Origin of the sequence: Ureibacillus sp. FSL E2-3493 (genome assembly GCF_038077515.1) — a bacterium.
Taxonomy (GTDB): Bacteria; Bacillota; Bacilli; order Bacillales_A; family Planococcaceae; genus Ureibacillus; species Ureibacillus halotolerans.
This window is the reverse complement of sequence record NZ_JBBOPK010000001.1, coordinates 1,239,146-1,296,816: the sequence shown is the minus strand read 5'-3', so window position 1 is coordinate 1,296,816 and position 57,671 is coordinate 1,239,146. Positions and strand designations below refer to the sequence as shown.

Here is a 57,671-nt window from a genome sequence, read left to right as displayed (position 1 = left end):
CTGCTGGAGTACCAATTAGACTCATGGCAATATCAAGCCGACGCTTCATCCCACCTGAATATTGGTCTGCCCGACGATTGGCCGCATCCGTCAAACTAAACCTTGTCAGTAGATTGTCAGCGACTTGAGTAGGATTGGAAACTCCCCGTAACTTGGCAATCATGATCAGATTTTCTCTACCAGTGAGCATGCCATCTAAAGCTGCGAACTGTCCTGTCAGACTAATGCTCTCGCGAACATAATCTGGTTGATGTTGAACGTCAAAGCCACAAATATTTACTTTACCACCATCAGATTTCATCAATGTCGAGAGGATGTTGATTGTCGTCGTCTTGCCTGCTCCATTTGAACCTAGCAAAGCGAAAATTTCACCACGCCGTACATCAAAATCCACTCCCTTTAATACTTCCTTGTCTTTATAAGATTTCTTTAACCCTTTTACTGATATCGCTACATTGCCCATATTTTTTCCTCCTTATATTAAGTATAGAAAGATTGCTTTCGAAATCGAAAATTTCCTAGCTTAGTCTGAAAAGAGAGGTAGATACTCGTATACAGACAAAGCAGTATAAATATCCGATTAACGGCCTTAATTCTAGATTGCCAATACTCCCCTATTAAGTCTGACTTATAATAAGTATTGCTTAGTACCGAGTCAAAAAATAACTGAATAGTGAAGGTGATAATTCACATTGGTTACCCACTATTCAGAACGGGATTATTGCTTCTACTTAATCGATTCTTGAACCTCTTATCCATCCTCAATATACTCGCTTTACCTCATATACATTTTCCTTCTCGGTACCTTTTTTTACTTCTTTTTATCTGTAATCTTTTTCATTGCCTTAGCAACTTCTTTGTCTACAGATTCTTGGTAGATGTCAGCGTATGTTTTCGAATCTTTGATTAAATCGTCGCAGAAAGCTGCCACGTCATTACCTGTCACTTCGAGTACACCTTTCCCGGAGGCAGCACCTTCTTCAAAAAGATCAATAATTCCCGAAAGTAAACCAGTCCCTTCGGTTAACTCGACAGGGCCGACCTTAAAAAGATATTTTTGAATCTCCTTATAAACAACACGATAATCTTGTGGGAGGGCTTTGACACGCGCCATGTGTGCTCTCCACTCTTTTTTACCTTCAATAATGTCTTGTATGCTCATTTTTATCCTCCTTATTTACCCAGTTTTTTAGCAACATTTCTGTTTAGTTGCTCACGCCACTTATCGCGATAAGATTTTGCTTCCTCTTCACCGCACAATGCCGAACAGAAGCCTTGAATATCATCGCCCAAAACCTCTTGAACACGCTGACCTTCCGCTGCCGTTTCTTCAAGTAGACCAAGTACACCGTCAAGAATTGGCATGAGGTTGCGACCAGTGAAATCTGAGTGCGACCAAAGATTAGCTTTAATTTTTTCCCATGCCGTTTGATAATCAGATGGCAATTTTTTGGCACGGAATTCAAAATTTTTCATTTCTTTCGTCATGTCACTGCCTGTAATTTTTTCCCAAAACCTCATTACTTTTCCTCCTTTTTTTATAAAGCTGAACCAAAACCACTGGACGATACAATTTATGAAACTAGATTGACTTTAAAGCATTAATTTTTGAAGATAAAAAATCCCATTTTTCCCAAAACAATTCAAGTTCCTGGCGCCCAGCTTCATTAAGTGTGTAAAACTTGCGGGGTGGACCCATATCTGACGGTTTCTTTTCTACATTAACTAGTTTTTTCTTTTCTAATCGTACTAGGATAGTGTATACAGTTCCTTCCACAACTTCAGTAAACCCAAGTTGGTTTAGGCGACGGGTAATTTCATAGCCATAGGTTTCATGACGACTAATAATTTCCAACACACACCCTTCCAGCGAACCCTTCAGCATCTCAGTTAAATTTTCCATGTTCAGCGCCTCCCCTATTCTGTCTGACTTATATTCTGTATTACTTAGTACCGAGAAAAAATTTTACTTAATAGCTTTGTGTAAAAAAGCTATTAAGTAATACTAACTACATCTATAATGTAGCACTAAGTAGTGAGCGTGTCAATTAAAATTTAGAAACTTTTTCAAAATTCACTACTAAGCACTACAAGTATCAAGTAACGCTTACTACAAGTACATCGTAACACTAAGTAGATTGACTGTCAATTGGAATTTATAATTTTTTTTAATTCTTTTAATTCTGCTCATTATTTTTGAAATTATTAATTGTCCATATTTTATCCTTTGGATTACACACATAAAGAAAGAGCACAACTTCTACTCTGAATTGTGCTCGATTGTGGAAATATAAAAAATTTATTGTTAGCCTATTTCTATAACATCATTTATTCTTTTGGTAAAATTCCATTTGTAATTTTCAGTAACAATTTGTTTAAAATGGTTACACATAAATTGAGGATAATCAAGACGAAGGCAAGAAAAACTATATATTTAAAGATTATATTCGAAATTGATCCTACAATCCAATTCCCTCCAAAGTATATAAAAATAAAGCCCATTAATGTTGCTAAAAGATAGGATATCCCAACCCCTAAAATTTGGCGTTTTGTCAGTTCCTTTAACGTTCCTCTATTTTTCATAATCCTGTAAATGATGATTACAATAGATATAGCAATAAATAAATACTCCATTATATAACCACTCCTACTTTTCATTCTTGACATAATGACGATAAAATTCTTTATGCTTTTACCGTATCTAAATAGGAATCAACGTTTTTTTGAAAGTAAATGATAAATTCGGTATAAACATTCACTTGTAATTGACAAGTAAATAATATCCCAGTTTATTTTGATAATATCATTTTGTTTTATAATAAAACATACCCCCTTCTTGAATATTAAAAGGGGGTTATTTTTACATCTCCTTAGGTGCTTTAATTCCTAATAATCGTAAAGATTCTTGCAAAAGTATCGAAACCGCATAAGCAACTTTCAAACGTTCTCTTTGTAATTCATCATTCGTTAAAAACTTCGTATTAGCATAATATTTATTAAAGCTTCTTGCTAGTTGCAAACTAAATTTCGCAATTGTTGAAGGATTTGCTTGAACAAAAGCCGTTTCGATTACATGAGGAAAAGTTTCAATAAGTTTTATTACTTCCCACGCTTCCCCATCTAAATAATTTAAATGCGATTCCGTAAATGAAAATTTGCCTTTGTTGAGTAAAGTTTGAATCCGCGCATTCGTATATTGAACATACGGTCCCGTTTCTCCTTCAAAAGTCACCATCTTTTCAATAGAAAATTCGATATCATTCATTCGTTCATTTTTTAAGTCGTTGAAAATAACTGCTCCAATTCCGACCTCATTTGCTACTTTTTCTTTATTTTTAAGTTGGGGATTTTTTTCTTCAATATTTTTTCTCGCAGCTTGCATCGTTTCTGCTAACACATCGGCTAGTAAAACGACCTTCCCTTTACGAGTAGACATTTTTTTCCCGTCCTTTAACATCATGCCAAATGGAACATGCATTAAATTTTCGGACCATTGATACCCCATTTTCTTCAACACTGCAAACAACTGTTTAAAATGGAGCGACTGTTCATGGCCGACCACATAAAAAATTTTAGCTGGTTCATATAAATTGTATCGATACATGGCCGCTGCTAAATCACGGGTCGCATATAAAGTGGCCCCATCTTTTTTCATCATTAAACAAGGTGGCATCTCTTCTAATTGAACGACCATCGCACCGTCGGATTCTTCAAGTAATCCTTTATTTATTAATTCTTCTACAACAGAACCCATTTTATCGTTATAAAAGGCTTCACCGTGATAGGAATTAAAGGAAACACCTAACATTTGATAAATGTCTTCAAACTCCTTTAACGAAGCATCTCGGAACCATTTCCATAATGCGTGAGCTTCCTCATTTCCATCTTCAAGGGCTTTAAAAGCTTCTCTTGCTTTGTCGTTTAACGACTCTTCTTTTTCTGCTTCTTCATGAAACTTTACATAAATTTTTAATAGCTCTTCAATAGGATTTTGTTCAATAGCCTGTAGATTGCCCCACAATTGGTAGGCAACGATCAATTTCCCAAATTGGGTACCCCAATCTCCTAGATGATTAATACGGATAGCTTCATAACCTAACTTCTCAGAAATGTTTGCTAACGCATTGCCAATTACCGTGGAACGAAGATGTCCCATCGAAAAGGGCTTCGCAATATTTGGTGATGAAAAATCTAAAACAACCTTTTGACCGTTTTTCTCTTTTGTTCCAAAATGATGTTTTTCCAATAAAACCTTTTCAATTACATTATTGGCCACTTGTAATTGATGAAAAAATACATTGACATAGGCCTGTTCTGCACGCACTTCTTGTATAAAATCACCTTGAATTTTTTCGGCTATTTCCTTCGCAATTAATTGAGGAGATTTTTTCAACTTTTTTGCTAGTGTAAAACAAGGAAAAGAAATATCTCCTAAGTGGGCATATTTAGGTATTTCCAACAATGATTCTATTTCCTCAACTGATAAACTTTCATTTAATGCCTTCGAAATAAGGAACGCTAATTTCGTTTTCATTTTTCATCCTCCTCTAAACAAAAAAGCTCCCGTCTCTATAAAAAAGAGACGAGAGCATAAATTCCCGTGGTACCACTCTAGTTGCCACAAATGTGACCGCTTTTTTCGTTCATAACGGGGTGCCTTCCCCGATCTTCTCTACTAAGTTTCAAGAAGTTTCTCCAAAGTGCGTTTCACTAATATTTTCAGTATTAGGCTCCCACCACCCCTAATTCGCTTACCCTTCCATATTAGCTACTGTCTTTTTCATCGAATTTCCCATTCATTAAATTAAAATTGATTCTACATAATCGTAAATTGAAATGCAAGAAAATTTTAATAAAACAGTTCAATGATTAAAACATAGTTTATTCAGCTAACGTTAATACCGGATAAACATATGGTTCAGTCGGCTCGTCTATTACTTTCCAGCCAGTTGCTTTAATAACTGGAATTTCATATCCCCCGTAATTTGTCACATCTAATACGCCTTCAATTTCAAGCCAAGTATCCTCTTTTAAAGTATTTGCCCCTTCAAATTCCGTTAAAATCCCTAAAATACTAGCGTCAGCTATACAATGGGTAATCATAAAACGAGATAATACGAGTTGATTGGAATTAAAGCCATCTTCTTTAAAAACAAACCCGCTCATTTGAATGGTTCTTCCTACATATTCCGTTGGATTTTCATTTAACGCTTCGTAATAAGAACCAAAAATATCATCCTGCATTTGAATCGTCTCGGATTGCTCAAGTAACGATAACTTTTTCTCATATTCTTCATTTGATAAATAATTGTTATTCACTAATGGAACGTGGTCACTTGAATAAATATCAATATTTTCTTTATCTGTAAGGGTTGTTTCATTCAAAGGGGAAGTTTCCTTTTGATTTACTTGGGAAAAAATCGATCCTTTATTTGAAGCAATGGTGGAATTTAAAGTAGCTGGTTCAAAAGCAAATCCCGTAATAATAGGAAAAACCATCACACTGTAACTGAATAATCTTGATAAATTAAATTGTTCATTGCCATGGTCATGACCGTGATGACAACTTGGACCACAATGATGATGTCCTTTCCCTTTCCTTTGAAAAATACGAAACAGCTGTATAAAGAACAACAGGATAAAAATACCCGCTGCTAACTTACTAATATTTTCATATTTCGGGTTAATATATTTCATGATCGTCCCTGTCGAATGTAAATCAATGAAAAACAACACGAATACGCCTAAAATGACAGCTTTGATAAAATGTTGCAAGTGAAACTTCATGGAAACACCCCTATAGGAAACTAGTTAAACTTACAAATAAAAAGACAATCGTTGTAATTAGAAGGAATAATACGAATACAAACTTCGCCTTAAAGACACTTAGTAACATGATCGTATTTTTCAAATCAATCATAGGTCCATACACTAAAAAGGCAAGGATGGAAGTTGTGGGAAACAAGTTTCTAAAGGAAGCACCAATGAAGGCATCTGCCTCTGAACATAGGGATAAGAAGAATGCTAATGCCATCATTACAATCGTCGAATGGTAAACACTATCTCCGAAAGCTAGCAACGATTGGGCAGCTACAAAGGTTTGTAACCCAGCTGCGACAAAGGCACCAATAATTAAATATTTACTCATATCAAAAAATTCATCGATTGAATGTTCGAACATTCCTTTTACTCTTTGATATAAAGGGGGTTGTTTTCCTTTTGATTTTGTGACGCTATGTTCCTTATGTTTTAATTGATTTGATTTAAATAAAAAGCTTATCACTAGTGCAATGGCTAATGCTGCGACAAACCCAACGCCCATTCGTAACAAAGCCATCCTTAAATCATTTCCAAAGGCCATATACGTTGAAAGGATAACAATTGGATTAATTAATGGACCGGTTAATAAAAAACCAACTCCTGCATATAAAGGAACGCCTTTATCAATTAATTTTCGAACAATAGGAACGATTCCACATTCACATGCTGGAAATAAAGCACCGACTATACAACTCATGAACACGGCTTTTACTTTACTTTTCGGAATCCATGACTTGATATGTTCTTCCGTAATAAATATTTGAATAAATCCAGCAATTAGGACACCTATTAAAACAAATGGAATGGCTTCGATTAAAATACTAAGGAAAATGGTATTTAACTGGGGTAAAGAACTCCATTCTTCCGTAACGAAAAATGGACTAAAAAAAATGAAACCAACGACTAAAAGGAGGAAAATGATTGTAGAAAGATTAAATGAAGATTTTTGGCTATAGGACATTGAAACTCACTCCTTCTCCATATTTTCATAGAACTACTTGTTCGATAACATTTCTATCTACCTTGTTCTAAATTTTCTATTATCAACAATACAAAATACTATTTTTTAAATCTCCTATAGTAATTTTAGTAAAGGAAGCATTAAAACATGCTAAAAAAATGATTATTTTTCAAACCATTACTTATAAAAAAGAAAAAGTGTAATTTCAGCTTAAAGCTAAAATTACACCTTTCGAAAAGTTTACTTAACCATAGAAAGTAAAACAACAGTTTAACGTATGCAAACTGTTGTTGAGATTACAATTATTTACTTTGTAATTTGTTCATTTGTGCCATCATTTGACGAACTTGCTTTTCAGATGGTTTACGTCCCATTTGAGCCATCATGACACGAATCATTTGTTCATTGATTGGTGGGTTTTCTTTTAAATATTTCATCATATATTGACGTGCTAAAAAGAAACCTAGTGCAACGCCCCCTACTAGAGCGATAATTACGATAAGAATCCAAGCCCATGTAGCCATTTTGTGCCAACCTCCTCCACTGCCGTTAATACCATGAATCAAACTTTGTTCAACCACTTTATACGAATGGAAAATCAAGTTTCACAATCATATAAAGAAAACAAAGATAAACTCTCCATGAAGGATTATACACTATAAACTATTTAGATACTAGCTTTTCAATTGTTTTTTCTATAATCGTATCCCAAACCTACAATCCGTAAAACTATTCATTTCTAGTAAGAAGCATGTTTAATCGGTTTTAACCATCCACATTCCGATTCTTCTGTATTAAAAGCAATAAAAGAATCATTCATTTGGCTCAAACTATGGAATAAATCCAAATCTAACATACGAGATCCCTCACAAATGGCCTCTATATGATAATTACATACTTTTATTTTTAAACCACCTTTAAGTTGGTGTTCAAATTTCAAATAATCATCTACCCATTGAATTGTCGGGAAACTCTTTTTTAAATGCTCGTAAATTACACCTTGTACCATTCTTCCTTCAATCGGTTCACAGAGATAGCTTAGCTGCTTATCCGCAGAGGACTCGAGAGCTTGCTCTTTAGTCGATACCATTTCAAGAAGCATTCTTTCCCTTCCAAATACAAAAGACTGGTACTGTTTTTTTATATGAAATATTGAATATGTTCTCATGTTACGTCCTCCTCTCATTACCAACATTATAAAGAATAGATTCTGAATATTTTGTCAAAGGGTGTCACGACTTTCCTTCTATTTTTGTCAAAATAGCATGAATGACTAATTTCGTTCACTTTTCCTAGATTCCCTCAGCCTCAAGACCTAGTGAAAAATGCAATCGGAGTCCGTTTTAGGAAATATCGTTAAGAGATAACATAAAGGTACAACAGAAAGGAGCAAGAGAAATGAAAAAATTATTTCTATTATTAGTCGGAGGTATTACTGCAATCGTCGCCCTTTGTATGGTTGGGCCACTACTTGGCTTTGCTTTTTCTGCATTACTAGTCTTCTTAGGTATGCATTATTACGTAAAAACAACATCAACAATGATGAAAGTAGTATGGGTTGCAATTGGTTTAATGGGAGTGTTTTCAGCCATTTCAAACGTGCCAGCAATTATCGGCTTAGCAGCATTAGTTGTTCTATATATCATTTATAAAAAATGGAACAATGAAGAAGTTTCTTTTAAACAAATTAAAGAAGATTCGAGCGATCCATTTACAAACTTTGAAAAAGAATGGGCAAAATTAACAAAATAAAGGAGAGATAGGAAATGGTAAGTTTATTAAAACGATTTAAATATACAGTAGAGGCAGATTTACACGAACTTTTCGATAAAAAGGAAAGAAAAAATCCTTTAGCCATGTTAAATCAATATATTCGAGAAGCTGAAAAACAAACTGAACAAACAGGTAAATTACTACAAAGACAGGAAAAATTAAAAGAGCAACTTGAAAGTGAATTAAAAGAAGCAAATGACATGCTAGAAAAACGTACTGCACAGCTACAATTAGCTGAACAAGCAATGGAAGAAGATTTAATCACCTTTGCCCGCTCTGAAGTTGAAACATATAAAACGCGTCAAATGACCTTATTACAAAGTCTTGAAACAACAAATAAGGAATTTATTGCACTGGAACAAAAATTTGAAACGATGAAGCACAAAATTAAAGATATGAAAGTACGTCAGCTTCAATTGATGGGAAAAGAAAACGTTACCCGTGCCCATCACAAAATGAATGCGGTCATCGAATCAAACAATGAATCGGACTTTGATGATTTATCTTCTTACATTGACAATCTTGCAAATAAAATCGAAAAGGATTATGAACGAACTCAATTGGAGGCGCGTTTAGCTGGGCTTGAAAAAACTCATCATAATAGCAATGTAAAAGAAATTGAAGAGAACACATCTAGTACAATCGACTAAACATGTTATAATAACCAATATTAGGAGAAGGCTTTTTCGAGTCTTCTCCTTACATTCTGTATAAAAGACTCATTTATTAAGGATTAGCAACTTAAATCGTAAAAAGGAGGAACCATCTTGAACAGATTAAGTACGGACCTATTAACGTTTATCACGATTACCGTGTTATTAATTGTGTTCGTTGAGCTAACGATTTTTAATAATGGTGGCGCCTTTTTACTTATTATTGGGGCTCTCCTACTCTATTATAGCTTTTCAAAAAATAAAAAACTGTTTTTCTGGATTGGTTGTTTATTTATCTTTTTTGCTATCTTATCCGTTTGGAGTTTACGACTACTCATCGTTGGGATATTAATCTATCTCTTATATAAACATATTACAAAGGAACAAAAAACGGTTACAATCGATTCCCAACTAGATCCAACTGCTCTAAAGAAAAACGATCTTTTTGGCAGTACTTCTTCTCCCCTCGAACAATATAAGTGGGAAGATGTCCATATCCAAAAATTAATTGGGGATATAACAATTGATGCGACGGAAACGATATTACCGACTGGCACTTCTGTCATTTCAATTCGGCAGTCCATCGGGAAAGTAACGATTGTATTACCATATGAAATTCCTTTCCGCATACAATATTCCACTATATTAGGGGAAGCGAAATTTTTAGGAAAATCAAAAAGGCTTATAAATGAAAAGCTTATTTTTGAAGATGGTCAACCTGAAGACGCTAAGCGTAAACTAATTATCCATGTGGCAACTTGGTTAGGAGATGTGGAGGTGATTCGAAAATGATATCGTTTGTTTTTCGCATCATCACCTTATTTTTATTATTAAGTAGTATGACGTTTGGCTTTATTTATTTATTCCTAGGCTCCCCCGATGAAGATTGGAGCTTTTTATGGGAGCAAGATGTTGAAAATTTCCCGATTCTTGCCATTATACTGATTGCTCTATCTATTATTAGTTTTATCATTAGCATATGGATAAGTGCCGTTGCAAAATCGAGGGAAGTATCTGCCACCCGGTATGTAAAACAATTAGTAGAACCTGATTTTTCATTAAAGAAAAAGAGAAATATTTCATATACATTAAAAAAGGCGTTAACCCAAGCAAATGAATTAATCGAAACTCAAAGAACAAGCTTACAACGGTTATCCAATGAAAAAGCAGAAGCAAATGATAAAATTATTCAAGAACGGATCATTGCAGAAAGGCAGCGATTAGCTCGAGAGTTACATGATTCTGTCTCACAGCAACTGTTTGCTGCATCTATGCTATTATCTTCTATTACAGAACGGGATGAAGATTTCGGTGCTTCGAAAACGACTTTAACTCAAGTGGAGAAAATTGTTCAGCAAGCCCAATTGGAAATGAGAGCATTATTACTTCATTTACGTCCGATTGCCCTAAGAAACAATACACTTGCTCAAGGGCTAACTGAATTAATTCAAGAACTTCAACAAAAAGTTTATTTCAACATCGTATACCAAATTGAAGAAATTGTTCTTTCAAAGGCGGAGGAAGATCATTTATTCCGTATTGCCCAAGAGGCATTATCCAATACATTACGTCATGCAAAAGCAACTGAAGTAGAACTACTATTAATTGCTAGAGATAACGTGGGTATTTTACGTATTCAAGATAATGGTCAAGGTTTTAATATGGAAGAAGATAAAAACACTTCTTATGGATTGAAAAATATCGCAGAACGGGCAGTGGAAATCGGCTGTACTTATAAAATCGTTTCTGTTCCAGGGGAAGGAACGATTGTGGAAGTAAAGGTACCGATTAAGCATAAAGAACAAATCGAAGGAACGGAAAAAAGTTCTTCTAAAATGGAGCTAACAGAAGATGACGGAAATCAATAAAATTGAAAGTTTGAAATGGGAGATGGAAAAATGATAAGAATATTAATTGCCGATGATCATGAAATGGTACGGATTGGTGTATCGGCCTATCTTTCAGCACAACAGGATATGACCGTTGTCGGCGAGGCGTCAAATGGGGCAGAAGCGGTTGAGAAAGCCCTCGAACTAAAGCCTGATATTATTTTAATGGATAATGTTATGCCTGTTTTAACTGGTGCTGAGGCAACCGCTCAAATTTTACAAAAGTGGCCGACTGCAAAAATTATGATGGTAACAAGTTTCTTAGATGACGATAAAGTTTATCCGGCATTGGAAGCTGGTGCAGTCAGTTACATATTAAAAACATCCAACGCAAAACAAATTGCTGAAGCGATTCGTAAAACGATGAATGGTGAAACCGTATTAGAACCAGAAGTCACAACGAAAATGATGTCACGAATGCGAAGTAACGCCTCCTCTCCCCTTTATGAACAACTGACGGAACGGGAAATGGAAGTATTACTCCTCGTAGCCCAAGGCAAAACAAACCAAGACATTGCCGATGAATTATTTATCGCTTTAAAAACGGTTAAAACCCATGTGAGTAACATTTTGGCGAAATTAGAAGTACAAGACCGTACACAAGCAGTTGTCTATGCATTTCAAAATGGATTAGTAAAATAATAACATAACATTACATTTGTAGATGAAAAGGACTATTGTATGAACCCACTTTTCATCTTTTTATTTTGTTTTGCGGTTAGTGATTATTAACAATGCGACCGTAAAAAAACTACTACAAAAATCCTTGTAGTAGTTAAAAATTAAAAGTTTACCTAACTCCCCAAGAAATCCTTCCCGAAAAGTAATATAGTTTATGAAAATGGGAATGATTTCATACTAACCTTCTCTATTATTTTTAACATTTTTAGTAGATAATCTTATCAGTTCTGTTCCAATTTCATATCGTTTTGTCTGTTCATCGACAGATAATATATTTTCATCTCGTAAAACAGTTAATATACGATGTAATGTACTAGGTGGTATTTGTAAATATCGGGCTAATTCATTGACTCCCCACTGAGGTTGTTCATCGATGAAGGCACGGAGAACAGCAAAAGCTTTTGAGATTGAATTATTGTTCATAGATTACTCCTCAAGTGAAAAAGTAACAACAAAAACTTCGACAAATTTCTCCCTTATTTAAGTATTAATCGGCAAGTTTAACGAACTTCCATTTCAGCTAAATCTTTAGCAATCAAAAAGGATGCTTCAGTGTTATTTTTTATTTCTTCCACCGTTACACCAGGAGCAGTTTCTACTAAGACCATTCCTTCCTCCGTAAAATCAAACACTCCTAAATCTGTAATTAAACGATCTACTACCCCTTGACCAGTTAAAGGTAGCGTACAATCCTTTTTTACTTTCGATTCCCCATTTTTTGAAACATGTTCCATAATAACAACGACTCGTTTAGCACCATGTACTAAATCCATTGCACCGCCCATGCCTTTTACCATTTTCCCAGGAATCATCCAGTTCGCTAAATCACCCGTTTCCGAAACTTCCATTCCACCTAAAATCGCTATATCAACATGACCGCCCCGAATCATTGCAAAGCTTTCGGCAGAATCAAAAAAGGAGGCACCTTTTACAATCGTAACGGTTTCTTTTCCTGCGTTAATTAAATCTGGGTCTACCTCTTCCTCTGTCGGGTAGGCACCAATTCCTAATAACCCGTTTTCGGATTGTAAAAGCACTTGGTAATCAGATGGAATTTCATTTGCCACAAGTGTTGGCATCCCAATTCCTAAATTAACGACCATTCCATTTTGAATCTCTTTTACGGCCCTTTGTACAATTAATAGACGATTTGACATTAAACATTCACCTCTTTACGAGTGATTTTTCGTTCAATACGTTTTTCAAAGTTGGATCCGAGGAATACATGTTGAACGTAAACAGCAGGTGTATGAATATGATCAGGATCGAGACTACCTGCTTCCACAATTTCCTCTACTTCAGCAATCGTAATTTTCCCTGCCGTTGCAACAATCGGGTTAAAATTCCGTGCCGTTTTCCGATAGACAAGATTCCCTAAAGTATCAGCTTTCCACGCTTTAACAAACGCGAAATCTCCGACTATAGCCCTCTCTTCTATATAAGTTTTTCCGTCAAAAACTTTCGTCTCTTTTCCTTCAGCTACGAGTGTCCCTACCCCCGTAGCAGTATAAAAAGCAGGTATGCCAGCACCACCTGCACGAATTCGTTCCGCTAATGTTCCTTGTGGTGTTAATTCTACTTCCAGTTCCCCTTTTAATAGCTGTTGCTCAAAAATTTTGTTTTCGCCTACGTAGGAGCCGATCATTTTTTTTATTTGCTTATTTTTTAATAGTAAGCCTAATCCCCAATCATCGACACCACAATTGTTACTGACAACGGTTAAGTTTTTAACTCCCATCTTGGCAATTGTTTGGATTGCATGTTCAGGTATGCCACACAAACCAAAGCCGCCTACTAAAATCGTATCGTTATCTTTTAATCCTTCTAATGCTTTTTCCATTGATTCAATTACTTTTGACATTTTTCCACACCTCCTTTATCTATATATGATAGAAATAAAGCTATCATTCCACTATGTCGAATAGTTTTTCAATTTTTTTCATAAAAAAAGGTTCTATGTCAAATGTTGGGGTGAAGTGATATTACACGGCACCCCGATTATCCTAAATGAATCCCAATTTTCTTAGATAAATTATTTAATAAAATTTTCGCTTTAAAGTGTTCATAGCTTCTAAAACCATAAGCATTACGCTTCAAAACTTTTGATTTATTATTAATTCCTTCTAAAAAACCATTTGAATATCCAAAACTTAAACTATTTAAAATTTCAACTTGCCAATTTTTTAGCGTTTGAATGGCCTTTAAAAATGCCGGAATATTTGCTTTTTCTACCTTTCGGTAAAAGGCTTCTAATCTTTTTTTTATTTCTATCAAATCATTTGAAGTTTTTGCCCAATCAAACCATTCGCAGTAAGCTTCTTTTAATTCATAGGCTTGCTTTAGTTCCTTCGACATTCCTATGTAACGATTTAAGTACCAACGATTCGTTTCTGTTAACTTATCAAATCGTTTATATAGTACATGACGCATTTTCTTACATTTCTTTCGATCATATGCATGCCATTCTTTTTGAACATTTCGACGTACTTCATCTAGTGCCCAGTAAATATAACGACAATAATGAAAGCGATCCGCAATAATAATCGGGCGATTTAACGCCTTCCTAACTGCTGCTTTAAAGCTTGGATTCATGTCCATAACCACAATTTCTACATCTGCACCGTATTTCATCAAGTAATCCTTAATGGTTTCTTTTCTACGATTTGGTAAAATATCAATTGGTTCATGTGTTTCCGCATTGGCAATAATTAATTGATAAGTTCCCGCATCGGTATCTGCTTTATATTCATCAATCGCGATACATTTTGGTAAATGAACCCCTTCATTTAATTGTTCCTTTACTACTTCTTTAAAGCGACGAATCACTGTTGAGCTTGATGTACCAAGTACTTCAGCTGCTTCTTTAAATGTTTTTGCCTTTATTGAACGGATTCGTACAACTTGATTCCATTCTTTCGAGAAACGTTGATATTTATCCACGAAAGGGGATTTTTCTGAAAAACGTTTCCCACATTGGCATACATAACGACGACGTTTATAAAAAAGGACGGTTAATCGTTCAAACCATTTTAAATGATTAATTTTTTGAATTCGATAATCATGGACTTTTGATGTTATATTCTTGCATGCTGGACATTGATGTTCTTTTTTTGGTATGGAAACGTGTAGAACAATACGTTCCCCCATCTCCTCCACCTTATGAACAGTTACACCTTTTAATCCTGGAATATTCATGTTAAAATTCATTTGCACGTATCACCTTTCATTGCTTGTTTCTCGACAATTCAAGTATATAGAAATCGGTGATTACGTGCTTTTTTATTTATGAAATTTTTTTAAACCCCAACAAATATTATAGAGCCAGAAAAAAAGAATTTACACACCAAAATAGAGAAAGGTGAATTTGAGTTTCCTCAAATTCACCTTTCTCACTATTTGAAGCTAGTTATGTCCCAGCCTCGAATTTTTGATTATAATGCTTTTACTCTTGCGACAACATTGTCGACTGTAAAGCCGTATTTCTCCATAATGATTTCCCCAGGAGCACTTGCACCAAATTGATCAATGGCAAGGATATCTCCTTCGAAACCAGTATATTTATGCCAACCGAATGAAGAACCCATTTCAATTGCTAAACGTTTTGTTACTGCTTTTGGCAGTACGGACTCTTTATATTCAGCTGATTGTTGTTCGAAACGATCCATAGACGGCATCGAAACAACCGACACGTCCATTCCATCAGCTAACAATTGTTTTTGTGCCTCTACTGCTAAAGATACTTCTGAACCAGTTGCAATTAAAATAGCATCTGGCGTTTCTTTAGTTGCTGGAGAAACAACATATGCCCCTTTAGCAACACCATCTTTTGCTAGGGTAGCTGTCGTTTCTAGCACCGGTAAGTTTTGACGAGAAAGAACAAGCGCTGTTGGTACATTTTTAGATGAAACAGCTAATTTCCATGCTTCTGCAGATTCGTTAGCATCAGCTGGACGAATTACAGAAAGATTTGGCATAGCTCGTAAAGAAGCTAAATGTTCTACTGGTTCGTGCGTTGGTCCATCTTCCCCAACTGCAATCGAATCATGAGTAAATACATAAGTCACCGGTAATCCCATTAATGCAGATAAACGTACAGCTGGACGAACATAGTCAGAGAATACAAAGAATGTTCCACCAAATACATTTAATCCGCCATGTAATGCCATACCGTTTAAAGCTGCACCCATTGCAAATTCACGAACACCAAACCAAATATTGCGGCCTTCTGGTGTATCAGGGAAGAAATCGCCTGCACCTTTAATCGTTGTTTTGTTGGATCCCGCAAGGTCCGCACTACCACCGAAGAAGGAAGGAACTTTTTTCGCCAATGCATTGATCACTTCCCCTGATGATGAACGAGTAGCGATTGATTTTCCTGTTTCATAAACAGGAACTTCAGCATCAAAGTCTTCAGGTAGTTCATTGTTCATCGCTTTAATGAATTGTTCTGCTAACTCAGGGTATTCCGCTTTGTAGCTTTCAAATTTTGCATTCCATTCAGCTTCTGGTTGAACCCCTTGTTTGTCAGCTGCTTCTTTGAAAATGGAATATACTTCCTCAGGAATTTGAAATGGTTCATGTTCCCAACCGTAAGTAGCTTTTGTTAAAGCAACTTCGTCTGTACCAAGTGGTGCACCGTGGGAATCTGCTTTACCTGATTTGTTAGGAGAACCATAACCAATGACCGTTTTTACCTCTATTAATGTTGGTTTACCTTTTGATTGTTTCGCTTTTTCAATTGCTTCATTGACTGCATCTACATCCGTACCGTCAGCAACATGTATATAGTTCCAACCATAAGATTCGAAGCGTTTTTGTACATTTTCAGAGAATGATTTCGCTAAATCACCATCTAAAGAAATATCATTGGAATCGTATAAAACGATTAATTTATCTAATTGTAAGTGTCCAGCTAAAGAAATCGCTTCAGCAGCTACCCCTTCCATTAAATCGCCATCACCACATAATGCATACGTATAATGATCTACGATTTCATGACCTGGTTTATTATATGTAGCAGCTAAATGACGTTCAGCCATAGCCATCCCTACTGACATTGCAATACCTTGTCCAAGGGGACCTGTCGTTGCCTCAACACCTACTGTATGACCGTATTCAGGATGTCCTGGAGTTTTAGAACCCCATTGACGGAAATTTTTAATTTCCTCCATGTCTAAACCATATCCACCAAGGTGTAATAAGCTATATAGTAACATTGATCCGTGACCAGCTGATAAAACAAAACGGTCGCGATTATACCATTTCGGATTTTGAGGATTATGACGCAATTGTTTTGTCCAAAGTGTGTATGCCATTGGAGCCGCACCCATTGGTAAACCTGGATGACCAGAGTTTGCTTTTTCGATTGCATCAATAGATAAAGTTCGGATTGCATTAATTGCTAATAGATCCGCGTTTTGTGCCATTATTTGACATCCTTTCTCGTGCTAATTATTGTTCTTATACAGTTTAGACAAGATTTTCTAATAAAACAATCCTATTCATAGACATTTTAGAATTATGTCATACTTTATTTAAATATGTCACATTAGTATCTTCTTTAATTCAGTTTATTTCGTTGAATTTCTTTAATTTTATCTGGTGTAACGTCATTTCCATCCGCATCATAGATTTGTACATTTTCGATTGTATTACGGAAAGAAGAACGGAATGATTCTAAATACTCTTTTCTAAGGGAAGTACGCTCTTTTGCCTCAGCTTCCGTTAATTTACCCTCTTTCGCCTTTTTTGACAGCTCATTAATACGAGCAATTTTTTCTTTTGATAACATCCTTTTCTCACCTTTCTATCTCAACCATTTAGCAATATGAAATATAAATCATCATAATAAATACTTACTATTATTTTAAACGCTAAACGAAGATATTCAATACTTCAAAGGTAAGGAAAAATGGAGAGAAGCGCAAGTAAAACACCTTTGCAAAATAATAACTATTTGTTAATCAAACATTTTATATTCCCTAACTTTGTTTCATTTAATACAAAAAAGTAAGCACCCTTTTAAGATGCTTAGATTGTCTATTCTATATTAAATTACTAATTAAAACTTGAGACCGTATCCCCTTGTATCGGTTCTTTCCCATCATGAAAACGAATTCGAATAGACTTCCCTTTTGTGAAATCTACAGTATCCATCACTTGGAAGTGTAAATGGGGTTCAGAAGAATTTCCTGAATTTCCACATAAACCGATAAATTGCCCAGCAGAGACAATTTCTCCTTCTTGAACTTGAATAGAGTGTTGTTTTAAGTGAGCAAGCATACTATATTCTTTATGTTTGTGTTCGATAATGACACAATTACCTTCCGGAACATCCGGATTCATTTCCCCAGGGACATTATCTTCTATACCATTTATAATTTTCACGACTTTCCCATCAGCTGGAGCAAGTATTTCTTGATTAAAAGCGTAATAATTTTCATTTTTCGATGGGTTCTCTTTATAAGTTTTGTTATTTTGAACTTGAACTAAATCGTAAGCATATCGTTGGCTCTCATAGACATAATGATAATTGATAAACTCATTTAAACCACCCCAAAAAACAAACCATTCCCCTTTAATCGGCATATCGTAACGATTCTTTGTTAATCGTTTATCTGTTTTCGGATAGATGACGTATGGTTTCAAAATAAGTCTTTGAATTATACCCGTTTCATCGAAGGAAACGGAAATTGCTTTTTCCTCTCGCTCATCTAACCAAACATAATGAATGGAATCTAACATATTGGTACGAAACTCAATGTGGTAACTAGTTACACCTTCATTAAATGAACGGGCTAATTCTGTAAACTGCTCAATGGAAATTAAGTTTTGAAATTCCTCAGTCGTTTGTCGATAAATCGTTTCATATTCTCCTGAGTGAAAATAAGTACCAAACTCCTCGGGCGTAATAACTTTAAACATTTCCACCACTCCACCTCCGTCATTTTGTTAGAACTTTCTATATTAATAGATACGAACAAATTGTAAAAACGTTTCAATTTCTTCTGTTTATAAACATTCATTTACTGCAGTTAGACTTCTAGATTTAAATATAAAATGGGACAAGTTCCACAGAACATGCCCCACCTATTATTTAACTAGTCCTCAAGTTCTTCCATATACTCAGTATATCGTCGGTGCACTGTCGCTTTACTTACTTGGAAGCCTAATCCTCTTAGCGTTGATGCAATTTCATGAAATGTTAGCCCCTTATTTCGTAGGTTAACAATTTCTTCGATTGGTACATCGATCCGTTCTCGTCCTTCGTGTAAATGACGATTTTTAATATTTTTTTCTGGTCGATATCCATTTTCAACCGCCCGTTTCATTCCTCTTTTAATTTTAGCGTTATGTATTTTCCGTTGATATTCCTCTACAATCGCTAAAATTTCTAGCAACATCGTATCCATTTCATTTAAAGAAAGGGGCCCGGCATTATTTAATGAATAAACGATTGTCCCATTTTTTTGAAGCAAATGTAAAACTGCCATTCGTGCATTACCACGTCCTAAACGTGTTTCGTCTTGAACAAATAAAGCAGGTACATTGTTTTCTTTTATATAGTTTAACATTTCAAGAAGCCCTTCCCGTTCTACTTCATATCCACTATGCTGATCTTGAAATGCTCGCAATACTTGATAATTCATTTTTTCAGCATAGTTGCGTAATTCTTCTTCTTGACGAACCAAGGACGTTTCTTGCGTATTTTTTTCTGTACTTACCCGTGTATAGATGACGGCTTTGTTATTTTTACTCATTTATTTTTAATCGCTACCTCTACTGAATGAAGATCGTCTTCATTCTCTATTTTTGCCATATAAACGCTATCTTCATTAACCAATATCGTTAAATCATGGCCTGCAACAATGTTTTCTCCAATAAGATTGTTTTCATTTTTAACTTTTTGGATCCACTCTTGTTTAGTCATTTTACCACGATATTGTTCTGCTAACGTCCATAGAGTATCACCGTGTTGAATTTCAATTTGTTCGTATGTTATATCGCCATTGTCTGTAATCAATAAAATTGCTCCCATAACGAAGAAAGCGACGAATAATACTACAATATAGCTGTTTTTTTGTAACCATTTCATAACTCTCAACCTCTTTTCGAATGTTTGTTCGGAATGTATGTTCTTAATTTAATACGAACACATGTTTTTGTCAACACTATTTTCGAACCTATGTTTGCTTTTTTGTTCTATCACTGATATACTATATGTAATTAATAGAGATACATATTCACTTAAAGAGGTGAGAGAATTGAAAAAAATATCAAAAAGACAGGAAGATATTTTAGCATTCATAAAAGAAGAAGTTCGCACGAAAGGATATCCACCATCGGTTCGTGAAATTGGCGAAGCGGTAGGTCTAGCATCCAGTTCCACTGTGCATGGGCATTTAGCTCGTTTAGAAAGTAAAGGACTTATCCGACGCGACCCTACAAAACCGCGCGCTATTGAAATTTTAGATGGGGAAACGGATACCGTTCAAAAACAATCCGTCGTACATGTTCCTCTTGTAGGGAAAGTAACAGCTGGTTTGCCAATAACTGCAATTGAAAATATTGAAGAATATTTCCCACTACCAGATACTTATGGTACGAGCGAAGAAAAATTATTTATGTTAGAAGTAATGGGTGAATCCATGATTGAAGCAGGTATTTTAGATGGAGATTACGTAGTCGTAAAACAAACTTCTACTGCGAATAATGGAGATATCGTCGTTGCTATGACAGAAGATGATGAAGCAACTGTAAAACGCTTCTTTAAAGAAAAAACTCATTTCCGCTTACAGCCTGAAAATTCTAGCATGGATCCAATTCTAGTGAACCAAGTGAGCATATTAGGTAAAGTAGTAGGCTTATATCGTCGAATTCATTAAAAAAGGTTGTCTCGTAGTCTAATCGACTGAGGGACAACCTTGTTTCGTATATTGATTATAGTTTCATTAATACGAACACGAACAATTAATTTGTTTTACTACTCGCATCAATAAAGGCTTTAAATAATTTTTGAGAATGTTCTTCTTGTGTAACTGCCATTTCTTCAGGGTGCCACTGAACCCCTATACAAAATGGATAATCTTTTAACTCTATCGCTTCAATAATTCCATCCGTTGCCTTTGCGGAAATCGAAAAAGAATCTGGAACATTTTTAACTGACTGGTGATGGAAAGAGTTTACGGCAATTTTTTCTTTACCTATGATTTGGTGCAAATGACTATTTGACTTTATTTCAATATAGTGGGATGGTACATATCTACTTGCCTTTTGTTGATGAAGGATGGGCGTAGATTCATATTGGGAATTGATATCTTGATAAAGATTTCCTCCCATTGCGATATTCAACAATTGGATTCCACGACAAATACCGAAAATCGGTATTTTTCTTTCTAAAGCGACTTTAGTAAGTGCCATCTCCATTTGATCCCTTTCTAACATCACATGCCCTAAGTTTAAATGAGGCTCTTCATGAAAATAATGAGGGTGAACATCTACCCCACCTGTTAGTAATAAGCCATCGATTTTTGTAATAAATTGGACCGCATCTTTTTCTACACCAAAGGGTAGCACAAATGGAATGCCACCTGCGTTTAAAATCGACTTCACATACGCTTCATTTATACAATACTGTCCATTGCTCTCCGTCATTGTCACACCAATAATCGGTTTCATCTAAGCACCTCCAGAATCAATCTATTACAAATAAAACTGTTATAGAATATTCTAGATAGGGTTAATTATCTCCTTTAAAAGGATTTATCTTTTCTGTTAAAGTACCTTCAAAATAAATAGATTAATTTACATTTAGACTTTGAACGAACATATAAATAGCGCCTACAAAAACACGCGGGCGCTATTAGATGATTAAGTAAAAGTGTAGCTATCAGCTATGTTTTAAACTATTAAAAAATCTAAGTTAAACTCTTAATATAATGGATTTTTTAAAAAAGTTTCTAAATCCATTTTTAAATTTTGCTTTACATCTTCATTTTCACAGTAGGTCGCATATGTTTTATAATATTTTATTAGCCCTTCATACATGGCTTTCATAAATGCTTTCTTTGGTAAGATAAAATCTTTACGAAATTCTAAGTCGTTAGGAAAAACTGATAATTCAAGTTGGGAGGGATTTTTTTTATCAGTGTTTAAAGAGATTGCTATTATTTCACCTTCAGGATGAAATACGTTAGCATATCCTTTTTCAAATGTTTCTTTTAATAAACTTTGGTAAGTTGCCCAAACATGGTCAATTAAAGAAAATATTGTTTGGCCAAAAATTTCACGACCGTTATATGTTACTTGAACGAACCCTCTAAATGGATATGGTGATTCTTCTATACTTGGGTTCATTAGCTTTCGAAGAATTTCTTCATTCTCCGGTTCATCAAATACATAGAAATTTTTCTCAATTTCATTTATTGGTTGTGGATCACTAAGCCAAGTGTCATAGCTTACCCAGGTTTTTACATTAAACAAGCATAATTCTCCTTCCTAATAAGGATTAACATAAGTTTTTTTAGGATAAATCTGTGTAACCCTTTTTGTGGTTCCATTAACCCTAATAACATAAGTTATATTATTATAAGTATAGTTAAATTGTTTAAATCCACTAGATGGTAACTTACTAGCATTTTGTTTTAAACCATTTAAAATAATTGTATCTAAACGTTGTATTGTCATTCCTTGATAAAAAAATGTTTGACTTGTTTTTCCCGGTGCCCAACTTCCATTCCAATGATTCATTGAATGGCGTTCTAAAAAATGTTTCATATCTGTTTTGGTAACACTGTAAGTTCTACCATTTGCTTTCACACTCTTTGTAGTATAATTCTTAACTGCATTTGCCGCAGCATTTTTAGGAGCAGGTACTAAAGTTTTAATAGTATTACCTGCTGAATTTTTTAAAATTGCTCTTGATACACCACTTATTATAGCTCTTGTAGCAATAACAGCAATTAATCCACATGGAGGTCCACACATAGGTTGAATGTCTGGGATATAAGAAAATTCCGTTTCTTCTAATGCTAGTTCAGGATATATAATGTTATGTTTTGGTTTTTGTACCTCTAATTCTGATTCGACAAACTTAGTATTAATATCAATTGCTTTAATAGAATTATCCTTTATTTCTCCATCTGAAAATGTATTTGCACTGGAGTGGATAGGTTCGATTAAACTAAATATAAGGGTTATTACAGTTAATATGGAAATACTTTTTTTAAAGTTCATTTCATTAATCTCCCATTGATTATTAGTAGTATTAATGACATGTCAATTTTTTACACTCGAGCTATTTTTAGTCTAACATCCATTTACTGACATTATAACATTTATACAAAATTTACCATTAAATTATATCAAATTAGAACACGTTCTCATGGTTCCAATTTATATTTAAGTTAAAGAACTAAAGTATATTAAGCTGTTTCTTTTAAACTATAAAACCAGATTTTCAGAGCAAGCTTTAGTTTGGAGTAATCTTTAACTATAGTGGAACTAACTAACAATTATATTTTATTAACCGTACTAAATTCAAAATTGAACTATTATAATTCTTTATTTTAAATTTAACCATTATTCTTTCAAAAGGAGAATAATATACCACTTAACAATCAAGTCCCCATAGAAATAAACAGTAATAGCGGAAATAGCAATTGCCGGACCAAAAGGAAACGGAGTCTTTTTACCCTCTGCTCTTACTTTTAACGTTATAATCCCTATAATTAGTCCAATTATTGAAGCTAAAAACAATGTTAAAATCGTATTCTTCCATCCTAGAACAAGTCCAATTAAAAAGAAAAGTTTAATATCTCCCCCACCTATACCACCTTTTGACACAAATGCGATGAAGTAAAGCATCCCAAAACCTATAATGGCACCTACAACACTATCCCACCATGGATCAAGAGGCACTAATATTCTGCCTAAAATTAAAAAAGGTAAAAAGAAAAGGAGTATTTTATCAGGGATAATCATGTAAACAATGTCGGAAACAACAATAATGATTAATAGAGAGATAAATAGGAGAACTACTGCTAATTCCGAAGTAAAACCGATTTTGTATGTAGCCATCGTGAAGAGAATGCCAGTTAAAAGTTCAATCCATAAATAGAGCGGAGAAATTTTCGTACCACATGTCCGACATCTCCCTCTTAAACATAAGTATGAAACTACAGGTATTAAGTCGAGGGGTGTTAATCGCCGTTTACATTTTGAACAATGGGAAGGTGGTTCGACGATTGATTCATTTTTCGGGACTCTTAATCCTACTACATTGAAAAAGGAACCTAAAACAAGCCCGATGATGAATGGGAATACTACAAAACTAATTTCCATTTACAACACCTCTAAAACTTGTTGAATCAATATATGTTATAGCTGTTAATAATTTTAAAGTATATTTCATAAAATTGGAATTTTTGTTAATATGAAGATGAGTCGGAAGGAGGTAATTTTAATGCTAGTAGAAGTGGAATTTCCAAGCTTATTAACTATTGGTTTTACCTTTGTTCTATTCATTTTTGCATTATCTACTATCATGTTGTGGGTTAAAAACAGAAAAAATAGTATAGCATATGCTTTTATTTTATTACACTTATTGTTATTATCAATTAGTTTTTATTTCTTTATGAATGGCTTTAATTTAGAAATCGATCAATATCATCCAATGGCTTCAGAAGAAAACTCTGCTCAAATTGGAATGGCAAGTATCTTTTGGGCGATCAGTATGATTAGCCTATTAATCGCCATATTTCAATTTACACGTTATACGAAAAATCGTTAATTGAAACCAAAAACTTTCCCCTCTGTGACCACCCTTTACGAAGAAATTTTATATTAATTTCCTTCATAATTCAAAAACCCGGTATACATCAATGCATACCGGGTAGAGAAAATGACGATTAGTACATTTTCATATATTGTTCGCGTTCCCAAGGGTGAACAGCTGTACGGAACATATCAAATTCGATTTCTTTTGCTTCTCTAAAGTTCGCATAAATATGTTCACCTAGTGCACGTTTCACAACTTCATCGTTTTCTAATGCAACAAGTGCATCACTTAGTGAAGCTGGTAAGTTGTCAATACCATTTGCTTTACGCTCTTCTTCACTCATAATATAGATGTTACGGTTGATTGCAGCTGGTGGTGTCATTTTTTGACGAATACCTTCTAAACCAGATTCTAAAATTACAGCTAATGCTAAATAAGGGTTAGCAGAAGGGTCTACTGAACGTAATTCGATACGAGTCGATAAACCACGAGAAGCTGGTACACGAATTAAAGGTGAACGGTTTTGAGCTGACCAAGCTACGTAACATGGTGCTTCATAACCAGGTACTAAACGTTTATAAGAGTTTACAGTTGGATTTGTAATCGCTGTAAATCCTTGTACGTGAGCTAATACACCTGCCATGAATTGCATCGCCGTTTCAGATAAACCGATTTCAGCTTTTTCATCGAAGAACGCGTTTTCTTTTCCTCTGAATAAAGAAACGTTACAGTGCATACCAGAACCGTTTACACCGTAAAGTGGTTTTGGCATAAATGTCGCATGTAAACCGTGTTTACGAGCGATTGTTTTTACAACCAATTTGAATGTTTGGATGTTATCACATGCTTCTACAACATTTGCATATTTGAAGTCAATTTCGTGTTGTCCTGGAGCCACTTCATGGTGAGAAGCTTCAATTTCAAAGCCCATTTCTTCTAATTCTAATACGATATCACGACGGCAGTTCTCACCAAGGTCTGTTGGTGCTAAGTCGAAGTATCCACCATCATCATTTAATTCTAATGTTGGTTCACCTTTTTGATCTAATTTGAATAGGAAGAATTCTGGTTCTGGCCCTAAGTTAAAGCTAGTGAATCCTAGCTCTTCCATATTCGCTAATACACGTTTTAAGTTTGAACGTGGGTCACCAGCAAATGGTGTTCCATCTGGATTTACGATATCACAGATGAATCGTGCCACTTTCCCTTTTTCAGCAGTCCATGGGAATACCATGAATGTATCAAGATCAGGATATAAATACATATCTGATTCTTCAATTCGAACAAAACCTTCAATAGAAGAACCATCAAACATCATTTTGTTATCTAATGCTTTGTCTAATTGACTTACTGGAATTTCAACGTTTTTAATTGTTCCTAGAATGTCCGTAAATTGTAGACGAATATATTTTACTTCTTTTTCTTCTACAAGACGCTTAATATCATCTCTTGTATATTTTGCCACAGTATTCCACACTCCTACTTTTCCCTTATTTAGCAATTTTATTTTTTATAATTCACGCGTTTTTTTATTGATAGAAACGCGATAAATCCCCTTGTCGTAAAGAAGTTTTTTGATGACGTCCTGCCATACGCATTTCTTCGCGTAATATACGACGTAACTCTGAATCTGAAATTTCTTCTTTTGCTTTTACAGCTTGAACCGCAGGATTATTTTTCATTTCAAATACTTTCTTAATACCTGCCATGTTCACGCCTTGCTCTAACATATCTTTTATATCTAGAAGCGTATCGACATCATTTAAAGAAAACATTCTTCGATTCCCTTCCGTACGGTGTGGCTGAATTAAATCGTGTTCTTCATAGTAGCGAATTTGACGCGCTGACAGTTCGGTTAACTGCATAACCGTACCAATCGGTAAAAGCGGCATCGATCTTCGTAATTCACTTGATCTTCTTTCACTTCCCATTTAATTCACCTCCCTTACTACATATCATACCTTCAGTAAGGTAGCTTGTCAATTCTACGTTAGAAAAACTAACATTATAGAGAAAACAGGCAAAACTTCTTTCATTTTAGTTAGAATTTGCTTAAAATTGATTATTTTTAGTTTCTTTATAATGACACGAACTGTTAAAAAGAATGAAAAAATAGGTTAAAATACATAAAAATTTTTTTCATCATGTAAGTCATTTTAAAAAAATAGCCATAAAAAAAATGCAGAAACTATTGATATCAACGGTTTCTGCAGAATAACGTACCATTCTACATAAAAATGTGAGGTTTTTCTTAATAGCGGAATTTTTTAGAGGATAGTCCGATTTCAATGACAACATAAAGTAAATTTAAATATAACCTAAGGGCGAATAGAATAATTTCACTTTCCCGAATATAATGACTGCGCATTACATCAATTTCGTACACTGTGTAAAGTGCGAAAGCTAATACAAAAATACCCGCAACGACAAGGAAGAACGTACTGCTTACTGGAATGAATATATATATAAATCCAAAGACTACGAACACAATGAGAACAGTAAAAAAGTAAATTAGCACATCGGAAATAACGATGACAAATCGCATTCCGATTAAAGCAATTAATAAAAAAATAAGAATAGTACCTATAAATACCGAGACGACAAGTGCTGCACCAAGCCATTCAATTAAAATCACAAGAAATAAGAAATGGAGAACCCCCATTAAAAAGGGAATAATAAAAATAATGACACTCCCAAGCCGCATTATAAACGTAAAAACAATCATTCCAATACAAATAATTGATAAAAGAATAACGACTGATATCGGTAATAAAAGAGCAAACAATACGCCGACGACGGTAAGAATCCACATCAATATAAAAAGTTTTAAAATGAGGTCGTAGTTCCGATTTCTACTAATTTGCCCCATACACAACCCCAATCATGGAAAGTTTTATTAACACTATATTTTTCAAACGGAAAGTATATTAATAAATTCCTTAAAGTTTTCTCCTTATTTTAAGTGTTAAAATCAAAAAAATATCATCTACAGAATACTTCCTCTATTTCCAACTAAAAAAGACGACTTAAAATAAGCCGCCTTTCATTTATTATTTTAATTTTTGTACCGCACTACAAACAGCATATTTCACATGTTCGTAAGTAAGTCCACCTTGAATATAAGCTGTATATGGCGGTCGAATGGGTCCGTCTGCTGTTAACTCAATACTGGACCCTTGTACAAAGGTACCGGCTGCCATAATGACATCATCTTCATATCCTGGCATATAAGCTGGAACTGGTGCAAAGTGGGCATTAATTGGTGAAGCTGCTTGAATCTCCTGACAAAACGCTACCATTTGATCGGCCGTTTGGAAGGAAACTGATTGAATTAAATCCGTACGTTTCGCTGTAAAGTGAGGATACGTCGTCATGCCAATTTCCTCTAGCATTGCTGAAGTAAAGACAGCTCCTTTTAAACTTTGTGCTACTACATGGGGCGCTAAAAAGAATCCTTGGTAAAAGTCAGCTAACGTATTTAAAGAAGCACCTGCTTCTGCTCCAATACCTGGTGAAGTCATTCGATAAGCACATTTCTCTACTAAATCTGCACGACCTGCAATATACCCACCAATTTTTGCAAGACCGCCACCTGGATTTTTAATTAATGATCCTGCCATTAAATCCGCTCCTACTTCCGTAGGCTCCATTGCTTCTACAAATTCTCCATAGCAGTTGTCCACAAAAATGACCACATCAGACTTGATTTCGCGAATTTTTTGACACATTTCTTGAATTTCTTCTATTGTAAAGGAAGGACGTGTAGCATAACCTTTCGAACGTTGAATCGCGACCATTTTTGTTTTGTCACCAATCGCAACTCCCACTCCTTCCCAATCGATAAATTGATCCTCAATTAAATCAACATGGGAATAACCGATGCCAAAATCCTTAAGGGAGCCTGTGTCTTTGTCTCCCCCATCGACAATCGATTGAAGGGTATCATACGGTTTTCCTGTAATGTAGACTAATTCATCTCCAGGTCTTAACACACCAAATAAACTTAACGTAATGGCGTGAGTACCTGAAATAATTTGACTCCGAACAATGGCAGCTTCTGCTCCAAATGTTTCTGCATAGACCCTTTCTAAATTATCCCGGCCTTCATCGTCATAGCCATAACCAGTCGATGGATGCAAATGAAAGTCACTTACTTGATGTTTTCGAAAAGCGGCCAATACTTTTTGTTGGTTATAAAATGCCATTTCATCGATTTTTTTATGAAATGGCTGTATTTTATCTTCCACTTTTTTTGCTAATTGCAACGTCTCTGGCTGCAATGTTGAAATAAATGCCATGTTTAAAACTCCGTTTCTTTTTACTGCAATAACTAAATATCCTATATCATCTTATCAATTCTCGGAAGCATTTCAACTATTTTAGAACGGATAGTAGAAAGAAACGTTCAATAACATCCTTTATAAAGTTTGTTTTCTATTAACCAAAAAATAAATCGAGGATATTGGAAGTAGTAGAAACCTGTTTATTATAAAATTCCGAATATCCACAGTTATTACAATAAACAACGATAAATTCATTCTTTTGGACATCAAACATTTTCGATAATCCTGTTCCCGTCATTGCTACTTCCTTTTTCCCTGCATCTTGACTACCACATTTTATACATCCATTTTTAGTCATGTATCGATTCCCCTTTCAAATTTAATTGATATACGACAATAAATGGAAATGGTTTCATATGTACTTTTATTTTACCTTTAAAAGGCTGGTTTCATGCTATCTCCATCCCAATTAATCATCCTATAATTCGAGGAAAAAAGATTTTCTTTAAATTAAAAATTTTCCCTTTACTATCCTCTATGAAACTGCTATTCTCAATGTTGCATGTTAAGTTAAGGAGGCAATTTTATGGCATGGGAAGTATTTAGTATCATTGGGACCATTGCCTTTGCAATTTCTGGTGCGATTGTAGCCATGGAAGAAGAATATGATCTTTTTGGTGTGTATTTACTAGGGATTGTCACAGCATTTGGTGGAGGAGCTGTTCGAAATTTATTAATTGGTTTGCCAGTTTCTACCCTTTGGAGCCAAGAAATGATGTTTCAAATTGCCATTGCAGCAATTACTATCTTTTTCCTTGTTCCACATCATTTAATTAAACATTGGAATCGTTGGGGCAATTTTACGGATGCAATCGGGTTGTCTGCCTTTGCCATTCAAGGCGCAATTTATGCCGTATCATTAGAACTTCCGATTAGTGCCGTCATTGTTGCAGCCGTTTTAACTGGTTCCGGTGGTGGAATTATTCGTGATTTATTAGCACGGAGAAAACCATTAGTACTTCGTGATGAAATATACGCTGTATGGGCAGCAGGTGCAGGTTTAATGATCGGGTTAGAATTAGTTGAAGGAGATCTTTTCCTATACGCTTTATTTGTCGTCATTACAACTTTACGTATACTATCTTATATGAAGCATTGGAGACTTCCAGTAAGGACTTTAAAAAAGACTGAAGAAAGCCCAACTTTTAAACTTTCAACAAATAACAAAGCACATAGATAATCTATTTAAATAAACGACCCCGTAAACTCAAGTGCACAGTTTACGGGGTTTATTTATTTATCATTGAAAAATTGGAATACCTATTATTTAAATTCTAATTCACCATCGTAGGCCATCATACCGCCTTCTAAGTTAACCACTTTGAAACCTTGGGATTCTAAATACTCCCCAGCATTGGCACTACGGACGCCACCTTTACAAACCATAATATATTCCTTTGATTTATCTAATTCAGGTGCACGTTCTGGAATAAAGCCTAGTGGAATATGAATTGCCCCTGGAATCATTCCATGTTCTACTTCAAAATCTTCGCGTACATCGATAATATTTAAATTTTCATTTGCATCTAATAAATCGATTAACTCATCCGTTGTCATTGTTTTCATCATTGAAACCTCCAAATTTAAAACTATTGTCATTATAATGAAAAATTAGGTTCCCCGCAATTTACTGGATTGTGATATGTAACTTGAATAAGAAAAAAACCGGCAAGTAATTAACTGCCGATTTTGTTACGATTGTCCTTCTCCTTCTGGCGTAAGTGAAACATGCTTAGAAGGTGTGAAAGTTGATATTGCGTGTTTATAAATTAGATGTTGTTTTCCGTCCACTTCTAATAAAACGGTAAAATTATCATAAGACTTCACTAACCCTTTTAGTTGGAAGCCATTTAATAAAAATACTGTAACAAATGTGTTGTTTTTCCGTAAATTATTTAGAAAAGTATCTTGAAGATTGATTGATTTCACGCCCAATACACCTCATCTATTTCTATTTTGGATAGTCATATAGTAATGTATTCGGCAACTCGACATTATTTTCCTTCTTCATTATTGAAAAATTTAGAATATTTTTCAATGGCATGCCAATCTGTTCCAATCCATTGAACATCCATTTTATTTCGGAAGTATGTTAATTGACGTTTGGCGTAGCGTCTCGAATTTTGTTTTAATTGTTCGATTGCCTCTGTTAACGTTGTTCGCCCGTCCAAATAATCATAGAGCTCTTTATATCCAATAGCCTGAACAGATTGTACATTTCGGATTCCACGTTCCCACAATCCACGAACCTCTTCAAGCAACCCATTTTCCATCATAAGGTCAACCCTTAAATTAATGCGTTCATATAATTTTTCTCGATCCATGTCTATTCCAATGATTAAATGATTGTATAAAGGAATTGTCCCCCGATTATGTTCTTCGCTTGCCTTAGAAACACCGTGAAGTTCGATCATTTCTAATGCTCGAATAACACGGCGAGTGTTATTCGGATGGATTGTTTTCGCTGTTTCTGGATCTAGCTCGGCTAACTTAGCATGCATAGCATCGGGTCCAATTTCCATCAACTGATCATAATATTTTTTCCGCGCTTCTTCATCGATTTCTTCTTTCGTAAATTGAAAATCGTAAAGAACCGCTTGTACATAAAGGCCTGTTCCACCAACGATAATCGGTAACTTTCCACGCCCTTGTATTTCAGCGATTTTTTCTCGAACTAACGATTGATATTCCGCAACGGAAAAACTTTCTGTCGGCTCTTTAAAGCTCAATAAATGATGGGGAACACCTTCCATCTCTTCTTCCGTAACTTTGGCCGTCCCAATATCGAGTCCTTTATATATTTGCATCGAATCGCCGTTTATAATTTCGCCATTAAATGCCTTTGCCATTTTAATACTTAAAGCTGTTTTTCCTGAAGCAGTTGGGCCAACAATGGCCACTACTTCGATTGTGTCTTCCTTCATCTACTTAACCACCGTGTTATCACATGAAACACATGTTCATTATTTTTTTCCTTTAAAATTTCATGTCGCATCCCCTCAAAGAGATAGACGACAACATCCGTTAAACCAGCATTTTTAAGTTCCTTAGCAACTTTGAATACACCAGAACCACTACTACCAACGGGATCTTCACTTCCGCTTATTAAAAGTATCGGTAAGTCCTTTCGGATGTTCATGAGTTCCTTTTTCCGATGAATTAACAATAATCCATCGGTTAAGTCTACAAAAAATTGATTGGTCGGCACAAAGCCACAGTACGGGTCTTGAATATATTTTTCTACTTCCTCATCATTATTACAAAGCCAATCATAAAGAGTTTTCGCATTCAATACATTCCGATTAAAACTACCGAAACTTAAATCATTCATTAATTGACTAGGCATATTTTTTCCCTTTACGACACAAAGGGATTTCGCAAGGGCATTTCCCAGTTTATGCACCGTAGTCGTCATTCCGGTACCACATAAAATGCATTTATCAATCATGCCGCTATAGAGCTGAATAAAACGACGAGCGATAAAAGACCCCATACTATGTCCAAAAAGTATCGTTTCTTGAACATTTTGGCCAACACTATAATGCTGAATGACTTCGAATACATCTTCGACTACACGATTGAACCCATTATCATCGCCAAAATAGCCAAGTTGTCCATTTAATTCAGCCGTTTGCCCATGACCGCGATGATCATGGGCTGTAACGAAATAACCTTGAGCTGCTAATGCTAAAGCAAAGGATTCATATCGACCTCCATGCTCTGCCATTCCATGCAAAATATGAAAATGTCCCTTCGGTTTGTTCTTCGGTTCAAAAATACGGACAAAAATTTTATGTCCATCATCCATTTGAAGAACTTCTGTTAGCTTTTCCAATCAAGTTTCACCCTATTTCATTGGATTTTTCGCATCTTCAATATATTGTTCTAGTTGCATTTTATAAAAGACTTTTTCACTGTCCGAATAGCCTATAATGTTGCTCATAATTTCAATAATTTGTTCCCGATATTGCTCCACTAATTCAATATTGAAGAATAGATAGCCCGTTCTACGAATAAAGAAATCACTTGGTGTCATCGCCATTTCATAATAGATAGAATAAAGCAGTTCCGCATAGAGAGAAAGGGGAATTGTTATTTCACTCGTATTGACAGATTTCGCATATTGGAACACTTCATCGACATTTGTACCGTATCTTTCAACTAACTTTTTCGCTTCATCAAAAGGAATACCTAACTCAATGCCTGTTCTCGATTTGTTCGCTACATAATCTTTGAAATTGAAAGAATTTAAACCTTTTGCTCCCGATATTGATAATTCCTTCGTAACACATTCGGATGCATGTTTAAATTTATGGATTTTCACGATTTTATCGACAATTGTTTCGGCCATTTGTCGATAGCCCGTTAATTTCCCTCCCGCAACAGTTAAAAGACCACTTGGTGCGACCCAAATTTCATCTTTACGGGAAATTTCAGACGGATCCTTTCCTTCTTGGGAAATTAAAGGACGTACTCCAGCCCAAGTCGATTCGATGTCACTTGTATTAATTGTTACTTTCGGGAATATATAATGAATGGACTTAATTAAATACTCAATATCTTCTTTCGTTGCAACTGGCTGTACTAAATCATCTTCGAAAAATGTATCCGTCGTTCCTACATAAGTCTTACCATCTCGAGGAATGGCAAAAACCATACGGCCATCTTCTGTATCAAAATATACTGCTTGTTGTAATGGCAGTTTAGATTGATCGATTACAATATGAACCCCTTTAGTATGACGAATATTTTTCTTATTATGGATTTTATCCATTTTTCGCACTTCGTCTACCCATGGACCTGTCGCATTTACAATTTGGTGAGCATGGATTGTAATGCGTTCGCCCGTTATTTCATCTCGTACATTTGCCCCAACTATTTTTTTCTTTTTATATTCAAAATCCGTTACCCGTGCGTAGTTAAGACATACACATTGGTATTCTACTGCTTTTTTCAATACTTCCATCGTTAGTCGGGCATCATCTGTTTTATACTCAACGTAATATCCTGCACCGAGTAATCCTTCCGTTTTCAATAAAGGTACTTTATCAAGGGCTTCTTTTGATGAAAGCATTTTGCGGCGTTCTTCTTTACGTACTTGGGCTAACCGATCGTAAAGGGTAAGGGCAGCTCTAGTCGTCATTTTCCCTAAAGTTCCTTCTTTATAAAGCGGAAGCAACATCCACTCTGGACGTGTAACATGGACTCCATTTTCATAAACGATTTCCCGCTCACGGCCCACTTCCGCCACAAGTCCGACTTCCAATTGTTTTAAATATCTTAATCCTCCATGGACAAGCTTTGTAGAACGACTGGAAGTACCTGCTGCAAAATCTTGCATCTCTACAAGGGCAACAGACAGTCCACGGGAAGCAGCATCTAAGGCGATGCCTGCTCCTGTAATGCCACCGCCAATAACAAGAACATCAAAAGAATAACGATTTAATGTATTTAATATGTTCGAACGCTCTTTAAATGAAAACATGATGAATTCCCCTTTACAAAAGATTTGTTGATAAAACATATTTAATGATTTATAAAACTTGTATTTTATTCGATTATAACTAAATAGTATCCAATGTGAAATAACGCCTATTCACTATCTTGAAATAATCCGTTACTACATAACCCGTTTAAACATTTTCTCGACTTCATAAGTAGAAAAATGAATCATAACCGGTCGACCGTGGGGACATGTAAAAGGATTATCGGCTTTCCGTAAATCATTTAATAATACGACCATTTGCTCTTTCGTCAAATAGTAATTGGCTTTAATAGACTTCTTACAGCTCATCATAATGGCCGCATCTTCCCGAAGTTTTTTCACATCAGCTTTCCGTGTTTTTAACACTTGTTCAATCAATTCTTCAATAATTTCCTGCTCAAAGCCCTTTGGGAACCAAGTTGGGTGCTCCCGTACGACAAAGGAAGACTGTCCAAAGTCTTCTAAAAAGACACCGACTTCTTGCAAGGCTTGTAAATTTTCTTTTAAAATGATTGCTTCGTCTGCTGAATAATGGAAAGTTAAAGGAAGTAACAAAGATTGTCGTTCGTTTGGATTCACTTCCCCAACCTTTTCCCGGAAATATTCATATTTAATTCGCTCTTGGGCTGCATGCTGATCAATTAAATAAAAGCCATCTTCCATTTGGGCAACAATATAAGTACCGTGAATTTGCCCGACGATTTCCAGCTCTGGGAATGGTTCTTTCTTTTCCACTACTTCCTCATTAGAAGGTGGAGCTGATAGTTGTTCCTCTTGTTGAATCGGTGGTACTTCCCATTGTTCCTCAATTTCCGTCGGCTTCTCTACGAACAAGTCCTCTTCCGATTCTTCTTCATTTTGAAGAGGTTGTGTACTTTCTTTGACAATTGATTGTTCCCCATTCAGTTTGTCCACAATCGCGTTGATTTTAGCCTCATCAAAGGTAGGAGAAGGAGCCGGTTTCCAAAGATTCATTTGCTCAGTATGAATGCGTACTGGTTTTTCTTTCTTTTCAGCAACCGGTACATGAATAGCCGAACGAATCGCTTTATTAATCGCCTCTTGAATGAGTGGTAGTAGCTCTTGTTCTTTACTTAATCGGATTTGTAATTTCGCCGGATGAACATTGACGTCCGTTAAATAGGGATCCCCTTCAATGTACAATACAACTAGCGGATAACGTTCAATCGGTAAATACGTATGATAGGCATCAACAATCGTTTTTTGCACTAAATAATGTTTTACCCATCTGCCGTTTACAAAGATGGACATATAATTTTTATTTGCCCGTGTCACTTCTGGTAAACTAGCGAATCCATGTACTTTATAGTCTTTCGATTCCGCGCTAAAGGGAATCATTTTTTTCGCATTTTGAACTCCATAAATTGCCGCAATGACTTGTTGAACATTTCCCCTACCATTCGTTTGAAGGAGCGTTCCACCATTATGTACAAGTTTAAAGGCAATTTCCGGATAGGCGAGGGCTAACCGGTTCATAAAATCAATGGAATGACCTAGCTCGGTTTGAATCGTTTTTAAATACTTTAATCGAGCTGGGGTATTATAAAATAATTGAGCTATCGTAATATCTGTACCTCTTCGGAAAGCGGTTGGTTTTTTGGAAACGACGTGGCCACCTTCCAATTGAATTTCTAACCCATTGTGTTCTCCATCGGATGTTTTCAACGTTACTTTCGACACAGAAGCAATGGATGCCAAAGCCTCTCCACGGAAACCTAACGTACGAATACGAAACAAATCTTGTTCCTTCGAAATTTTTGAAGTTGCATGGCGTGAGAAGGATTTTAATGCATCCTCCTCATCCATACCACTTCCATTATCCGTAACTTGAATGGAGGTTAACCCGGCTTCTTCAAGAAAAACTTCAATTGATGTACTTCCTGCATCAATGGCATTCTCGACTAATTCCTTTACAACAGACGACGGACGTTCTACTACTTCACCTGCCGCTATTTTATTCGATAACCATTCATCCATTATTTGAATTTTTCCCATGTTGAAGTACCTCCTTTTATTGCTTTCATCCGCATTAAAAAGAGTGCGAATTGATTTTATTTTTTACTTAATAACATTTGTTGTAATTCATATAGAACATTCATTGCTTGAATTGGTGATGTTCCCATAATGTTCATTTTCTCAAGACGTTCCAAAACTTCTTGTTCCGCTTGCGTTAAAGAGTGACTTTCTTCCTTGTTGCCTGCATTCCCTTTCTCTTCTTCAAATAATGACAACTGAAGTCCATCTTCTGCTGGCACGTCTTCGAAAGATGCTACCACTTCTTGCCCCGAGTCTTTCGATTCGAATTGTTGGAGCAACACTCTTGCCCTTTCGATAATATCCTCTGGCATTTCAGCAAGTTGGGCTACGTGAACGCCATAACTTTTATCTGCAGCACCTTGTCGCACTTTATGTAAAAAGACTACTTTGCCGTCTTTTTCTGTAGCACTAACATGAACATTTTGAAGTCGTTGTAATTGTTGTTCAAGAGCCGTCAATTCATGATAATGGGTAGAAAATAACGTATTGGCACCAATTTTATCGTGAATATATTCCATCATCGATTGGGCTAAAGCCATTCCATCGTAGGTAGATGTTCCACGGCCAATTTCATCGAATAATAGTAAACTGTTCGCTGTTGCATTCGTGATGGCATGTTGCGATTCCAACATCTCCACCATAAAGGTTGATTGACCCGCAACTAAATCATCCGCTGCACCAATACGTGTGAAAATTTGATCCGTTATTGGCAAGTAAGCTTCATCAGCTGGAACATAACAACCCATTTGGGCTAATACAACGATTAACGCCACTTGACGCATAAAGGTACTTTTACCGGACATATTTGGCCCAGTAATTAACATCATGTTTTTATCCTCTGTTAAAATGCAATCGTTCGGTACATACATTTGTTTATTTAACATTTTTTCCACGACCGGATGACGACCACCAACAATTTTTAATGCCCGACCTTCATGGAAAGCAGGTTTGACAAATCGGTACTTTTCAGAAACGACAGCGAAACTTATATAAACATCTAATTCACTTATGCTAGAAGCTAAAGCTTGTACTCGAGGAATAAAGGATTTTAATTGCTCCCGTAGTTCTACAAATAAATCATATTCCAATGCTAAACTTTGTTCTTCTGCATTTAAAATGATTGCTTCTTTTTCTTTTAACTCTTCCGTAATATAACGTTCCGCATTCGCTAACGTCTGTTTTCTTTCATAACGGGATAAATCCGCATTCGCCACATTTGATTTTGTAATTTCAATATAATAACCAAAAACACGATTATATCCAATTTTCAAGTTTTTAATGCCGGTGATTTCCCGTTCTTTTTGTTCTAGTTGGGCAATCCAATCTTTTCCGTTGCGAGCAGCAAAACGTAACTCATCGAGCTTATCATTATAGCCTTCCCGAATGACGTCCCCTTCTTTAATGGCAATCGGCGGATGATCGGTAATCGCTTTTGATAAAAGCTGTTCCACATCGGTACATTCATCAAGCTTTTCACCTAAACTGCTTAATGTTTCTTTTCCAGACTGAAGAAGTTGTTCTTTAATGAAGGGCACTTGGCGCAATGATTCACGAAGTTGTGCTAAATCTCGCCCCCCCACATTTCCAAAGGCAACCCGGCCAGCTAAACGTTCTAAATCATAGACTTTTTTCAACAATTCTCGAAGTTCATTACGAACAAAAAACTCATCTAGAAAATCTGTCACAATCGCTAGACGTCGTTCAATCCCATTACGATTCGCTAAAGGTTGGTGAAGCCATTGTTTTAACTTACGTCCCCCCATCGCTGTGACTGTTTCATCTAATAACCAAAGAAGTGTTCCCTTTTCGTCGCCACCACGAATTGATTGGAGGAGTTCTAAATTTCGTTGGGAATTTGTATCAATTCGTAAATGTTGCTTAGTCTCGGTATATGTAAATGGTTGAATATGGGATAAAGAACGCATTTGAGTACGTTCTACATATTGCAATAAACTTTTTGCTACACCATGTAAGTCTTTTGGCAAGTTAACAATGTATTTTCCGGACTTTTCCTCTGGCATTTCTTGTTTTTCTAATGAAAGAACAATCCCTAAGTTACTCGCTTGTTCAGCTAATAAAATTTGTAATTGCTCAGTCACAACAAGTTCACGAATATGTAAGGCCATTAATTGTTGAAGTAAAGCTTTTGAGCCGCCTTCTATAATAGCTGTGGCCGCTTCCCCAGTCGAAATATCTAAATAAGCAAGGGCAAATTGATTCTCTCCCAGTTGTTCCGCGCTTGCAATGAAATGATTAGACTTTCCGTCAATCGTTTTCCCTTCCATTAACGTACCTGGCGTAATCAGTTGAACAACTTCCCGCTTCACTACACCTTTCGCCTGTTTAGGATCCTCCGTTTGCTCACAGATGGCTACTTTATAACCTTTTGATACTAAAGTTTCAATATATCCTTTTGCCGAATGATGGGGTACACCACACATCGGAATTCGCTCTTTTGTTCCCGCATCTCTACTCGTTAACGTAATTTCTAAAATTTGCGATGCTTTAACGGCATCCTCAAAGAACATTTCATAAAAGTCACCGAGTCTATAAAAAAGAAAAGCATCTTCATATTCTGACTTGATTAATAAATATTGTTGGATCATTGGAGTATATGTCGTCATTTTGTTACCTCTCTATACTACTGTTTACTCTTAATGATTGGAAAAACATCTTGTTTTACTAGAAATAGCGAAAACGACATCTTTCCCATTCTAATTTTGTTTAAAATTTATTTTCTCCTTTAGTATAACAAAAATCTACTAACAATTAACGTTTCCCAATTTTAATTAAAGGAAACTTTATATTTGAAACATTAGAGGATACAAAACTTACGGCATTTTATATTGCTTGAAAATAAAGAAGAGCGCCGATGGGTTCTACTATTATTTAGTAGATGGCGCTCTCACTTTATTAATGAAATGATGACGATTCGTCACTTATTTTGTAGCCACTGCTAGAAGAAGACGAGGATGAAGATGAACTGCTTGAGCTAGAACTTGAGCTGGAAGAAGAGCTTTCTTCTTCAAATGTCCATTCTTCTTCAACTTCAGTTGTATGAACAGAGACAACAACTTTTGTTTCACCGATCACTTCTACTAGGAATTCACGTTCAATGACGACATTGAAGCAATCACCATTTGGTGTAATGACCGCTTCGATACAGTTAGGTTGTTGTAATACACGTACATGACAGTCGTTTGAATCGATTACTTCTTCATCGCGGTAATGAAGTTTGATGCGATCTTTGTATTGAACTGTTTCAGTGTGTACAGCTGTTTTAGAGTGATTATTGTACGCGTACCACACGTTTACATCGAACTTACCTGAAACCTCTACATATTTCCCAACTTTCTTTGCATTGTAGTGGTGGTTAATAACCCAGCACCCTAAAATGCTTGTTGGAGTAAATGAAGGACGTAACACTTCACTACTTTCAACTCGTTTTTTACCTTTAGCGACAACCGCTTTTGTCACAATTTGACGCAAACGTTTCAACGCATTTTTCCTCCTTTACATCTTGTCGAACTATAGTATGCGGCTTCTGCCTAATTGGTGAAATGTCACGGATTCGTTTTACGATTATTTTTGAAGTAACGTTTTCTTGTCACATGTTACTGATCCTTAGAAGTGCCGAAAAAAGTATTAAAGACTAGAGCTATCGCTTTTCTCAACAAACAGTGGGATATCTAAGGTATGCAATATTAGAAAACGTAAGTGTTATTGTACTTTGAACTTTCGAATCTTTTGCTGCTGACAATTTATAGTATTAAAGATGGGCAAATAGTGTTCCTAAAAAATTGGGTTGCCTAGGAAAGTTTTGGTGAGTAGTAAAAAAATGTGGTATGGACATCATGCATAAGAAAAACGCCTCAAAAATTGAGGCGTTTACTAAAAATATTATGAACAACTACCAGGTGTACTGTTGCGAACTTTTGAACCAGTTTCACCACGTAATAGATCTCCACCCGTTGATTCGATAATTTCGTTTGTTACGTTGTTAGCAATGGCATTTGATACTAATTGTAGTAAGCCGTTTACATCCATTTGGGATTGCTTAAACTGTTGAACAATTGGAAGCTCATCGATTTCTTCTTCGATTTTCGCAATTTTTTCTTCGATTAGTTTTAATGCTTTTTCTTTTCCTAAGTGCTGGAAATTAACCGCTTGTTTTTGTAATGTTTTTAAGCTCGCAATTTTTTCACGAACATGTTGATTTTCGTTAATTTGCTCTTCAGCCTTTTTGAAAAATTCCACTTCTTCCGTGTTGGCAATCATATGGGCAATTTCTTTTGCTTTTTCTACGATTTCATCTTTTGTATAAAGCTTTGTTGTCATTATACTTCCACCTCATGTCGATTAACTACTTCTACAAACTCACCGCGTAGGGAGTAAGATTTCGCCTCGAGTATTTTTACTTTCACAATATGGCCAACTAATTCCTTTGGACCAGCAAAGTTTACCAATTTATTTCTTCTTGTATAACCGGCTAAAACGTCATCTCGTTTTTTACTGCTACCTTCAACTAACACTTCGACCGTTTGACCTTCGTATTTTTTTAATGCTGCAGAGGAAAATTCTTCAACAACTGCATTCAAACGTTGTAATCGTTCCTTTTTTACTTCTTGTGGAACGTTGTCGTTCATTTTAGCAGCTGGTGTCCCTTCCCGTGGAGAGTAAATATACGTAAAGGCTGTTTCAAATCCAACTTCACGATATAAATCGAGCGTTTCTTGGAATTGTTCTTCCGTTTCGTTTGGATAACCGACAATAATGTCTGTTGTAAGAGCAACATCTGGAATGGCAGCTTTAATTTTTTGTACTAATTGTAAGAAATGTTCACGAGTATATTTACGTGCCATAATTTTTAAAATTTCATTAGAACCCGATTGAACCGGTAAATGAATATGTTCTACTAAGTTCCCTTTTTTCGCTAATACTTCGATTAAATGATCATCAAAGTCTCGTGGATGACTCGTTGTGAAACGGATACGTGGAATATCAATTTTACGTAACTCGTCCATTAAATCACCAAGACCGTACTCTATATCTGTAAAGTCTTTTCCGTATGCATTTACGTTTTGACCTAACAACATGATTTCTTGATAGCCTTGGGCAGCTAACTCACGTACTTCTTGGATAATTTCTTCGGGACGACGACTACGTTCTTTCCCGCGGGTATAAGGAACGATACAATATGTACAGAACTTATCACAACCGTACATAATGTTAACCCAAGCTTTAATGGCACCGTTACGTTGTTTTGGAAGGTTTTCAATTACGTCCCCTTCTTTTGACCAAACTTCAATCACCATTTCCTTCGACATGTACGCTTCTTTTAAAATGTTTGGTAAACGGTGAATATTATGTGTTCCGAATACCATATCGACATGTTGATATGTTGTTAAAATTTTATTTACAACCGACTCTTCTTGTGACATACAACCACATACGCCGATTAACATTTCTGGATTTTGTCGTTTATATTTTACTAAGAAACCAAGTTCTCCAAATACTTTATTTTCAGCATTTTCACGGATTGCACAAGTGTTTAATAATACGACATCTGCTTCTTCAATTTTATCAGTTGGGTCATACCCTAGCTGCATGAAGATACCAGCCATTACTTCTGAGTCATGTTCGTTCATTTGGCATCCGTACGTACGAATAAAAAATTTACGACCTTCGCCCATTTTTAAGAACTCTTCATCAATGGCGAAATCTTTATGGTATTTAACTTCTTCTTTCCCACGTTTTTTCGCATCTTTTAATGAAGGTGCCGTAATGACACGTTCGAAATATTTACTATAATCCTTTTCGGGCTTAGCATTTGTAGGTTTTGGTTGATTAACTTGCTGACTAGCTAGTCGTTGTTCCTCATTCATTGAATCTAGAAACTCCTTTCAAGATTGGTTTCGCACATTCGAATCCCATTTTAATATTATAACGAATTATAGCGAGAAAGAACAATATGGCGTATTAAAAGTTTTGAAATATTTTGATGAAGATAAAGTTAAAAAGATGCATTTCTTCGGCTATAATTGAAGTTTTCAATTTCAAAATATCATTTGTCCAAACTTGCCTTAATTCGATTGAATAAAATCAATATATTGTTCCGGATTATTTTCTTTTAAAATGGCAAGGAAGGTAAAGCACAATTGGACCACGGACTGCCAATTCATTCGATAGCGCTCTTCAAATTGATGTTTCGGTAGTTGTAAAACATCTTTAAAAACCGTTTCAGGGTTCATATCTTTTCCTTCTAAATATTTTAAAAATGCTAAGAAAAGTTTATGATCCTGCAAAACAAGGGTTTTATCAGTTACTAATTTGTCAATTTTCTCAGCATCTTGCAAGGAATTGGCCTTACGAAACATCCTATGTAATTTCTCATTGTCCTTCTTTTGTTTAATAGAAATGAAATCGATAATATCATGCAATGGAAAGACCCTCTTTCCTCATAGGATAACTTTCATAATAGTTATGATAACTCATCTTTAACTTAACGTCATAGTGAAAGCATAAAAAAAGAGACTGATCAAATGTCATCAGTCTCTTTTACATTTAAGGTTTTATCACTTCATCTACAACTCGTTTGGAAGCATGGCCATCTTCCCATTCACAAAAACGGTTATAAAACTCATCAAAATTCGGTGGTAAGGCAAATCCATTAGCATCGAATTTTTGAATTTCTGAGATAACTTCTTCAGTCGTTTTCACGAGTGGACCTGGCGCCTTTTTCTCAAAATCGAAATAGAAACCGCGCAAACGATCTCGATAATCGTCTATATCATATACAAAGAAAATCATCGGTCGTTTCAAGTTCGCAAAGTCAAAGAAAACCGAAGAATAATCGGTAATTAATAAATCCGACATCATATAAAGCTCTCGAATATCTTCATGTTGTGAAAAATCATATACGAATCCTTCATAACCTGATAGTTCCAATTTCGATGCAACTAAATAATGGAGACGTAGTAAGATAATGTACTCATCACCTAACGCTTCTTTTAAACGGGCTAAATCTAATTCTAACTCGAATTTGTATTTTCCCTTTTCATAAAATTGATCATCCCGCCACGTAGGTGCATATAATATGATCTTTTTAGCAGTTGGTAAGCCATAACGTTTCTTCAAATCCCAAATATCTTTTTCATTGTTTGCTGTATATAAAAAGTCATTTCGCGGATATCCCGATTCTACCATCTTCCCTTTAAAAGCAAATGCGCGACGGAAAATTTCAGTCGAATACCGATTTGGTGAGATTAAATAATCCCAATTGGCACTTTCGTTTGTAAAGTTTTGTTTATACTTCTCTGTATCAGTACCAGGCATATGTACTTCTTCAATATCAACACCTAGTTTTTTTAATGGCGTCCCATGCCACGTTTGTAAATAGGTCGTATGTTTTGGTTTTGGAATCCAAGCAGGCATCCGGCTATTAGAAATCCAATATTTTGCCGTAGCCATCACTAAAAGCCATTTTACTGAAAACCGAGGGACTATTGTGACATCTTTCTCTCGGAAATTATGCATAAATCTTGGATCAACACTCCAGTACAATTCATAATCAGGATACGTTTCTTTAATATACTCATAGATAGCTCGTGGATTATCACTGTATTGTTTACCTAAAAAACTTTCAAAAATAATTCTTTTTTTCTTTGCAGGTAACAACCCGACAAATTGGAAAACTAACTTATATAAACTTTTAATTAATGATGAACCTTTGACTTTTTTTAAAAGTTGCTTCATAAAAAAACCTTCTTTTTACTAAACTCTCGTTTCAACATTGCTACGAGGTAATCTAGATATGCCTTTGCAATATATACTGCACTAATTTTTGTGTAGAAATTCCATCTGAATATTCATTCCATTTCTCATTAAATGCCTCATACATCCCTTCGTGGAAAGGATACGATTCGATTAATTCAATAATTTCTTTTGTATTATAAGCAATTGGTCCAGGTACAATATTTTCATACTTGTCCCACAATCCTGGATTTTCCATATAATTTTGCAAATCATAAGGATAGAAAATCATCGGTTTTTTCAAAAATGCAAATTCGAAAGGAATGGAAGAATAATCAGTAATTAAATAATCAGCTACTATTAATAATTGATTAATTGTTGCCTCTCTTGAAAAATCATGCACAAAATTTTCCCGTCCAATTGTATCAAGCACTGTTAAATTTACTGACGGATGCATGCGAATCAATAAAACATAATCTTCCTGTAATTGACTTGCAAGCTTCTTAATATCTAGCTTCAACTGATTTGCCTCCGCATTTGGACGGTATGTTGGAGCATATAAAATAATTTTTTTCCCTTTAAAATGTGGGTACTTAGCATAAAACTTTTCACTTACCCTTTTATGCCGAGCCTTCTGAAAGAAGAAATCAGTACGCGGATACCCTAATGGTAAGAACTGATCCCCCTTCAACTGAAACGCTTCTTTAAAAATGTCAGCGAATTTTTGTGAATTCACAACAACTTTATGGAATCTTTTGTATACTGATAAAATCCGTTTCTTTTCACGATCACTACGGTTTTGTACGGTTGGATCAAGGAAGCCAAAGTTTTTTACTGCACCCGCAGCATGCCATATTTGAATACATTCTACATTATCACGGAAATCAGCCACGGCTAAAAAGCCATAATAATTATCTACAACGACGGTTTTAGCTGTCATTAAATGATAAGCGGCTTTTAACTCGTGGAGTACTTTCCCTGATTCAATCAAATAAACAGGTCCATTTGTAGAAGTCATTAAACTTTCGTAACAGCTTTTTTTACAAAGAAATATGATTTCCCCTGAAAACCCTACCCTTTTCAACTCTTTATAAATATACTGATGATTATCTTTAAAGCTTGCAATTAACACAATTTTATTCTTTTGGCGGCAAAGTTTAAAAATCGCAAAACTACATTTATAGAAAAACAAATATATTGAAATTATTAATTCTCTCATCATTTATCGTCAAATCACTTTTTATATTTTTCATTACTTTTTCATAAAACGAAGTACTTTTTTAACCGATTCCTTTAGGAAGGAATTTTTATTGACTGTTAGACTTAAGTTTCCTTGAACTGTTCGATATAAAGTAAAGTTTTTACCATTCATGACAACACTAGAACTGTTGTTAACTGTATGGATTATTCGAATTCTTGCAGGTTTTTGAACTTTCTCGTTCCCATCTAATTTAAAATAAAAATCGTAAGTATCTTCCCCAGCGAATTCATCCGAATTCAGTTGGAACATAAAACGTTGCTCCTCAAAGGGATAAACATTATGACGATCAGAATCCGGTAAATATTTTAATTGACCAACAACGGATTCCCTTTTACTTTTTCTTCCTAATGCATAAACATGACCTTGAATTTCACTAGATGCCTTTGGAATCATTAATTTCCCTTCCATATTCCATTGGTTTGCATAATTTATTGATGTCACAATCATTGTTGGTTTAAGCTCCGATGTAATATCATATTTCGTATTACCAATCGAAACAATAAAAGTATTGTTGATTTGCTTTACAAGTGGATTTGTTTCGCTATTTGTGAAAACTTGTGAAAACAATTCTAGTTCCTTAAACGACTTACTCATAATCATATCATAAATAATTTTTTCTTTTTTTGGTAACCGATTAGCAATTTTCGGTGGAATTTTATGAAGAAACGAATAAACCCTTTCTTCCCACTGTTTTCTTTCAGCGTAATCAGTCAATGTATATTTTATGGCATGTAATCTTACGACATCTAATAAACTTTTTAAATGATTCTCTTCAACAATGGACTGTGCTGCATTGATTTTTTCTAACCATAAGCGGTTTTCCTCCAATGCATCAAGGCGGTCCAATGTATTTTTTAATTTCATTTGCTGTTGCGTAATGGATGAAGCACTTTCCTCATTTCGAACACGCCAATAATAGACATTTTCCGTAGTAATAGCTATTTTATTCGCTAACACAGCTGCTTTAAGAGTAAAATTTAAATCTTCATAATATTTCCCTACCGAAAATAACAATTGATGCGCTACTAAAAAATCTTTTTTCCAAAGCTTATTACAAGCAATGCTGTCTTGTAAAAGTTCAGGTTTATCTTTTAAATTCGTTACCTCTTTTGAATGATATAAGTTAAATTCTAAATGACGTATTGGTACATATTTTCGTTCTTCATTATAACGAAGCACTTTTCCTACTGCGAACTCAGCATCATACTTAACGATTTCATCTATCAATGACTGTAACGCATTTTTAGGAAGCTCATCATCAGAATCTAAAAAATAAATATATTTTCCGGTACTTAAAGAAATCCCTCTATTCCTTGTATACCCTAACCCATGATTTTCTTGATTATATAAAAGGAAGCGGGAATCCTCTTGGGCATATTTCGATAATATGAATTCACTTTCATCAGTTGAGCCATCATTTATCATGATAACTTCAAAAGATGGATAAGTTTGTTTTTTTATCGACTGTAAGCAACTATGTAAAAAAGGTGCTGCGTTATAAACCGGAACAACGATCGAAATTAATTCAGCCATATAATCACCCTATTTTTAAATGTAAATTCATAAGAAGAGGGTGTTCAATAATCGAAACACCCTCTTCAAGATTGTTTTATTTAAATACTTGTTCAATTACCCTTTTCGATGCCTGTCCATCTTCGATACCGCAATATGTTTTAGAGAACTGTTCTAATTTATTTTTATACGCATCCAACTGTTCTGGTTGGCGAATAAACTGAAGCACTTCCTCTAAATTCGTGCAAATAGGTCCAGGTGCATCTTCTTTCAGGTCGAAATACATTCCTCTATAGTATAAATACTCATCTAAATCGTAGCAATAGAAGATAATTGGTCGTTTTAGTACAGCATAGTCAAACATAACAGATGAATAATCAGTAATTAAAATATCAGTTATTAAATATAACTCCTGAATGTCTGAATAGGAAGATGCATTAATAATATGACCTGGCAATTGAATTTGTGAAATTTTTGAAGCAAGTAAGTAATGAAGTCGAAGTAAAACTATTGTATCGTCATTAATTTCTTTGCTTAATTTGTTAATATCACGCAATGTATCAAAATAAGAATTTTCATTCCAGTCTCTGAATGTTGGTGCATATAAAATGACTTTCTTCCCTTCTGGAATATTAAAGTGATTCTTTACCTTTTTCTTAATTTGTTCTGGTTGCTGAACTAATAGATCATTTCTTGGATATCCCGTTTCTAATACATTCCCCGTATATTTAAATGCTTTTTTAAATATTTTCGTACTATATGGGTTTGGTGAAATAAAGTAATTCCAATTTTTCGTTTGAGATTGTAATTTTTTCATTTCGGCAGGTGTTGCATTATCTTTATCGGCACCCATTTTCTTTAATGGTGTACCATGCCAAGTTTGTAAATAAATTTGCTCCTTTTTCTTCGGAGCAAGGTGCGATATCCCTTGATTATCAACCCAATATTTTGAACGGGTCATATAATAATAATGTTTTAAACTGCCCCGTTTTACCTTTGTGACATTCCCTTCAACTGGAAACTCATTTACGTTTTCACAAGACCAAATATATTTATAATTTTTATTTGAATTTTTAAGTTCCTCATAAATATATTTCGGATTATCACTAAATTGTTTCCCCATTTGGCTTTCAAATAGTACCCAATTTTTCTTCACAGGTAATTTGTACAGTAATTTTTTTACGGCACGAGTTAATAATCCATTATTCTTTTTGTTCTTATTTCGTTTACTTCTAAACTTTCTTAGTCTCTTCCTCGTCTTCCAGTATATATCCGTTAATTCGGAGTGAGGACGATTTTTAATGCCAATCATATTTTTTTCATTAACAAAAGTTGAAATAGAATACTTGTTTGATTCAACCTTTATGTATTCCATTTTATTTAACATATCGTATTTCACTAATACTTCTTTTGCTTTTCCTAAAAAATTGATTGTTAAGTAGAAGTAATAATTCCCTGGAAGAAGATTATGCAAATCAAATTCAATTCGACCATCTTTATTTTTTCCAAAGATTGAATGCTTTAATGATTTATTACGAAGTTCCCACTGATACAATACAACTTCTTTATCTTCAAAGGATTTTAAATCGACATTTGAATTGAACTTCAAGTTATTTTCTGATAGTTGCAAATCGTCAATTCCAATTTCAAATTTCGGGTTAGTCACCTTTAAAAACTTTTGATCTTCTTTAGGTACCATGTCCGATTTAAAATAATAAAAATCACCATTATGAGTAATTCTTAATTCTTTCGTTGGTAGATCGTGCAAATAATGAATGTAGTCTTCAAAGGCTGCTTGATCCCCTAAATATAATAAGTAGCATATGATTCTTAAATCTTCAGCCAACTTAATGAATTCATATTTATTAATATTTTCATGTAAATACTCTTGAATAAGTTGATGGAATTGTGCTTTGTAATCTTCATCAACATCAAGATAATCATTCACATATAACCGTAAATCATGTCTAAAGAATTTGTTGTTTTTATGGGATAAATAAATCGCATCGCCATTATCAATCATAAATTTATCTAAAAATCGATGGGAATTAATTCGATTAATAAAATTTTTAATATCCTGTCGTTGATTTGTGATGGATTTCACTTTTGCATTTTCAACAACACGCCAATAGTAAATTGGAACAGGAATAATGCTAATTGAATTTGCTAAAAAGTACGCCTGTCCTGTAAACAATACATCTTCATAATGTAAGCCTTCCTGGAATCGTAAATTGTTACGGTCTAAAAATTCACGTTTATAAATTTTGTTTACAGATAAACTGTCAAAAATAAGCTCTGGAAATTCCCTAACATTAATGTTCGTTCTTTCTCGAGAGTATATTTGGTTTTTATACCAAGTTTCATAATTGTTCGTACGAATTACTTGACCAGCAACGATATCCGAACCTGTTCTTTTTGCAGCATTTAGCATCACTTCACAAGCATTAGACGTGTACCAATCATCACCATCTAAAAACATGACATACTTCGAATCAGAATGAAGAATTCCTGTATTCCGTGGAACACTACATCCCCCACTGTTTGTTTCTAAATGAACCACTCTAAAATTCGGTTTATCTGCAATGTACTCTTCAATGATTTCACCAGTTCGATCTTTAGAACAATCGTTTACCACAACTACTTCGATGTCTTTTAAAGTCTGATGATATAAAGATTCTAAAGCTTCTTCTACATATAATTCATTATTATAAGCGATAACTACAACGGTTAATTCTGGTGTTTGTTTCTGTTCAAAATTACTCATGCTCAACACCTACTTCATCAAATAGTGCATACCACTGTTGTTTAATATAATTCCGTTCAAACTTTTGACTCTCAATGTAAGCATTTTTGGAATAGGCTTCATATTTATTAAAATCTTTTGCTAAACGAACCATATGGCGTGAAAATTGATCTGCATCTCCAACAGTAGCAAGTAAACCCGTTTCATATTCATTAATAATTTCCTTGATTCCAGGTGCGCAATCCGTCGAAATACAAGGCAAACTACATGATTGGGCTTCAATTAAAGTCATAGGTAAGCCTTCCGCTTTTGAACCAAGCAACAATATACTTGCTCGTTCGTAAACTTCTAAAGCATTTTCTGTACGCCCTTTTAGGAAAACTCGATCATGAAGGTTATAAATATCAATTAAAAGCTTTAAATTTTTATGATCAGGACCATCACCGTAAATTTCCAATTTCCATCCAGGCAGTTGATCCTTCACTTTATTAAAAGCTTCGATTAATAAATCATTTCCTTTATCTTCAATTAGTCGTCCTACAGAAATAAATGTTTTATTTTCCCACAGTTTTTTAGCATCTTGATTTTTTCTATATGTTGTAGGATTATGTAATACTCCAACATTGGTAAATCCAAGACTTTCAAATTTAGCTGCATCCTTTTCCGTTAATAAAAGGAATTTTGCAGTTTGTTTATAATATTTTAGTATTCTTTTAAAACGATGGGAATTATAGGCTGCAGCAAAACTTTCATGGCTTTGACCAATGATTTTTATGTTCTTTCTATACATTAAGTTTTCTAACCATTGCATTCCCCAAACTTGAATGACAATAACATAGACCATTTCATCACCAAACTGGTCAAAAAACTTTTCTACTTTCAATCTAGATTTTATCAATTGTCTTCTTCGTTTCAGTTCTTTCGAAACTACTTTGAATTTAAATGATTTTAAATGGGGAAATAGTGCTTTTTCCATAGGCGCTCTATAGCCATCTTCATGTAATACGTTCACTTCTACTTGGTCATTAAAATAACTAGGTTGATTTTGTTGTTCATTGATAGATAAAATTTTCACATTATGACCATCTGCAACAAAATCATTCGCTAGTATTGAAGCGACACGTTGAGCACCACCATGCCCGTTATATTCATTTAAAACAAAGACGATATTTTTCTTTTGCAAAATTAAACACTCCTGAATAATGCTATGTTCCATTACACCATTAGGCTGAAACAATTATATATAAATGTTTTGATTTAGTTACAATTTGAATAGATTTATCGTTTACCTGATATTCATTTAAATCATATTGGTCATTTTTCGAAGCCCAAACTTGATTTATGATTACATGTAATGGATCCCGATTCATTGAATATCGAATTTTACATTCATACTCCCCTTCAGACAATTCCGATAGATCAACCTTCGAAATAAATCGTGAATAGGTATAATTTTTCCCCAATGGATTAAATGATTGGTTTTCCGTTATTTCTTCTGTTGCTTTAAAAGTGATTGGGAAGTTTTTATATTCAAAAGTCTCTTTATGAACGAGATAAAGTTCTCCATCCACCTCATTACCTGACGGAGTTTCATAACCCCTAACAAAAGCGACACCATCAATCATTAAATAATTTCCTTCAAAATAGATTCGATTTACTTGTTCTTCAAGCTTATCAATATTGAAAATTTTCATTATTAATGATTGGTTATAATTTAGTAATTCATATTTGAATTGATGATTTATTTCTGGTTCAGATATAAAGTCTACATTTTCTGACCAAATTGGGAAACTAACTAATTTCCCGTCGTTATTTAGATGTCCCACTTCAAAAGTGAACTGTCCAGGTGAATAGAAAAGTAAATCTTCAAATATAGGGAGGGAAATGGTAAACTTCCCTTTTACTTGTCCATCAGCCATTCGATTTAAAAGGTATTTTTTCTTTTCTTTCGTACGTTCATTTTGGGTAACAAAATACCAATCTTTAATTTGATTCTCTTCATCATTATAAACATAGCCTGATAATTCGATGGAAAGTTGCCCCGCGTTATTCTTTAATTCAGCTGTTTCAAGGGAATGATGATAATTTAACTCCATTTTAATTTCTTCCATTGTTTTTCTACCAGACATAAACGAATGATAGTAAGAGGAAACTTGTTTGGATTCTCCGTAAGTAATTAAATTCCCTTCATGAATCCAAGCAGCTTTTGAACAGAAGGATTCCACTGCGTTATGGTCATGACTGACAAAAATGATCGTTTTCCCTAAGTCTTTAAACTCATTCATTTTATCCATACATTTTTGTCTAAACATCGAGTCCCCAACAGCTAATGCTTCATCAACGATTAAAATATCTGGATCAACGTTAACAGAAATAGCAAATCCGAGTTTAGAACGCATACCAGACGAATAATTTTTTACTGGTTGATTGATAAATTCTCCAAGTTCTGAAAACTCGATAATATCATCAACTTTACTCATCATTTCTTCTTTAGTGTATCCAAGTAAGGTTCCTTTCATAAAAATGTTTTCATATCCACTAAGCTCTGGGTCAATACCTGAGCTTACATCTAGAAAAACTAGAGAACCATTTACTTCAACAGAACCAGAAGTTGGATCCGTAATGCCAGTAATTATTTTTAATAATGTAGATTTACCGGAGCCATTTTTCCCAAGAACCCCGATAGACTCTCCTTTCGGAAAGTCTAAAGATACATTGTTTAAAGCTAAAAATTCTTTATGAAGATTTTTTTTCAAAAGGATTTCCTTCACAGGACCCCATTTATCTTCATATAATTTATATTTTTTTATTATATTTTTCACACTTACTGCGATTTCCACAAAAATCCACCTCTCGAAGGAGAAAGTTACATTAAATCCAAGAATATTGGTTTCATTCGTTTATACAAATAGTTACCTAAAACAAAAGAAACAAAAACAAATACCCAAAAATACAACGTATAACCTGGGTACTCCCAAAAACCAGTACTAAAGAAAATAGAGTCTCTATATCCCTGTACAATGTAGTGGAAAGGATTTAATTGGACTAAAAATTTTAAAGGACCTTCAATATTATCAACAGACCAAAGGATTGGAGTCATCCAAAATAAAAATACTAGGACTGTATCAATTAACTTACCAAAATCTTTACTTACCGCTACTAATGGCGCTGTAACAGATCCTATTCCGATTAATAACATAAAGGCTGCAAAATCAAAGTAAAGGATTTGTAGCCAATAAACAGAAATCGTTTTCAAGTAAAACACCATTACTACAAGAATAGTAGCCAATAAAATGAGGTGGATATAGTAAGAGTATAGGACATTAACAGCAGGCAAAACGGCTATAGGAAATGGCGTATTTTTTATAAGCCCTCGCTTTGAACGGAAGGAATTTTTTGATAACCGAAAGGCATCATTAATAAAAAACCAAGCAACTAATCCACAAGCAAGCCATGCGATAAAAGGTGCACCATCTACATTTTTCCCTACTTTTGCACCGATAGAAAATACAAACCAATACACAGCAATACGCAAAAGGGGATTAACTAATCCCCATAGAACTCCTAATAATGTTCCTGCGTATTCTTTCTTCATTTCTTGAAGTGCTAATGTGTGAACCAGGTTTCGTTTTCCCCACATTAGTTTATATATATCGAACATAAGACTTCTCCTTTAAAGGGCAACTTCTTTCCAGTTAATTATTTATCTTCATAGCCAACTGGATTATTCACTTGCCATCTCCAAGAATCTTCACACATTTGTTGTAAAGTCTTCTCTGCTTTCCAGCCTAGTAATTTTTCGGCTTTAGCAGGATTAGCATAACATATAGCTACATCCCCCGCTCGACGATCAACAATTTCATAAGGGATGTCCTTTCCAGTTGCTGCTTCAAATGCATGAACTAATTCAAGTACACTATATCCAGTTCCAGTACCAAGATTAAATGTTTCAATACCATCGTTTTTATCTAGATATTCTAACGCTTTAATATGACCTAACACTAAATCCACTACATGAATATAATCACGAACGCCAGTACCATCGGAAGTATTATAGTCATTTCCATACACATTTAACTTTTCTCTTCTTCCGATAGCTACTTGGGTAATATAAGGCATTAAATTATTAGGGATACCAACAGGACTTTCTCCAATTCGACCACTTACATGGGCACCAATTGGATTAAAGTATCGAAGTAATGCGATTTTCCATGTTGAATCCGATTGATGTAAATCCCTTAAAATATCTTCTACCATTAATTTTGTACGACCATATGGATTTGTAACAGATAACGGGAATGACTCATCAATTGGAACTGTTTCAGGATAACCGTAAACTGTTGCCGACGAACTGAAAACTAGTTTTTTCACGTCGTTTTCCGCCATTACTTCCACTAAGTTAAGTGTTCCAGTTATATTATTTTGGTAATATTTCAATGGAATTTGAACTGATTCGCCTACAGCTTTTAATCCTGCAAAATGCATGACAGCTTCAAACTGATGTTTCTTAAATACTTCATCTAAAGATGCTCTATCCATTAAATCAATTTGATAAAAAGGAAATTCCTTCCCAGATAGTTCTTTTATACGATTTACCGCCTCTATATGACTATTTGATAAGTTGTCCACTATAACAATTTCATATCCGTGTCCTAATAGTTCTACAGCTGCATGACTTCCAATATAGCCTGCGCCACCTGTAACTAAGATTGTCATAAAAGATTCCCCTCACTTTTTATGTATTTATTATACCCAATAGTCAATTGCAGGTATAAGTTAAATAACAATAGATACTTTCAACAATATAAGCATTAATATGGAAATCCTCTTAAATTTCCTTGAACCTATCTATAATACCTTTTTTAAAAGGCTGATTCAACCCATCTTATATTAGTTCCTAAACGAAAAGTATGTATGAAAAGTTTCATCTGAAACTCACATATTATATTACTCTAAAATACAATATTTCTATTATGTTACTTTTATTTGACAGTATTATTAAACTATTACAAATGATACTGTTGCATGATATTATAGTTAAATAGTGAGGTGATGTTGTAAAAATTAAAATAGTAAAAAATATCTAGTAATTTGATGTAGGAGGACTTAAATGAGGAAGGTATTAACTATACTTACGACACTATTATTACTTGGATTTCCTTTTAATAATGTGCTCGCTTCCGAAACACTATCATCTAATACAGAATCAAGTAATAGTATTAGTGACCAAAATAGCGATGTAAGTATTGAAGATGTGGCGGATGTTTCTGAATCCGATGGTTCTGATACAACGGTAGAACCTAAAAATGATGTTGAAAAAGTTGAGGAAGAACCTAAAACAGAACCAACAACCGAAATAGAAAATCCTCAAACAGAAAATCAGGAGATTAATAATCCAACGACTCCCGAAACTACTAATGACGAAACTACAAACAATGTAGAAGCCCCAGTAGTAGAAGAACCTACTAAAGAAGAGACAACTAAAGAGATTGAGAGTAAAACGGATGTTAATTCAACCATTCAATCAACCAGTATTCAAACTTTTAGTGCTTCTCAAGTAACTGAAAGTACTACAAGTAAACTAGGTCGTATTTTAACGACTACTGCAAAAATTTATCCTACAATCGGTAACGATCAAACAGCTTTTGCAGCTGGATCTAAATACACGGATAAAGTTTTCTATATTAAAAAGCAAGCTACATATAATAAGACACTTTACTATTTAATTAGTACAGTTGCTAGTAGCACGACAGGTGTTATCGGATGGGTAAAAGCTAGTGACATGTGGGCACAAAACCATGTGGCTGTCGATCACAAATCCAAAACCTTTTACTTAAAAGGATCTGGTTGGGCTTATGCCCATGCTTGGGGTGCTGGCCAAGATACCATTTATAAAGATTTATCGGATTTTAAAAACCAAAAGTTCACCGTTAATTTAACTGAAAAAGTTGGTGATGCTATTTGGTACCGTGGTTATTTAGAAAATGGTCAAAAGGTTTGGATTCAAGCCTATAATGTAACAACTAAAGTTACGAATAGTGAAAGTGCCACTAGTAAATTAGGGCGTATTTTAACAACTACCGCAAAAATTTATCCATCATTAGGTAATGGGGATACAGCTTTTGCAGCTGGAACTAAATACACCGATAAAATTTTCTATATTAAAAAGCAAGCTACATATAATGGAACACTTTACTATTTAATTAGCACGGTTGCTAGTAGCACAAACGGTGTTATTGGATGGGTAAAAGCAAATGACATGTGGGCTCAAAATCATGTAGCGGTAGATCACAATTCCAAAACTTTTTACTTAAAGGGATCCGGATGGGCTTATGCCCACGCCTGGGGTGCTGGTCAAGATACGATTTATAAAGATTTAACACAATTCACAAATCAAAAATTCTCTGTTAATTTAACTGAAAAAGTTGGAAATGCCATTTGGTATCGTGGATATTTAGAAAACGGTCAAAAAGTTTGGATTCAAGCCTACAATGTCTCAACTACACCAGTTATTACCGAAAGTAATACAAGTAAACTTGGGCGTATTTTAACAACAACTGCAAATATTTACCCAACACTTGGTAACGGAAAAACAGCTATTGTTGCTGGTACTAAGTATACAGATAAAGTTTTCTATATTAAAAAACAAGCTACCTATAATGGAACGCTTTACTATTTAATTAGTACAGTTGCTAGTAGCACGACAGGTGTTATCGGATGGGTAAAAGCTAGTGATATGTGGGCTCAAAATCATGTAGCAGTTGATCACAACGTTAAAAACTTCTACTTAAAAGGTACAGGGTGGGCATATGCCCACGCTTGGGGTGCTGGTCAAGATGCCATTTATAAAGACCTTTCTTCCTTTAAAGGACAACTATTTGAAGTAAACTTAACGGAAAAAGTCGGCGATGCTATTTGGTATCGCGGTTATTTAGAAAATGGCCAAAAAGTTTGGATTCAAGCTTATAATGTTAATACAACGTATCAAAATAATACAAATTATTCTTTAACATTATCTGAAGCATTAGCTATTCAAATGAAAGCAAATCCTCAAACTGATAAGTATCGTAACGAACCTGCCTATGTAAGTACAGATTCTGTAAATATTACCGGCACGGTAAATGCAAATGTAAACTTAAGAACATCCACAAGTTTAAAAGATAATTCAAACGTTAGTACAACAATTAGTAGTGGAACAACATTTAGAATTATCGGAACTGTTCAAGGTGATTCTTTCAACGGCAGTACTAAATGGTACAAAATTCAATACAATAGTAAAACATTGTATGTTCATAGTACTTTAGTAAATATCACATCTGCTGTGACAGAAAGTGCATTATATGTACGTGATGCAGAAAGCTATGAAAGCCATATCTATGATACGGTAAGTAAAGGTACTAGTTTAATTGTGTTAGATGTTGGCAATGAATGGTTAAAAATTCAATATACTACTTGGCGAAATGCAACAAGTTCAGATGTAAGTTATTATTTAAATCCGAAGAACTTTGTTAACGATGAAAAGCTAAGATTCCAATTTTTAGATTTATCCAAATCAAGTAGTGTTTCAGCATCCGTATTAAATACATTCCTTTCCGGTAAGGGAACGCTTAATAATATGGGGCAAGCATTTATTGATGCGGGTAAAAAATACAATGTAAATGAAATTTATTTACTATCCCATGCGTTGTTAGAAACAGGTCAAGGTACATCTCCATTAGCGAAAGGTTATAGTTATAATGGTGTTACTGTTTATAACATGTATGGAATCGGTGCATATGATGGTACCGCCCTTACTTCAGGTGCAAAATATGCATATGAGCATGGATGGACAACTCCTTATATAGCAATCGTAGAAGGAGCAAAATTCATTGCAGAACAGTATATTCACAGTTCAAATAATCAAAATACCCTATATAAAATGCGATGGAATCCAGAATACATGGCCCGCTACGGTGGTGCTAG

Annotated in this window: 55 protein-coding genes, 1 pseudogene and 1 other annotated feature (2 of these 57 running past the window's edge); of the genes and pseudogenes, 9 read left to right on the top strand and 47 right to left on the bottom strand. The window is 34.8% G+C overall.

Annotated elements, in window-relative coordinates; translation table 11 throughout:
- The 10 genes from MHH69_RS06595 to sirA form a co-directional block, all read right to left on the bottom strand.
- Nucleotides 1-463: the 5' portion of an ABC transporter ATP-binding protein gene (locus tag MHH69_RS06595; protein ID WP_122973120.1), read on the bottom strand. The gene continues 299 nt to the left of window position 1, outside the view; only the first 463 of its 762 coding nucleotides appear in the window; it begins with the start codon at nt 461-463; its stop codon lies off the left edge, out of view.
- Nucleotides 464-811: 348 nt separating this feature from the next.
- Entirely contained in the window at nt 812-1,162 is a 351-nt protein-coding gene (locus MHH69_RS06590; RefSeq protein WP_122973122.1) for a DUF1048 domain-containing protein, read from the bottom strand.
- Between the two features lie 11 nt (nt 1,163-1,173).
- The gene (locus MHH69_RS06585) at nt 1,174-1,521 is read right to left on the bottom strand and encodes a DUF1048 domain-containing protein (RefSeq protein WP_122973124.1); all 348 of its coding nucleotides are present in this window, start codon (nt 1,519-1,521) and stop codon (nt 1,174-1,176) included.
- Between the two features lie 61 nt (nt 1,522-1,582).
- A complete protein-coding gene (locus MHH69_RS06580; protein ID WP_122973126.1) occupies nt 1,583-1,903 on the bottom strand; it encodes a PadR family transcriptional regulator in 321 nt (106 codons plus the stop codon).
- Between the two features lie 425 nt (nt 1,904-2,328).
- Nucleotides 2,329-2,634: a hypothetical protein gene (locus MHH69_RS06575; protein WP_341361960.1), complete on the bottom strand. Its 306-nt coding sequence runs from the start codon at nt 2,632-2,634 to the stop codon at nt 2,329-2,331.
- A 226-nt stretch (nt 2,635-2,860) separates the two neighbouring features.
- Nucleotides 2,861-4,534 carry an arginine--tRNA ligase gene (argS, locus tag MHH69_RS06570; protein WP_122973129.1) on the bottom strand — a complete coding sequence of 558 codons (1,674 nt, stop codon included), beginning with the start codon at nt 4,532-4,534 and terminating at the stop codon, nt 2,861-2,863.
- A 41-nt stretch (nt 4,535-4,575) separates the two neighbouring features.
- Nucleotides 4,576-4,793: a binding site (T-box leader), on the bottom strand.
- Nucleotides 4,794-4,881: 88 nt separating this feature from the next.
- Entirely contained in the window at nt 4,882-5,787 is a 906-nt protein-coding gene (locus tag MHH69_RS06565; RefSeq protein ID WP_341361959.1) for a TIGR03943 family putative permease subunit, read from the bottom strand.
- A gap of 10 nt (nt 5,788-5,797) precedes the next feature.
- Entirely contained in the window at nt 5,798-6,781 is a 984-nt protein-coding gene (locus MHH69_RS06560) for a permease (protein ID WP_341361958.1), read from the bottom strand.
- A 302-nt stretch (nt 6,782-7,083) separates the two neighbouring features.
- Nucleotides 7,084-7,305 (bottom strand): YneF family protein, encoded by a 222-nt coding sequence (locus tag MHH69_RS06555; RefSeq protein ID WP_122973135.1) that lies wholly within the window; start codon nt 7,303-7,305, stop codon nt 7,084-7,086.
- 215 nt (nt 7,306-7,520) lie between these two features.
- Nucleotides 7,521-7,949, bottom strand: a complete 429-nt coding sequence (gene sirA / locus MHH69_RS06550; RefSeq protein ID WP_158599725.1) for a sporulation inhibitor of replication protein SirA — start codon at nt 7,947-7,949, stop codon at nt 7,521-7,523.
- Nucleotides 7,950-8,179: 230 nt separating this feature from the next.
- Between sirA and MHH69_RS06545 the strand changes: the two genes are divergently transcribed.
- From MHH69_RS06545 to MHH69_RS06525, 5 genes are all read left to right on the top strand, one after another.
- Nucleotides 8,180-8,533, top strand: a complete 354-nt coding sequence (locus MHH69_RS06545; RefSeq protein ID WP_122973138.1) for a lmo0954 family membrane protein — start codon at nt 8,180-8,182, stop codon at nt 8,531-8,533.
- Between the two features lie 14 nt (nt 8,534-8,547).
- Nucleotides 8,548-9,204 carry a PspA/IM30 family protein gene (locus MHH69_RS06540; RefSeq protein WP_122973140.1) on the top strand — a complete coding sequence of 219 codons (657 nt, stop codon included), beginning with the start codon at nt 8,548-8,550 and terminating at the stop codon, nt 9,202-9,204.
- Between the two features lie 117 nt (nt 9,205-9,321).
- Complete coding sequence (liaF, locus tag MHH69_RS06535; RefSeq protein ID WP_341361957.1) at nt 9,322-9,999, top strand: cell wall-active antibiotics response protein LiaF; 678 nt, start codon at nt 9,322-9,324, stop codon at nt 9,997-9,999.
- Nucleotides 9,996-11,075, top strand: a complete 1,080-nt coding sequence (locus tag MHH69_RS06530) for a sensor histidine kinase (RefSeq protein WP_341361956.1) — start codon at nt 9,996-9,998, stop codon at nt 11,073-11,075. Before liaF ends, MHH69_RS06530 begins: the two co-directional genes overlap by 4 nt.
- Nucleotides 11,076-11,105: 30 nt before the next feature.
- Nucleotides 11,106-11,738 carry a response regulator transcription factor gene (locus MHH69_RS06525; RefSeq protein WP_341361955.1) on the top strand — a complete coding sequence of 211 codons (633 nt, stop codon included), beginning with the start codon at nt 11,106-11,108 and terminating at the stop codon, nt 11,736-11,738.
- A gap of 216 nt (nt 11,739-11,954) precedes the next feature.
- Here MHH69_RS06525 and MHH69_RS06520 read toward each other — a convergent pair whose 3' ends face one another.
- The 9 genes from MHH69_RS06520 to yneA form a co-directional block, all read right to left on the bottom strand.
- Entirely contained in the window at nt 11,955-12,200 is a 246-nt protein-coding gene (locus tag MHH69_RS06520; RefSeq protein WP_341361954.1) for a helix-turn-helix domain-containing protein, read from the bottom strand.
- A 77-nt stretch (nt 12,201-12,277) separates the two neighbouring features.
- Nucleotides 12,278-12,934, bottom strand: a complete 657-nt coding sequence (locus MHH69_RS06515; protein ID WP_341361953.1) for a 3-oxoacid CoA-transferase subunit B — start codon at nt 12,932-12,934, stop codon at nt 12,278-12,280.
- Nucleotides 12,934-13,638 carry a CoA transferase subunit A gene (locus tag MHH69_RS06510; RefSeq protein ID WP_341361952.1) on the bottom strand — a complete coding sequence of 235 codons (705 nt, stop codon included), beginning with the start codon at nt 13,636-13,638 and terminating at the stop codon, nt 12,934-12,936. Before MHH69_RS06510 ends, MHH69_RS06515 begins: the two co-directional genes overlap by 1 nt.
- A 137-nt stretch (nt 13,639-13,775) precedes the next feature.
- On the bottom strand, nt 13,776-14,990 hold the full coding sequence (locus MHH69_RS06505; protein ID WP_136292374.1) for an ISL3 family transposase: 1,215 nt from the start codon (nt 14,988-14,990) through the stop codon (nt 13,776-13,778).
- A gap of 218 nt (nt 14,991-15,208) precedes the next feature.
- Nucleotides 15,209-17,203: a transketolase gene (gene tkt, locus MHH69_RS06500; RefSeq protein ID WP_341361951.1), complete on the bottom strand. Its 1,995-nt coding sequence runs from the start codon at nt 17,201-17,203 to the stop codon at nt 15,209-15,211.
- Between the two features lie 134 nt (nt 17,204-17,337).
- Nucleotides 17,338-17,568 carry a DUF896 domain-containing protein gene (locus tag MHH69_RS06495; RefSeq protein ID WP_341361950.1) on the bottom strand — a complete coding sequence of 77 codons (231 nt, stop codon included), beginning with the start codon at nt 17,566-17,568 and terminating at the stop codon, nt 17,338-17,340.
- 266 nt (nt 17,569-17,834) lie between these two features.
- Nucleotides 17,835-18,701, bottom strand: coding sequence for a M23 family metallopeptidase (locus tag MHH69_RS06490; protein WP_122973163.1), 867 nt, complete (start codon nt 18,699-18,701; stop codon nt 17,835-17,837).
- 176 nt (nt 18,702-18,877) lie between these two features.
- Nucleotides 18,878-19,537 (bottom strand): YneB family resolvase-like protein, encoded by a 660-nt coding sequence (locus tag MHH69_RS06485; protein ID WP_341361949.1) that lies wholly within the window; start codon nt 19,535-19,537, stop codon nt 18,878-18,880.
- Nucleotides 19,534-19,872: a cell division suppressor protein YneA gene (gene yneA / locus MHH69_RS06480; protein WP_341361948.1), complete on the bottom strand. Its 339-nt coding sequence runs from the start codon at nt 19,870-19,872 to the stop codon at nt 19,534-19,536. Before yneA ends, MHH69_RS06485 begins: the two co-directional genes overlap by 4 nt.
- A 169-nt stretch (nt 19,873-20,041) precedes the next feature.
- On the opposite strand from yneA, the gene lexA reads away from it, so the two are divergent.
- On the top strand, nt 20,042-20,662 hold the full coding sequence (lexA, locus tag MHH69_RS06475) for a transcriptional repressor LexA (protein WP_122973160.1): 621 nt from the start codon (nt 20,042-20,044) through the stop codon (nt 20,660-20,662).
- Nucleotides 20,663-20,747: 85 nt separating this feature from the next.
- On the opposite strand, the gene MHH69_RS06470 is transcribed toward lexA, so the two are convergent.
- From MHH69_RS06470 to MHH69_RS06455, 4 genes are all read right to left on the bottom strand, one after another.
- Nucleotides 20,748-21,455 carry a gamma-glutamyl-gamma-aminobutyrate hydrolase family protein gene (locus MHH69_RS06470; RefSeq protein WP_341361947.1) on the bottom strand — a complete coding sequence of 236 codons (708 nt, stop codon included), beginning with the start codon at nt 21,453-21,455 and terminating at the stop codon, nt 20,748-20,750.
- A gap of 252 nt (nt 21,456-21,707) precedes the next feature.
- A complete protein-coding gene (locus MHH69_RS06465) occupies nt 21,708-22,259 on the bottom strand; it encodes a hypothetical protein (protein WP_122970494.1) in 552 nt (183 codons plus the stop codon).
- 15 nt (nt 22,260-22,274) lie between these two features.
- Entirely contained in the window at nt 22,275-23,012 is a 738-nt protein-coding gene (locus tag MHH69_RS06460) for a hypothetical protein (RefSeq protein WP_341361946.1), read from the bottom strand.
- Between the two features lie 345 nt (nt 23,013-23,357).
- Nucleotides 23,358-24,119, bottom strand: a complete 762-nt coding sequence (locus tag MHH69_RS06455; protein ID WP_122970491.1) for a prepilin peptidase — start codon at nt 24,117-24,119, stop codon at nt 23,358-23,360.
- Between the two features lie 121 nt (nt 24,120-24,240).
- On the opposite strand from MHH69_RS06455, the gene MHH69_RS06450 reads away from it, so the two are divergent.
- The gene (locus MHH69_RS06450) at nt 24,241-24,567 is read left to right on the top strand and encodes a hypothetical protein (protein ID WP_122970490.1); all 327 of its coding nucleotides are present in this window, start codon (nt 24,241-24,243) and stop codon (nt 24,565-24,567) included.
- Nucleotides 24,568-24,685: 118 nt separating this feature from the next.
- Here the strand turns inward: MHH69_RS06450 and glnA are convergent, their stop codons facing one another.
- The 5 genes from glnA to MHH69_RS06425 all read right to left on the bottom strand — a co-directional run bounded on the left by glnA (nt 24,686) and on the right by MHH69_RS06425 (nt 29,196).
- Nucleotides 24,686-26,020, bottom strand: a complete 1,335-nt coding sequence (gene glnA / locus MHH69_RS06445) for a type I glutamate--ammonia ligase (RefSeq protein ID WP_122970489.1) — start codon at nt 26,018-26,020, stop codon at nt 24,686-24,688.
- Nucleotides 26,021-26,084: 64 nt separating this feature from the next.
- Nucleotides 26,085-26,486 (bottom strand): MerR family transcriptional regulator, encoded by a 402-nt coding sequence (locus MHH69_RS06440; protein ID WP_122970488.1) that lies wholly within the window; start codon nt 26,484-26,486, stop codon nt 26,085-26,087.
- A gap of 320 nt (nt 26,487-26,806) precedes the next feature.
- Nucleotides 26,807-27,424: a hypothetical protein gene (locus MHH69_RS06435; protein ID WP_341361945.1), complete on the bottom strand. Its 618-nt coding sequence runs from the start codon at nt 27,422-27,424 to the stop codon at nt 26,807-26,809.
- A gap of 181 nt (nt 27,425-27,605) precedes the next feature.
- Nucleotides 27,606-28,853 (bottom strand): methionine gamma-lyase family protein, encoded by a 1,248-nt coding sequence (locus MHH69_RS06430; RefSeq protein ID WP_341361944.1) that lies wholly within the window; start codon nt 28,851-28,853, stop codon nt 27,606-27,608.
- A gap of 139 nt (nt 28,854-28,992) precedes the next feature.
- Complete coding sequence (locus MHH69_RS06425) at nt 28,993-29,196, bottom strand: zinc ribbon domain-containing protein (RefSeq protein WP_122970485.1); 204 nt, start codon at nt 29,194-29,196, stop codon at nt 28,993-28,995.
- A gap of 228 nt (nt 29,197-29,424) precedes the next feature.
- Here MHH69_RS06425 and MHH69_RS06420 point away from each other — a divergent pair, with 228 nt between their 5' ends.
- Nucleotides 29,425-30,078: a trimeric intracellular cation channel family protein gene (locus tag MHH69_RS06420; RefSeq protein WP_122970484.1), complete on the top strand. Its 654-nt coding sequence runs from the start codon at nt 29,425-29,427 to the stop codon at nt 30,076-30,078.
- 83 nt (nt 30,079-30,161) lie between these two features.
- Here MHH69_RS06420 and MHH69_RS06415 read toward each other — a convergent pair whose 3' ends face one another.
- The 19 genes and pseudogenes from MHH69_RS06415 to galE all read right to left on the bottom strand — a co-directional run bounded on the left by MHH69_RS06415 (nt 30,162) and on the right by galE (nt 54,425).
- The gene (locus MHH69_RS06415; protein ID WP_341361943.1) at nt 30,162-30,464 is read right to left on the bottom strand and encodes a rhodanese-like domain-containing protein; all 303 of its coding nucleotides are present in this window, start codon (nt 30,462-30,464) and stop codon (nt 30,162-30,164) included.
- Nucleotides 30,465-30,590: 126 nt separating this feature from the next.
- Nucleotides 30,591-30,827 carry an RNA chaperone Hfq gene (hfq, locus tag MHH69_RS06410; RefSeq protein WP_122970482.1) on the bottom strand — a complete coding sequence of 79 codons (237 nt, stop codon included), beginning with the start codon at nt 30,825-30,827 and terminating at the stop codon, nt 30,591-30,593.
- Nucleotides 30,828-30,892: 65 nt separating this feature from the next.
- Nucleotides 30,893-31,822 carry a tRNA (adenosine(37)-N6)-dimethylallyltransferase MiaA gene (miaA, locus tag MHH69_RS06405; protein ID WP_341361942.1) on the bottom strand — a complete coding sequence of 310 codons (930 nt, stop codon included), beginning with the start codon at nt 31,820-31,822 and terminating at the stop codon, nt 30,893-30,895.
- On the bottom strand, nt 31,819-32,733 hold the full coding sequence (locus tag MHH69_RS06400) for an alpha/beta fold hydrolase (RefSeq protein WP_341361941.1): 915 nt from the start codon (nt 32,731-32,733) through the stop codon (nt 31,819-31,821). Before MHH69_RS06400 ends, miaA begins: the two co-directional genes overlap by 4 nt.
- 12 nt (nt 32,734-32,745) lie before the next feature.
- The gene (locus MHH69_RS06395; protein ID WP_341361940.1) at nt 32,746-34,383 is read right to left on the bottom strand and encodes a glycerol-3-phosphate dehydrogenase/oxidase; all 1,638 of its coding nucleotides are present in this window, start codon (nt 34,381-34,383) and stop codon (nt 32,746-32,748) included.
- A gap of 135 nt (nt 34,384-34,518) precedes the next feature.
- Nucleotides 34,519-36,399, bottom strand: a complete 1,881-nt coding sequence (mutL, locus tag MHH69_RS06390; protein WP_341361939.1) for a DNA mismatch repair endonuclease MutL — start codon at nt 36,397-36,399, stop codon at nt 34,519-34,521.
- Between the two features lie 56 nt (nt 36,400-36,455).
- On the bottom strand, nt 36,456-39,065 hold the full coding sequence (gene mutS / locus MHH69_RS06385) for a DNA mismatch repair protein MutS (RefSeq protein WP_341361938.1): 2,610 nt from the start codon (nt 39,063-39,065) through the stop codon (nt 36,456-36,458).
- A gap of 289 nt (nt 39,066-39,354) precedes the next feature.
- Nucleotides 39,355-39,939, bottom strand: a complete 585-nt coding sequence (gene cotE / locus MHH69_RS06380) for an outer spore coat protein CotE (RefSeq protein WP_122970477.1) — start codon at nt 39,937-39,939, stop codon at nt 39,355-39,357.
- A 402-nt stretch (nt 39,940-40,341) separates the two neighbouring features.
- Nucleotides 40,342-40,779: a RicAFT regulatory complex protein RicA family protein gene (locus MHH69_RS06375; protein WP_122970476.1), complete on the bottom strand. Its 438-nt coding sequence runs from the start codon at nt 40,777-40,779 to the stop codon at nt 40,342-40,344.
- Nucleotides 40,779-42,326 (bottom strand): tRNA (N6-isopentenyl adenosine(37)-C2)-methylthiotransferase MiaB, encoded by a 1,548-nt coding sequence (gene miaB / locus MHH69_RS06370; protein WP_122970475.1) that lies wholly within the window; start codon nt 42,324-42,326, stop codon nt 40,779-40,781. Before miaB ends, MHH69_RS06375 begins: the two co-directional genes overlap by 1 nt.
- A 198-nt stretch (nt 42,327-42,524) precedes the next feature.
- Entirely contained in the window at nt 42,525-42,881 is a 357-nt protein-coding gene (locus MHH69_RS06365; protein ID WP_341361937.1) for a hypothetical protein, read from the bottom strand.
- Between the two features lie 124 nt (nt 42,882-43,005).
- A pseudogene (locus tag MHH69_RS06360) lies at nt 43,006-44,193 on the bottom strand (CDP-glycerol glycerophosphotransferase family protein); the annotation flags it as partial.
- A 55-nt stretch (nt 44,194-44,248) separates the two neighbouring features.
- A complete protein-coding gene (locus MHH69_RS06355; protein ID WP_445954564.1) occupies nt 44,249-45,325 on the bottom strand; it encodes a CDP-glycerol glycerophosphotransferase family protein in 1,077 nt (358 codons plus the stop codon).
- Nucleotides 45,326-45,445: 120 nt separating this feature from the next.
- A complete protein-coding gene (locus tag MHH69_RS06350; protein ID WP_341361935.1) occupies nt 45,446-46,987 on the bottom strand; it encodes a glycosyltransferase family 2 protein in 1,542 nt (513 codons plus the stop codon).
- 76 nt (nt 46,988-47,063) lie between these two features.
- Nucleotides 47,064-49,730 (bottom strand): bifunctional glycosyltransferase/CDP-glycerol:glycerophosphate glycerophosphotransferase, encoded by a 2,667-nt coding sequence (locus tag MHH69_RS06345; RefSeq protein WP_341361934.1) that lies wholly within the window; start codon nt 49,728-49,730, stop codon nt 47,064-47,066.
- Complete coding sequence (locus tag MHH69_RS06340; protein ID WP_341361933.1) at nt 49,723-50,892, bottom strand: glycosyltransferase; 1,170 nt, start codon at nt 50,890-50,892, stop codon at nt 49,723-49,725. Before MHH69_RS06340 ends, MHH69_RS06345 begins: the two co-directional genes overlap by 8 nt.
- A 40-nt stretch (nt 50,893-50,932) precedes the next feature.
- Entirely contained in the window at nt 50,933-52,549 is a 1,617-nt protein-coding gene (locus MHH69_RS06335; protein WP_341361932.1) for an ABC transporter ATP-binding protein, read from the bottom strand.
- A 26-nt stretch (nt 52,550-52,575) separates the two neighbouring features.
- Nucleotides 52,576-53,370, bottom strand: coding sequence for an ABC transporter permease (locus MHH69_RS06330; protein WP_122970467.1), 795 nt, complete (start codon nt 53,368-53,370; stop codon nt 52,576-52,578).
- A 38-nt stretch (nt 53,371-53,408) separates the two neighbouring features.
- Nucleotides 53,409-54,425 carry a UDP-glucose 4-epimerase GalE gene (gene galE, locus MHH69_RS06325; RefSeq protein ID WP_122970466.1) on the bottom strand — a complete coding sequence of 339 codons (1,017 nt, stop codon included), beginning with the start codon at nt 54,423-54,425 and terminating at the stop codon, nt 53,409-53,411.
- 394 nt (nt 54,426-54,819) lie between these two features.
- Here galE and MHH69_RS06320 point away from each other — a divergent pair, with 394 nt between their 5' ends.
- Nucleotides 54,820-57,671, top strand: partial view of an N-acetylglucosaminidase gene (locus MHH69_RS06320; RefSeq protein WP_341361931.1) — the 5' portion only. 115 nt of this gene lie beyond the right edge of the window; only the first 2,852 of its 2,967 coding nucleotides appear in the window; the start codon lies at nt 54,820-54,822; its stop codon lies off the right edge, out of view.

Excerpts from the sequence above, each read along its gene's own strand:
- MHH69_RS06545 (WP_122973138.1), top strand. The coding sequence starts at position 8,180 with ATGAAAAAATTATTTCTATTATTAGTCGGAGGTATTACTGCAATCGTC.
- MHH69_RS06510 (WP_341361952.1), bottom strand. The coding sequence starts at position 13,638 with ATGTCAAAAGTAATTGAATCAATGGAAAAAGCATTAGAAGGATTAAAA.
- MHH69_RS06425 (WP_122970485.1), bottom strand. The coding sequence starts at position 29,196 with ATGACTAAAAATGGATGTATAAAATGTGGTAGTCAAGATGCAGGGAAA.
- MHH69_RS06530 (WP_341361956.1), top strand. The coding sequence starts at position 9,996 with ATGATATCGTTTGTTTTTCGCATCATCACCTTATTTTTATTATTAAGT.
- tkt (WP_341361951.1), bottom strand. The coding sequence starts at position 17,203 with ATGGCACAAAACGCGGATCTATTAGCAATTAATGCAATCCGAACTTTA.
- MHH69_RS06345 (WP_341361934.1), bottom strand. The coding sequence starts at position 49,730 with ATGAGTAATTTTGAACAGAAACAAACACCAGAATTAACCGTTGTAGTT.
- MHH69_RS06440 (WP_122970488.1), bottom strand. The coding sequence starts at position 26,486 with ATGGGAAGTGAAAGAAGATCAAGTGAATTACGAAGATCGATGCCGCTT.
- MHH69_RS06560 (WP_341361958.1), bottom strand. The coding sequence starts at position 6,781 with ATGTCCTATAGCCAAAAATCTTCATTTAATCTTTCTACAATCATTTTC.
- MHH69_RS06450 (WP_122970490.1), top strand. The coding sequence starts at position 24,241 with ATGCTAGTAGAAGTGGAATTTCCAAGCTTATTAACTATTGGTTTTACC.
- miaA (WP_341361942.1), bottom strand. The coding sequence starts at position 31,822 with ATGAAGGAAGACACAATCGAAGTAGTGGCCATTGTTGGCCCAACTGCT.
- MHH69_RS06435 (WP_341361945.1), bottom strand. The coding sequence starts at position 27,424 with ATGGGGCAAATTAGTAGAAATCGGAACTACGACCTCATTTTAAAACTT.
- MHH69_RS06580 (WP_122973126.1), bottom strand. The coding sequence starts at position 1,903 with ATGGAAAATTTAACTGAGATGCTGAAGGGTTCGCTGGAAGGGTGTGTG.
- MHH69_RS06455 (WP_122970491.1), bottom strand. The coding sequence starts at position 24,119 with ATGGAAATTAGTTTTGTAGTATTCCCATTCATCATCGGGCTTGTTTTA.
- MHH69_RS06585 (WP_122973124.1), bottom strand. The coding sequence starts at position 1,521 with ATGAGGTTTTGGGAAAAAATTACAGGCAGTGACATGACGAAAGAAATG.
- MHH69_RS06565 (WP_341361959.1), bottom strand. The coding sequence starts at position 5,787 with ATGAAGTTTCACTTGCAACATTTTATCAAAGCTGTCATTTTAGGCGTA.
- galE (WP_122970466.1), bottom strand. The coding sequence starts at position 54,425 with ATGACAATCTTAGTTACAGGTGGCGCAGGCTATATTGGAAGTCATGCA.
- MHH69_RS06375 (WP_122970476.1), bottom strand. The coding sequence starts at position 40,779 with ATGACAACAAAGCTTTATACAAAAGATGAAATCGTAGAAAAAGCAAAA.
- MHH69_RS06575 (WP_341361960.1), bottom strand. The coding sequence starts at position 2,634 with ATGGAGTATTTATTTATTGCTATATCTATTGTAATCATCATTTACAGG.
- mutL (WP_341361939.1), bottom strand. The coding sequence starts at position 36,399 with ATGGGAAAAATTCAAATAATGGATGAATGGTTATCGAATAAAATAGCG.
- MHH69_RS06350 (WP_341361935.1), bottom strand. The coding sequence starts at position 46,987 with ATGGCTGAATTAATTTCGATCGTTGTTCCGGTTTATAACGCAGCACCT.
- miaB (WP_122970475.1), bottom strand. The coding sequence starts at position 42,326 with ATGAATGAGGAACAACGACTAGCTAGTCAGCAAGTTAATCAACCAAAA.
- MHH69_RS06515 (WP_341361953.1), bottom strand. The coding sequence starts at position 12,934 with ATGTCAAATCGTCTATTAATTGTACAAAGGGCCGTAAAAGAGATTCAA.
- MHH69_RS06415 (WP_341361943.1), bottom strand. The coding sequence starts at position 30,464 with ATGAAAACAATGACAACGGATGAGTTAATCGATTTATTAGATGCAAAT.
- MHH69_RS06430 (WP_341361944.1), bottom strand. The coding sequence starts at position 28,853 with ATGGCATTTATTTCAACATTGCAGCCAGAGACGTTGCAATTAGCAAAA.
- MHH69_RS06420 (WP_122970484.1), top strand. The coding sequence starts at position 29,425 with ATGGCATGGGAAGTATTTAGTATCATTGGGACCATTGCCTTTGCAATT.
- MHH69_RS06460 (WP_341361946.1), bottom strand. The coding sequence starts at position 23,012 with ATGAACTTTAAAAAAAGTATTTCCATATTAACTGTAATAACCCTTATA.
- MHH69_RS06490 (WP_122973163.1), bottom strand. The coding sequence starts at position 18,701 with ATGTTTAAAGTTATTACGCCCGAGGAGTTTGGTACTTATTTTCACTCA.
- MHH69_RS06330 (WP_122970467.1), bottom strand. The coding sequence starts at position 53,370 with ATGTTCGATATATATAAACTAATGTGGGGAAAACGAAACCTGGTTCAC.
- MHH69_RS06470 (WP_341361947.1), bottom strand. The coding sequence starts at position 21,455 with ATGAAACCGATTATTGGTGTGACAATGACGGAGAGCAATGGACAGTAT.
- MHH69_RS06520 (WP_341361954.1), bottom strand. The coding sequence starts at position 12,200 with ATGAACAATAATTCAATCTCAAAAGCTTTTGCTGTTCTCCGTGCCTTC.
- argS (WP_122973129.1), bottom strand. The coding sequence starts at position 4,534 with ATGAAAACGAAATTAGCGTTCCTTATTTCGAAGGCATTAAATGAAAGT.
- MHH69_RS06525 (WP_341361955.1), top strand. The coding sequence starts at position 11,106 with ATGATAAGAATATTAATTGCCGATGATCATGAAATGGTACGGATTGGT.
- yneA (WP_341361948.1), bottom strand. The coding sequence starts at position 19,872 with ATGAAATGGTTACAAAAAAACAGCTATATTGTAGTATTATTCGTCGCT.
- MHH69_RS06485 (WP_341361949.1), bottom strand. The coding sequence starts at position 19,537 with ATGAGTAAAAATAACAAAGCCGTCATCTATACACGGGTAAGTACAGAA.
- MHH69_RS06555 (WP_122973135.1), bottom strand. The coding sequence starts at position 7,305 with ATGGCTACATGGGCTTGGATTCTTATCGTAATTATCGCTCTAGTAGGG.
- MHH69_RS06495 (WP_341361950.1), bottom strand. The coding sequence starts at position 17,568 with ATGTTATCAAAAGAAAAAATTGCTCGTATTAATGAGCTGTCAAAAAAG.
- mutS (WP_341361938.1), bottom strand. The coding sequence starts at position 39,065 with ATGACGACATATACTCCAATGATCCAACAATATTTATTAATCAAGTCA.
- sirA (WP_158599725.1), bottom strand. The coding sequence starts at position 7,949 with ATGAGAACATATTCAATATTTCATATAAAAAAACAGTACCAGTCTTTT.
- MHH69_RS06395 (WP_341361940.1), bottom strand. The coding sequence starts at position 34,383 with ATGTTTTCATTTAAAGAGCGTTCGAACATATTAAATACATTAAATCGT.
- MHH69_RS06540 (WP_122973140.1), top strand. The coding sequence starts at position 8,548 with ATGGTAAGTTTATTAAAACGATTTAAATATACAGTAGAGGCAGATTTA.
- MHH69_RS06590 (WP_122973122.1), bottom strand. The coding sequence starts at position 1,162 with ATGAGCATACAAGACATTATTGAAGGTAAAAAAGAGTGGAGAGCACAC.